The 46,717-nt window shown below is 55.2% G+C and carries 44 protein-coding genes and 1 pseudogene; 32 read left to right on the forward strand and 13 right to left on the reverse strand.

Translation table 11 applies throughout. The annotated features are described in order from the left end of the window. The first annotated feature begins 46 nt into the window (after positions 1–46). Genes AC2FLX_RS06170 through AC2FLX_RS06240 form a run of 15 tightly spaced genes read left to right on the forward strand, consistent with a single transcriptional unit; the run spans position 47 to position 14,624 of the window. On the forward strand, positions 47–451 hold the full coding sequence (locus AC2FLX_RS06170) for a DUF5333 domain-containing protein (protein WP_480749293.1): 405 nt from the start codon (positions 47–49) through the stop codon (positions 449–451). Positions 452–454: 3 nt separating this feature from the next. Then, entirely contained in the window at positions 455–2,476 is a 2,022-nt protein-coding gene (nuoG, locus tag AC2FLX_RS06175) for an NADH-quinone oxidoreductase subunit NuoG (protein ID WP_480749294.1), read from the forward strand. Beyond that, on the forward strand, positions 2,473–2,691 hold the full coding sequence (locus tag AC2FLX_RS06180; RefSeq protein WP_480749295.1) for a hypothetical protein: 219 nt from the start codon (positions 2,473–2,475) through the stop codon (positions 2,689–2,691). The genes nuoG and AC2FLX_RS06180 overlap by 4 nt, the downstream gene beginning before the upstream one ends. After that, positions 2,684–3,718, forward strand: a complete 1,035-nt coding sequence (gene nuoH, locus AC2FLX_RS06185; protein ID WP_496810955.1) for an NADH-quinone oxidoreductase subunit NuoH — start codon at positions 2,684–2,686, stop codon at positions 3,716–3,718. Before AC2FLX_RS06180 ends, nuoH begins: the two co-directional genes overlap by 8 nt. Continuing rightward, positions 3,718–4,344: a hypothetical protein gene (locus AC2FLX_RS06190; RefSeq protein ID WP_496810956.1), complete on the forward strand. Its 627-nt coding sequence runs from the start codon at positions 3,718–3,720 to the stop codon at positions 4,342–4,344. The genes nuoH and AC2FLX_RS06190 overlap by 1 nt, the downstream gene beginning before the upstream one ends. A 3-nt stretch (positions 4,345–4,347) precedes the next feature. Further along, positions 4,348–4,842: an NADH-quinone oxidoreductase subunit NuoI gene (gene nuoI, locus AC2FLX_RS06195; RefSeq protein ID WP_496747870.1), complete on the forward strand. Its 495-nt coding sequence runs from the start codon at positions 4,348–4,350 to the stop codon at positions 4,840–4,842. After that, positions 4,839–5,249 carry a carboxymuconolactone decarboxylase family protein gene (locus AC2FLX_RS06200; protein ID WP_170325667.1) on the forward strand — a complete coding sequence of 137 codons (411 nt, stop codon included), beginning with the start codon at positions 4,839–4,841 and terminating at the stop codon, positions 5,247–5,249. The genes nuoI and AC2FLX_RS06200 overlap by 4 nt, the downstream gene beginning before the upstream one ends. Then, a complete protein-coding gene (locus AC2FLX_RS06205) occupies positions 5,246–5,848 on the forward strand; it encodes an NADH-quinone oxidoreductase subunit J (RefSeq protein ID WP_480749297.1) in 603 nt (200 codons plus the stop codon). Before AC2FLX_RS06200 ends, AC2FLX_RS06205 begins: the two co-directional genes overlap by 4 nt. A gap of 4 nt (positions 5,849–5,852) precedes the next feature. Beyond that, positions 5,853–6,158 carry an NADH-quinone oxidoreductase subunit NuoK gene (nuoK, locus tag AC2FLX_RS06210; RefSeq protein WP_005984024.1) on the forward strand — a complete coding sequence of 102 codons (306 nt, stop codon included), beginning with the start codon at positions 5,853–5,855 and terminating at the stop codon, positions 6,156–6,158. A gap of 6 nt (positions 6,159–6,164) precedes the next feature. Then, entirely contained in the window at positions 6,165–8,363 is a 2,199-nt protein-coding gene (gene nuoL / locus AC2FLX_RS06215; protein ID WP_496810957.1) for an NADH-quinone oxidoreductase subunit L, read from the forward strand. Beyond that, a complete protein-coding gene (locus AC2FLX_RS06220; RefSeq protein WP_480749300.1) occupies positions 8,363–9,907 on the forward strand; it encodes an NADH-quinone oxidoreductase subunit M in 1,545 nt (514 codons plus the stop codon). Before nuoL ends, AC2FLX_RS06220 begins: the two co-directional genes overlap by 1 nt. Before the next feature lie 15 nt (positions 9,908–9,922). Next, positions 9,923–11,365: an NADH-quinone oxidoreductase subunit NuoN gene (gene nuoN / locus AC2FLX_RS06225; RefSeq protein ID WP_480749301.1), complete on the forward strand. Its 1,443-nt coding sequence runs from the start codon at positions 9,923–9,925 to the stop codon at positions 11,363–11,365. 54 nt (positions 11,366–11,419) lie between these two features. Continuing rightward, positions 11,420–12,169: a biotin--[acetyl-CoA-carboxylase] ligase gene (locus AC2FLX_RS06230; RefSeq protein ID WP_480749302.1), complete on the forward strand. Its 750-nt coding sequence runs from the start codon at positions 11,420–11,422 to the stop codon at positions 12,167–12,169. 11 nt (positions 12,170–12,180) lie between these two features. Further along, entirely contained in the window at positions 12,181–12,960 is a 780-nt protein-coding gene (locus AC2FLX_RS06235) for a type III pantothenate kinase (protein ID WP_480749303.1), read from the forward strand. Beyond that, the gene (locus AC2FLX_RS06240; RefSeq protein WP_496810958.1) at positions 12,957–14,624 is read left to right on the forward strand and encodes a ribonuclease J; all 1,668 of its coding nucleotides are present in this window, start codon (positions 12,957–12,959) and stop codon (positions 14,622–14,624) included. The genes AC2FLX_RS06235 and AC2FLX_RS06240 overlap by 4 nt, the downstream gene beginning before the upstream one ends. Before the next feature lie 9 nt (positions 14,625–14,633). On the opposite strand, the gene AC2FLX_RS06245 is transcribed toward AC2FLX_RS06240, so the two are convergent. Next, positions 14,634–15,335 (reverse strand): NUDIX hydrolase, encoded by a 702-nt coding sequence (locus tag AC2FLX_RS06245; protein WP_480749305.1) that lies wholly within the window; start codon positions 15,333–15,335, stop codon positions 14,634–14,636. 26 nt (positions 15,336–15,361) lie between these two features. Then, positions 15,362–15,760 carry a DUF983 domain-containing protein gene (locus AC2FLX_RS06250; protein ID WP_480749306.1) on the reverse strand — a complete coding sequence of 133 codons (399 nt, stop codon included), beginning with the start codon at positions 15,758–15,760 and terminating at the stop codon, positions 15,362–15,364. Positions 15,761–15,986: 226 nt separating this feature from the next. Here AC2FLX_RS06250 and AC2FLX_RS06255 point away from each other — a divergent pair, with 226 nt between their 5' ends. Genes AC2FLX_RS06255 through AC2FLX_RS06270 form a run of 4 tightly spaced genes read left to right on the forward strand, consistent with a single transcriptional unit; the run spans position 15,987 to position 17,892 of the window. Beyond that, positions 15,987–16,454 carry an EF-hand domain-containing protein gene (locus AC2FLX_RS06255; protein WP_480749307.1) on the forward strand — a complete coding sequence of 156 codons (468 nt, stop codon included), beginning with the start codon at positions 15,987–15,989 and terminating at the stop codon, positions 16,452–16,454. 24 nt (positions 16,455–16,478) lie between these two features. Continuing rightward, complete coding sequence (locus AC2FLX_RS06260; protein ID WP_496810959.1) at positions 16,479–17,075, forward strand: RNA polymerase sigma factor; 597 nt, start codon at positions 16,479–16,481, stop codon at positions 17,073–17,075. Next, entirely contained in the window at positions 17,068–17,418 is a 351-nt protein-coding gene (locus tag AC2FLX_RS06265) for a hypothetical protein (protein WP_496747857.1), read from the forward strand. The genes AC2FLX_RS06260 and AC2FLX_RS06265 overlap by 8 nt, the downstream gene beginning before the upstream one ends. Further along, positions 17,419–17,892, forward strand: a complete 474-nt coding sequence (locus AC2FLX_RS06270) for a periplasmic heavy metal sensor (RefSeq protein ID WP_480749310.1) — start codon at positions 17,419–17,421, stop codon at positions 17,890–17,892. Between the two features lie 19 nt (positions 17,893–17,911). Here the strand turns inward: AC2FLX_RS06270 and AC2FLX_RS06275 are convergent, their stop codons facing one another. Beyond that, entirely contained in the window at positions 17,912–18,499 is a 588-nt protein-coding gene (locus AC2FLX_RS06275; RefSeq protein ID WP_496810968.1) for a diguanylate cyclase, read from the reverse strand. On the opposite strand from AC2FLX_RS06275, the gene AC2FLX_RS06280 reads away from it, so the two are divergent. Beyond that, entirely contained in the window at positions 18,413–18,925 is a 513-nt protein-coding gene (locus AC2FLX_RS06280; protein WP_496747877.1) for a hypothetical protein, read from the forward strand. The two genes, AC2FLX_RS06275 and AC2FLX_RS06280, sit on opposite strands and share 87 nt — an antisense overlap. Before the next feature lie 30 nt (positions 18,926–18,955). Here the strand turns inward: AC2FLX_RS06280 and AC2FLX_RS06285 are convergent. After that, positions 18,956–19,300: pseudogene (locus AC2FLX_RS06285) on the reverse strand (response regulator); the annotation flags it as partial. A gap of 86 nt (positions 19,301–19,386) precedes the next feature. On the opposite strand from AC2FLX_RS06285, the gene AC2FLX_RS06290 reads away from it, so the two are divergent. The 6 genes from AC2FLX_RS06290 to AC2FLX_RS06315 all read left to right on the forward strand — a co-directional run bounded on the left by AC2FLX_RS06290 (position 19,387) and on the right by AC2FLX_RS06315 (position 25,270). Beyond that, on the forward strand, positions 19,387–19,674 hold the full coding sequence (locus AC2FLX_RS06290; protein ID WP_480749312.1) for a DUF3572 domain-containing protein: 288 nt from the start codon (positions 19,387–19,389) through the stop codon (positions 19,672–19,674). 30 nt (positions 19,675–19,704) lie between these two features. After that, a complete protein-coding gene (locus AC2FLX_RS06295; protein WP_480749313.1) occupies positions 19,705–20,394 on the forward strand; it encodes an HAD family hydrolase in 690 nt (229 codons plus the stop codon). Between the two features lie 121 nt (positions 20,395–20,515). Continuing rightward, positions 20,516–22,075 carry a trimethylamine methyltransferase family protein gene (locus AC2FLX_RS06300; protein ID WP_480749314.1) on the forward strand — a complete coding sequence of 520 codons (1,560 nt, stop codon included), beginning with the start codon at positions 20,516–20,518 and terminating at the stop codon, positions 22,073–22,075. 117 nt (positions 22,076–22,192) lie between these two features. Continuing rightward, positions 22,193–22,780: a heme NO-binding domain-containing protein gene (locus AC2FLX_RS06305; protein ID WP_496810960.1), complete on the forward strand. Its 588-nt coding sequence runs from the start codon at positions 22,193–22,195 to the stop codon at positions 22,778–22,780. Beyond that, complete coding sequence (locus AC2FLX_RS06310; RefSeq protein WP_480749316.1) at positions 22,777–23,787, forward strand: GGDEF domain-containing protein; 1,011 nt, start codon at positions 22,777–22,779, stop codon at positions 23,785–23,787. The genes AC2FLX_RS06305 and AC2FLX_RS06310 overlap by 4 nt, the downstream gene beginning before the upstream one ends. Positions 23,788–23,974: 187 nt before the next feature. After that, complete coding sequence (locus tag AC2FLX_RS06315; RefSeq protein ID WP_496810961.1) at positions 23,975–25,270, forward strand: peptidoglycan-binding domain-containing protein; 1,296 nt, start codon at positions 23,975–23,977, stop codon at positions 25,268–25,270. 64 nt (positions 25,271–25,334) lie between these two features. Here AC2FLX_RS06315 and AC2FLX_RS06320 read toward each other — a convergent pair whose 3' ends face one another. The 8 genes from AC2FLX_RS06320 to AC2FLX_RS06355 all read right to left on the reverse strand — a co-directional run bounded on the left by AC2FLX_RS06320 (position 25,335) and on the right by AC2FLX_RS06355 (position 32,522). Then, positions 25,335–26,048, reverse strand: coding sequence for a CbiX/SirB N-terminal domain-containing protein (locus tag AC2FLX_RS06320; protein ID WP_496807750.1), 714 nt, complete (start codon positions 26,046–26,048; stop codon positions 25,335–25,337). 52 nt (positions 26,049–26,100) lie between these two features. Next, positions 26,101–27,033, reverse strand: coding sequence for an AEC family transporter (locus AC2FLX_RS06325; RefSeq protein ID WP_480749319.1), 933 nt, complete (start codon positions 27,031–27,033; stop codon positions 26,101–26,103). A gap of 74 nt (positions 27,034–27,107) precedes the next feature. Then, positions 27,108–27,908 carry an MBL fold metallo-hydrolase gene (locus tag AC2FLX_RS06330; protein WP_496810962.1) on the reverse strand — a complete coding sequence of 267 codons (801 nt, stop codon included), beginning with the start codon at positions 27,906–27,908 and terminating at the stop codon, positions 27,108–27,110. Next, on the reverse strand, positions 27,905–28,720 hold the full coding sequence (locus tag AC2FLX_RS06335) for a TatD family hydrolase (RefSeq protein ID WP_480749321.1): 816 nt from the start codon (positions 28,718–28,720) through the stop codon (positions 27,905–27,907). The genes AC2FLX_RS06330 and AC2FLX_RS06335 overlap by 4 nt, the downstream gene beginning before the upstream one ends. Further along, entirely contained in the window at positions 28,717–29,835 is a 1,119-nt protein-coding gene (locus AC2FLX_RS06340) for a DNA polymerase III subunit delta' (RefSeq protein WP_496810963.1), read from the reverse strand. The genes AC2FLX_RS06335 and AC2FLX_RS06340 overlap by 4 nt, the downstream gene beginning before the upstream one ends. A 6-nt stretch (positions 29,836–29,841) precedes the next feature. Further along, complete coding sequence (gene tmk / locus AC2FLX_RS06345; protein ID WP_480749323.1) at positions 29,842–30,468, reverse strand: dTMP kinase; 627 nt, start codon at positions 30,466–30,468, stop codon at positions 29,842–29,844. After that, a complete protein-coding gene (locus tag AC2FLX_RS06350) occupies positions 30,465–31,631 on the reverse strand; it encodes a D-alanyl-D-alanine carboxypeptidase family protein (RefSeq protein WP_480749324.1) in 1,167 nt (388 codons plus the stop codon). The genes tmk and AC2FLX_RS06350 overlap by 4 nt, the downstream gene beginning before the upstream one ends. 12 nt (positions 31,632–31,643) lie before the next feature. Then, positions 31,644–32,522: an SPOR domain-containing protein gene (locus tag AC2FLX_RS06355; RefSeq protein WP_496810964.1), complete on the reverse strand. Its 879-nt coding sequence runs from the start codon at positions 32,520–32,522 to the stop codon at positions 31,644–31,646. A gap of 386 nt (positions 32,523–32,908) precedes the next feature. Here AC2FLX_RS06355 and AC2FLX_RS06360 point away from each other — a divergent pair, with 386 nt between their 5' ends. The 6 genes from AC2FLX_RS06360 (at position 32,909) to AC2FLX_RS06385 (ending at position 45,732) form a co-directional block, all read left to right on the forward strand. Beyond that, the gene (locus AC2FLX_RS06360; protein ID WP_496810965.1) at positions 32,909–34,378 is read left to right on the forward strand and encodes a hypothetical protein; all 1,470 of its coding nucleotides are present in this window, start codon (positions 32,909–32,911) and stop codon (positions 34,376–34,378) included. A gap of 12 nt (positions 34,379–34,390) precedes the next feature. Then, positions 34,391–37,297, forward strand: coding sequence for a hypothetical protein (locus tag AC2FLX_RS06365; protein ID WP_496810966.1), 2,907 nt, complete (start codon positions 34,391–34,393; stop codon positions 37,295–37,297). Positions 37,298–37,307: 10 nt separating this feature from the next. Beyond that, on the forward strand, positions 37,308–41,123 hold the full coding sequence (locus AC2FLX_RS06370; RefSeq protein WP_496875394.1) for a hypothetical protein: 3,816 nt from the start codon (positions 37,308–37,310) through the stop codon (positions 41,121–41,123). Positions 41,124–41,440: 317 nt separating this feature from the next. After that, entirely contained in the window at positions 41,441–42,460 is a 1,020-nt protein-coding gene (locus tag AC2FLX_RS06375) for a putative 2-aminoethylphosphonate ABC transporter substrate-binding protein (RefSeq protein ID WP_480749329.1), read from the forward strand. A 129-nt stretch (positions 42,461–42,589) separates the two neighbouring features. Beyond that, a complete protein-coding gene (locus AC2FLX_RS06380; RefSeq protein ID WP_480749330.1) occupies positions 42,590–43,711 on the forward strand; it encodes a putative 2-aminoethylphosphonate ABC transporter ATP-binding protein in 1,122 nt (373 codons plus the stop codon). After that, positions 43,711–45,732 carry a putative 2-aminoethylphosphonate ABC transporter permease subunit gene (locus tag AC2FLX_RS06385; protein ID WP_480749331.1) on the forward strand — a complete coding sequence of 674 codons (2,022 nt, stop codon included), beginning with the start codon at positions 43,711–43,713 and terminating at the stop codon, positions 45,730–45,732. Before AC2FLX_RS06380 ends, AC2FLX_RS06385 begins: the two co-directional genes overlap by 1 nt. Positions 45,733–45,753: 21 nt before the next feature. On the opposite strand, the gene AC2FLX_RS06390 is transcribed toward AC2FLX_RS06385, so the two are convergent. Then, positions 45,754–46,644, reverse strand: a complete 891-nt coding sequence (locus AC2FLX_RS06390; RefSeq protein WP_480749332.1) for a LysR substrate-binding domain-containing protein — start codon at positions 46,642–46,644, stop codon at positions 45,754–45,756. Positions 46,645–46,717: the final 73 nt, after the last annotated feature.

A 46,717-nucleotide genomic window follows, 5' to 3' on the forward strand; every position in this document is an offset into this window, starting at 1 on the left:
CAGGACATGGTTTCGCTTGGGGAAATCCCAATCGAAAGGATCTGTTGTGTCGAAGCTAACAGTCGCGTTCGCTGCCTTGTCTTTCTCAGTGCCGGCATTGGCCGGAGCCAAGCCCCCTTTGCGCGAAGTTCCACAGATCGCCGACGGCATCTTCACCATCGTGGTTGCCAATGAAATTCGCAAGACGTGTGACGATATCAACGGGCGCATTTTCAAGGGGATCGGCGAAATCCGGCGTTTGCGGGCCGAAGCGAACGCCTTGGGGTATTCCGATTCCGAAATCCGCGCGGTTCTGGATTCCGACGCGGAAAAGGAACGTATGAAGGCGCGTGGTCGGAAATACATGGCTGGGTTGGGCTTGAACTATGACAAACCGGGCGACCTGTGTCGGCTCGGCCAGCTGGAAATCAAGAACAAAAGCGCAATTGGCGCGCTACTGAGGGCGAATTAGATCATGTCTGACCTCCGCAAGATCAATATTGACGGGCAGGAAATCGAAGTCGATGGCTCGATGACCCTGATCCAGGCCTGTGAAGAGGCCGGAGTTGAAGTGCCGCGTTTCTGCTATCACGAGCGTCTGTCGATCGCCGGAAATTGCCGTATGTGCCTGGTTGAGGTCGTCGGCGGCCCGCCGAAGCCCGCAGCCTCGTGCGCCATGCAGGTGCGCGATTTGCGCCCTGGTCCGGAAGGTCAGCCGCCGGTCGTCAAAACCAATTCGCCTATGGTCAAGAAAGCCCGAGAAGGTGTGATGGAGTTCATGCTCATCAATCACCCGCTGGATTGCCCGATTTGCGATCAAGGCGGCGAATGTGATCTCCAAGATCAGGCGATGGCCTATGGCCTGTCGGGTACCCGCTTCAAGGAAGCAAAGCGAGCGGTTGACGATTTGGACCTTGGGCCGCTGGTTTCGACTGCAATGACCCGCTGCATCAGTTGCACACGCTGCGTGCGCTTCACCACCGAAGTCGCCGGGATCACTCAGATGGGTCAGACAGGGCGCGGTGAGGATGCCGAGATCACCTCGTATTTGAACCAGACGCTGGACTCGAACCTGCAGGGCAACATTATCGACCTGTGCCCGGTTGGGGCGCTGACCTCGAAACCTTATGCGTTTACAGCACGCCCGTGGGAATTGACGAAAACCGAAAGCATTGACGTGATGGATGCGCTTGGCTCAAACATCCGCGTCGACACCAAGGGGCGCGAAGTAATGCGCATTCTGCCGCGCAATCATGACGGCGTGAACGAGGAATGGATCTCCGACAAGACCCGGTTTGTATGGGACGGTCTGCGCCGTCAGCGTCTGGATAAGCCTTATGTTCGAGAGAACGGAAAGCTGCGCCCGGCAAGTTGGGCGGAGGCATTGGGCAGAGCCGCTGACGCCCTGAAAGGAGCGGAAAGAGCAGCGGGAATCGTGGGCGATCTTGCCCCGGTCGAAGCCGCCTTTGCGCTGAAACAAATGATAGAAGGGCTGGGCGGTGTTGTCGAATGCCGCACCGACGGCGCGCGATTGCCTGCCGGAAACCGTGGGGCGTATGCCGGTACTGCCGCCATCGAAAACATTGACTCCGCCGAACGAATTCTTCTGATCGGCACCAACCCGCGCGACGAGGCGCCCGTTCTGAACGCCCGCATCCGAAAGGCCTGGGCGCACGGGGCCGAGGTGGCTCTGGTGGGTCCGGCGGTCGATCTGACCTACCACTATCATCATATGGGCGACGACCGCGCGGCACTGCAAAAAGTCTTGGACATGGGGGGTGACGATGAAATCAAGAGCAAGCCCTCGCTGGTCATAGTTGGGCAGGGCGCGCTGCAAGAGGCGGATGGCGCTGCCGTTCTTGCCGCGGCGCAGACCATTGCCGCCAACACGGAAAGTGGTCTGATAATTCTGCACACGGCAGCCTCGCGCGTGGGCGCGTTGGATGTGGATGCCACCAACGAGGGCGGCATGGAAGCGGTCAGCGCTGCGGATGTAATCTATAATCTCGGGGCAGACGAGGTCGAAATCGGTGAGGGCGCATTTGTCATTTACCAGGGCAGTCATGGCGACCGCGGTGCACATCGCGCAGATGTAATTCTGCCGGGGGCAGCGTATACCGAGGAAAACGGCCTGTTCGTGAACACCGAGGGTCGCCCGCAGCTAGCAATGCGGGCCGGTTTTGCGCCGGGCGAGGCAAAGGAAAACTGGGCGATCCTGCGCGCACTCAGCGCCGAATTGGGGACGGCCCTGCCTTACGACACTCTGGCGCAACTGCGAATGGCTATTGTTGAGGCCATTCCGCATCTGGCCCGTATCGACGAAGTGATCAAGAACGAGGTGCAGCTGCTTGATGCCGGGGCTTTGGGTAAGGCTAGCTTCCGGAATGCGGTAAAGGACTTCTATCTGACCAACCCGATTGCGCGTGGTTCACAACTGATGGCTGAACTGTCGGCTCAGGCAAAAGCACGCATGGCAGAGAAGATCGCGGCAGAATGAACCAGATCTGTTTCATATCTCCGATAATGGCGCATACCGTCTTGGGCGGTGTCGTCGTGCGTCAAATGCGCATGGAACCGAACAATAAGGGTGGCGTTGCGGCGGCGGATGCTGTTTACACCAACGCGCCGACCCAACCGCAGGACTTGCTGGTCTTTGGCCAAAGCATGAAGCGCGGGAAACGGAATACCTACGGTGTGAGGACAAATGGCTGATTTCTTTAACACCCCAGGCGGAATAGCCATCATCATTCTGGCGCAGGTGCTTGCTGTTGTTGCCTTTGTGATGATCTCGCTTCTTTTTCTGGTCTATGGCGACCGCAAGATTTGGGCTGCTGTTCAGATGCGGCGCGGGCCCAACGTGGTGGGGATCTATGGCCTGCTGCAATCGGTGGCCGACGCGTTGAAATACGTGGTCAAGGAAGTGGTCATTCCTGCCGGAGCAGACCGCGCCGTCTTTATCCTCGCACCGTTGACCTCGTTCGTGTTGGCGATGATCGCCTGGGCGGTGATCCCGTTCAACGATGGTTGGGTACTGTCGGATATCAACGTCGCGATCCTCTATGTCTTTGCTGTGTCCTCGCTGGAGGTTTATGGCGTGATCATGGGCGGGTGGGCGTCAAACTCAAAATACCCGTTCCTGGGCTCGCTGCGCTCTGCTGCACAGATGATCTCTTATGAAGTTTCGATCGGCCTGATCATCATCGGCGTGATCATCTCGACCGGATCGATGAATTTTGGCGAGATCGTGCGAGCGCAGGACGGCAATCTGGGCCTGTTCAACTGGTACTGGCTGCCACATTTCCCGATGGTCTTCCTGTTCTTCATCTCGGCACTGGCTGAAACGAACCGACCACCGTTTGACCTGCCAGAAGCGGAATCGGAACTGGTGGCGGGTTATCAGGTCGAATACTCCGCCACGCCCTTCCTGCTGTTCATGGCAGGCGAATACATCGCCATCTTCCTGATGTGCGCGCTGACGTCGCTGCTGTTCTTCGGCGGCTGGCTGTCACCGATCCCGGGCCTGCCGGACGGCGTGCTGTGGATGGTCGCCAAGATGGCATTCTTCTTCTTCCTCTTCGCGATGGTCAAGGCGATCACCCCGCGCTACCGCTACGACCAGCTGATGCGCTTGGGCTGGAAAGTGTTCCTGCCGTTCTCGCTGGTCTGGGTGGTCTTCGTGTCTTTTGCGGCGAAATTCGACTGGTTCTGGGGCGCGTTCGCCCGTTGGAGCGTGGGTTGATGGAGCAGAAAATGCGACACATATTTGCCTCGCTCATTATGTTCACTTATTTGAACGCACCTGCCTATGCTGCCGAAACTGAACCGGGCGAAGTTCAGAGTTTGCTTGATGTTGCTCACAAAGTTTGTGCGCCTGAGTTCAAAATAGTATTCCAATTCGAAGAAGGTCTTCGTGAATCCTTCTCAAACGAGTTGGGCCAAAAATACCCGCTCGTGTCTGCAGAGCAGCATCTGGCTTTTGACAAATACGTAATCGGATCCGTAGTAAACGCGATCCAATTCGGAGACATGGCTGCGTACATGGAGGCTTTGAAGAGCCGAAAACCTATCCCGGACCCGGTGCGCCATAAATCAATGGCACTATTGGATCTGGTAGAGTGCCTGCGAATAACGCCGGATGACAAAGAACGGCTTTCTGAATTCGTTGAGGTGAGCGTCGAGGCTGGAAATCTACCTAACCATGTCAACGTAAAGACCTTGCTTTCAGCGCAAACTGATGCTGAGTGCAAGCACGCGATTGAGGCCGGCCGCCGGGTTTTGGCAGTTGATGCAAATGCTTCAGATGTGAGCGAGCAAGTTCAGTTTATTCTCGAAGATACTTTTGGCCATTGCGAGGAGGATTCATAAGATATGTCTCAAATCGACTACACCCGCGCTGCCAAATACTTCCTGCTGCAGGATTTCTGGGTCGGCTTCAAACTGGGAATGAAGTACTTCTTCGCCCCCAAGGCCACGGTGAATTACCCGCACGAAAAAGGCCCCCTGTCTCCGCGTTTCCGGGGTGAGCACGCCCTTCGCCGTTATCCGAACGGTGAAGAACGCTGCATCGCCTGCAAACTATGCGAGGCGATCTGCCCGGCGCAGGCCATCACCATCGACGCCGAACCGCGTGAGGACGGCTCGCGCCGCACCACGCGCTATGACATCGACATGACCAAGTGCATCTACTGCGGTTTCTGCCAGGAAGCCTGCCCGGTGGATGCAATCGTCGAAGGCCCGAACTTTGAATTCGCAACTGAGACCCGCGAGGAGCTGTTCTACGACAAGGAGAAGCTGCTCGACAACGGCGAACGCTGGGAAGCCGAGATTGCCCGCAATCTGGAAATGGACGCGCCTTACAGATGAGTGATACGCCGACAAATCCGTTCGAGCTGATGATGAAGCAGGCTCAGGACATGGCCAAGGCTATGAACCCGGCGATGGAAAGCTTCTCGCCCAAAGGGTTCGAAGCGCTGTGGCCGACCATGCCAAAAGAGGTCATGGAGATGATGTTCGGCAACACCGTCAACAAGGACGGGCTGGATGCCAAGACCCGACTGCTGTTGACGTTGGCCGGGCTGACCTGTCAGGGCGCTCAGGCGGATTCAGCCGTGCGCCAGACCGTGCGTCATGCGCTGGAAGCGGGTGCCAAGAAACAAGAGATCGTGGAAACGATCGGTCAGATGTCGGTTTTTGCCGGCATCCCGGCCATGACCCGCGCGCTGGATCTGGCGCAAGAGGTCATGGGCGACAACGAGGATGAGGATCAATGACCGTCTTTGCCTTCTATCTGTTTGCCATCAGCGCCATTACCGGCGGGCTGTTCACGGTGATCAGCCGCCAGCCGGTGCACTCGGTCCTGTGGTTGATCCTGGCGTTTCTCTCCTCGGCGGGGCTGTTCGTTCTGCTAGGGGCGGAATTTGTCGCCATGCTGCTGATCATCGTCTATGTCGGCGCGGTGGCGGTTCTATTCCTTTTCGTGGTGATGATGCTGGATGTGGATTTTGCCGAACTAAAGGCTGAGATGGCGCGATACATGCCGCTGGCGCTGCTGATCGGGCTGGTGATCCTGATGCAGTTCGTCATGGCATTCGGTGCCTGGGAAAGTGCGCATGGTGCAGCTGAGCAACTCGCGCAGCCTGTGCCTAACGACCGTCACAATACCGAGGCTCTGGGCCTCATCATCTATGATCAATATTTCCTTCTGTTCCAGCTGGCGGGCCTGATCCTGCTGGTGGCGATGATCGGCGCCATCGTGCTGACGCTGCGCCACCGTCAGGACATCAAGCGTCAGGACATCATCGGCCAGATGATGCGCGACCCGGCCAAGGCGATGGAACTGAAGGACGTGAAACCGGGGCAGGGACTTTGAGACGATGATCGGACTTGAACACTATCTTACGGTCGCGGCGACGCTGTTCGTCATCGGCATCTTTGGTCTCTTTCTGAACCGCAAGAACGTCATCATCCTGCTGATGAGTATCGAGCTGATGCTGCTGGCGGTGAATATCAACCTTGTGGCTTTCTCGTCCTTTCTTGGCGATCTGGTGGGGCAGGTATTCACGCTGTTCGTGCTGACCGTCGCCGCCGCCGAGGCCGCGATTGGTCTTGCAATTCTGGTCTGCTTCTTCCGCAACCGCGGCACGATTGCAGTCGAAGACGTCAACATGATGAAGGGGTAAGAGATCATGGAAACAACCATCCTCTTTGCCCCGCTGGTGGGCGCCATCCTTTGCGGGTTCGGCTGGAAATTCATTGGTGAAAAAGCGGCGCTCTGGACCGCTACGGGCCTGCTGTTTCTTGCCTGTATTCTCAGCTGGATCGTTTTCTTTACTTTCGACCCGTCCGCCCATTCAGGCGGGTCCTATTCGGTACCTGTTCTTCGATTCATTGAAAGCGGAACGTTGTCTACCGAATGGGCGATCCGTCTGGACCGGCTGACCGCGATCATGCTGATCGTGGTGACGACCGTTTCGGCGCTGGTGCATCTCTATAGCTTTGGCTATATGGATCACGACCCGCAATGGCGCGAAGGCGAAAGCTACAAGCCGCGTTTCTTTGCCTATCTCAGCTTCTTCACCTTTGCGATGTTGGCTCTGGTGACCTCGGACAATCTGGTACAGATGTTCTTTGGCTGGGAAGGCGTAGGCGTCGCATCTTACCTGCTGATCGGGTTCTACTATCGCAAGCCCACAGCCAACGCGGCCGCCATCAAGGCTTTCGTGGTCAACCGTGTGGGCGACTTTGGGTTTGCGCTGGGGATATTCGGACTGTTCTTCCTGACCGACAGCATCAACTTTTCCGACGTGTTTGCATCGGCGCCGTCGCTGGCGGAAAGCAAGCTAACCTTCCTATGGGGTGAGTGGACCTCGATCGAGGTCATCTGCGTACTGCTGTTCATCGGAGCGATGGGCAAGTCGGCGCAACTGATCCTGCACACCTGGCTGCCGGACGCGATGGAAGGCCCGACGCCTGTGTCGGCGCTGATCCACGCCGCGACCATGGTGACCGCAGGCGTGTTTCTGGTCTGCCGCATGTCTCCGCTATTTGAATTCGCCCCGGGGGCTGCCGGTTTCGTGACCGTGCTGGGCGCCTCAACTGCATTCTTTGCCGCGACCGTGGGTTTGGTGCAAACCGACATCAAACGTGTCATTGCCTATTCGACCTGTTCTCAGCTGGGCTACATGTTTGTGGCGGCGGGCGTGGGCATGTATTCGGCTGCGATGTTCCACCTGTTCACACATGCCTTCTTCAAGGCGCTGTTGTTCCTTGGGGCCGGTTCCGTGATCCACGCCATGCATCACGAACAAGAGATGACCGAATATGGCGGTCTGCGCAAAAAGATCCCCTATACCTTCTGGGCGATGATGATCGGTACCCTGGCGATTACCGGTGTCGGTATACCGTTGACTACCTTTGGTTTTGCCGGTTTCCTGTCAAAAGACGCGATTATCGAAAGCGCCTACGCGGGCGGGTCAAGCTATGGCTTCTGGTTGTTGGTAGTTGCTGCCGCGTTCACCTCGTTCTACAGCTGGCGTCTGATCTTCCTGACCTTCTATGGCGAGCCGCGCGGCGACAAGCACACGCATGAACATGCGCATGAAAGCCCGATGGTCATGCTGGTTCCGTTGGGTGTTCTATCGCTGGGAGCAATCTTTGCGGGCATGATCTGGTACGGAAACTTCTTCGGTCATGCCGATAAAGTTGGCAAGTTCTATGGCATTTCCGTTGTCGAAGCTTCAGCTCATGTCGAAGCCGACAGCCAAGCCGCCACCACGGATCATGGGGAGGAAACTGCTGACGCGGCCAGCGACAGCCACGGCCAAGAAGCAGTTCATGCGGCAACCACCGACGAGGGGCATGGCGAGACGGATACCGGTCATGACGAAGCAGCGATCTCGGGTGAACATCACTATGTGTTTGCCGGCAAACCGGGCGAAGGCGGTATCTATATCGGTGAGAACAACCATGTTCTTGATGACGCTCATGCCGCACCGAAATGGGTAAAGGTTTCCCCCTTTGTCGCAATGGTGCTTGGCTTTGGCTTGGCCTATCTCTTCTATATCGTGAATCCGACACTGCCGGTGCGACTGGCTCAGAACCAACGTCCACTGTACCTGTTTCTGAAGAACAAGTGGTACTTTGACGAAATTTATGACGCGATTTTTGTCAAACCTGCAATGGCTCTTGGGCGGTTCCTGTGGAAACGCGGTGATGGAAACACAATCGACGGCTTCCTGAACGGAGTAGCAATGGGCATTGTTCCCTATTTCACCCGCCTCGCAGGCAAGGCGCAGTCGGGGTACATTTTCACTTATGCCTTCTGGATGGTTCTGGGGCTTGCTGCCCTGGTCACCTGGATGTCGATCGGCGGAGGGGCGCACTGATGGACAATATCCTCTCCATTGTAACCTTTATTCCGGCCGTTGCTGCACTGATTCTTGGCCTGTTCCTACGGGGCGATGACGCGGCGGCGCAGCGCAATGCCAAGATGACGGCATTGTTTGCAACCACAGTAACCTTTCTGGTCTCAATCGGCATCTACACAGGCTTTGATCCTTCGAACACCGGCTTCCAGATGGTGGAAGAGGGTGAATGGCTGATGGGCCTGAAATACAAGATGGGCGTGGATGGCATCAGCGTTCTGTTCGTGCTGCTGACCACTTTCATCATGCCGCTGACCATTCTGGCCAGCTGGAATGTGACAGACCGCGTCAAGGAATACATGATTGCTTTCCTGCTGCTGGAAACGCTGATGCTGGGCGTGTTCATGGCGCTGGATCTTGTGCTGTTCTACCTGTTCTTCGAGGCAGGTCTGATCCCGATGTTCCTGATCATCGGCATTTGGGGCGGCAAGGACCGCATCTATGCCAGCTTCAAGTTCTTCCTTTACACCTTCCTCGGCTCGGTTCTGATGCTGGTTGCGATGGTTTATATGTATGCAGATGCCGGTACCACCGACATCGAAGCGTTGATGAGCCATCAGTTCTCGTCCGAAGGCTTCAACGTGATGGGGATTTATGTCGTGGGCGGCGTGCAGACGCTGATGTTCCTGGCTTTCTTTGCCTCATTTGCAGTGAAGATGCCCATGTGGCCGGTTCATACCTGGCTTCCTGACGCACATGTTCAGGCGCCCACTGCAGGTTCGGTCGTTCTTGCGGCGATCCTCTTGAAAATGGGCGGCTACGGTTTCCTGCGCTTCAGCCTGCCGATGTTCCCGGTGGGAGCGGCGGTAATGACCGACGTCGTGCTGTGGATGTCTGCAATTGCGGTTGTTTACACGTCGCTGGTCGCGCTGGTGCAGGAGGACATGAAGAAGCTGATCGCCTATTCGTCGGTTGCGCACATGGGTTTTGTCACCATGGGCATCTTTGCTGCCACCCAACAAGGGATTGATGGGGCGATTTTTCAGATGCTCAGCCACGGTTTCATCTCTGCCGCACTCTTTCTTTGCGTTGGCGTGATCTATGACCGGATGCACACACGCGATATCGAGGCCTATGGCGGTCTGGTTATCCGCATGCCGGCTTATGCGCTGGTATTCATGCTGTTCACCATGGCCAATGTCGGATTGCCGGGTACCTCAGGCTTCATCGGAGAGTTCCTGACCCTGATGGGAACATTCCCCGTCAACACTTGGGTAACAGCCGTTGCGGCATCGGGTGTGATATTCTCGGCTGGCTACGCACTGTGGCTTTATCGCCGTGTGGTCTTTGGTGATTTGATCAAGGAAAGCCTGAAATCGATCACCGACATGAGTGCCCGCGAGCGACTGGTCTTTGCGCCGCTGATCGTCATGACCATTCTGCTGGGCGTCTACCCGTCGCTGGTCACAGATGTGATCGGCAACTCGACGGCTTCACTGATTTCGAACTATGACACGGCTCTGGCCGCGGCTGAGGCCGCGACCCAGGTCGCTGCATCGCATTAAGGGAGCTGTGGAGACATGATCCAGGCTGATCTGACTGTAATTTTGCCGGAAATCGTTCTGGCTGTCTACGCGATGGCGGCTCTCATCGGGGCTGTCTATACCAGCAAAGACGCTCTGGCTCCAATTTTGGTCTGGGTGACCGCGGGCCTGATGGCAGCGCTTTCGTTCTGGATTGCCACCAATGGCGGCACGACGCGTGTTGCGTTCAATGGCATGTTCGTGGATGACAGTTTCGCCCGGTTTGCCAAGGTTGCGATCCTATTGGCTGCAGCCTCAGTTCTGGTGATGAGCCAGGAGTACATGTCGCGCCGTGGTCTGCTGCGCTTTGAATACCCGCTTTTGGTGGCGCTTTCGGCTGTCGGCATGATGATGATGGTCAGCGCGGGCGATTTGATGTCTCTCTATATGGGGCTCGAATTGCAGTCCCTGTCGCTCTACGTTGTCGCGGCCCTGCGCCGGGACAGCGCCAAATCGACCGAAGCAGGATTGAAATATTTCGTGCTTGGCGCGCTGAGCTCGGGTCTTCTGCTCTATGGCGCATCATTGGTCTATGGCTATTCTGGAACGACGCTGTTTTCCGGTATCATCAAGACGGCGCAACACGGTGATGTGTCGATTGGATTGCTGATAGGTCTGATCCTGCTGATCTCGGGTCTGGCCTTCAAGGTGTCAGCGGTTCCGTTTCACATGTGGACACCGGATGTCTACGAAGGTTCTCCGACCCCGATCACCGCTTTTTTTGCGACAGCTCCGAAAGTTGCGGCGATGGCACTGTTCGCCCGTGTCATGCATGACGCGTTTGGCGGCGCTGTGGCAGACTGGCAGCAAGTGATTGTTCTGCTTTCCGTCCTTTCGATGTTCCTAGGTGCCTTTGCTGCCATTGGGCAGCGCGACATCAAGCGGCTGATGGCTTATTCGTCGATTGCCCATATGGGCTATGCCCTGATCGGTCTGGCTGCGGGCACTCAGTTGGGCATCAAGGCGATGCTGATGTACTTGGCGATTTATGTCACCATGAACGTTGGCACTTTCGCCTTTATCCTGATGATGGAGCGGGACGGCAAACCCGTGACCGATATCGACGCGTTGCGCCAGTTTGCGCGCCGCGATCCGGGTAAGGCGTTGGCAGTCCTGATCCTGATGTTCAGCTTGGCCGGCGTGCCGCCAATGCTTGGATTCTTTGCAAAATTTGGCGTTTGGCAGGCGGGTATCGATGCAAGTCTGACCGGCTTGGTCATCGCTTCGGCCATAGCATCAGTGATCGGGGCGTTCTACTATCTGCGGATCGTTTTCTACATGTACTTCGGTGCAGAAAACGAAGATCCGATCGATACACATTCGTCGCCGGTTCTTTGGGTTGCCCTGATGGGATCGGCCGCGCTGATGCTGGTTGGTGTGTTCTATCAATTCGGTGTCGAGGGAGCCGCTGCGGCAGCGGCAGCAACACTTGTCAACTGATAGGGTGGCAAATCCGAAAAAGGAGGCTCGGTTTTTGGACCGGGCCTTTTTGTCGTGAGTGACTGGCCACACGGTTACGGGCTCCACATTCTGGACGAAGTGGATAGCACGCTGAACGAAGCCGCCAGAATTGCGTCATCTCTACGTGGGCCGGTCTGGATCATGGCGCACCGCCAGACCGCGGCGCGCGGGCGTCGGGGCCGTGTCTGGACTCACCCACGCGGCAATCTCGCAGCAACTTTGGTCATGCGCCCCGAAGGACCACCAGAACGGGTTGCGCTGCGCAGTTTTGTTGCGGCATTGGCGCTTTTCGATGCCTGCCATGCCGTCACCGGTCGAACGGATGGTCTGGCTTTGAAGTGGCCAAATGACGTGCTGCTGAATGGCGGCAAGCTTGCGGGTATATTGCTAGAGAGTACCGGACAAGGCCGCGGGGTTTCGCATCTGGCGATCGGCATTGGTGTCAACCTCGTCGAAGCGCCTCCGCGCAACCTGATCGAACCCGGCGCGGTGCGCCCGGTTTCGCTTTTGTCAGAAACCGGCTCGCAAGTGGGGGCAGAGGATTTTCTGACCGAGTTGGCGGCTGCCTTTGCGCACTACGAGACTCAATTCCTGACCTACGGCTTTGAGCCGATCCGAACGGCGTGGCTTGCTCGGGCCGCTCGGCTGGGAGAGGCTATCACCGCCCGCACCGCGACGTCCGAGACCGTAGGAACGTTCGAAACGGTGGACGGCGAAGGTAACCTTGTCCTAAACACGGCCAAGGGCCGCGCAAGGATCGCGGCGGCGGACGTGTATTTCTGAAGGGTTTTCCAATGCTTTTGGCGATTGACTGCGGCAATACCAATACCGTCTTTTCGATCTGGGACGGTGAGAAGTTCCTGTGCACCCTTCGTACCTCGACGCACCACGCACGCACGGCGGATGCATATTTCACCTGGTACTCGACGCTGGTGAAGCACTACGGGATCGAAGCGGAAATCTCGGACGTCATCATTGCATCCACGGTCCCGCGTGTTGTGTTCAATCTAAGGGTTTTTGCCGACCGGTTTTTTGGTTGCCGACCGCTTGTCGTCGGGAAGCCTGACTGCCTTTTGCCGGTGAACCCGCGTGTCGATGAAGGGACTTACCCGGGCCCTGACAGGCTTGCCAATGCTGCAGGCGCGTTTGACCGGCATGGCGGCAATGTCGTTGTTGTAGATTTCGGAACGGCCACGAATTTCGATGTGGTGGCGGCTGACGGGGCCTATGTCGGCGGGATTATCGCGCCGGGCGTTAACCTGAGCCTTGAAGCCTTGCACATGGGGGCCGCAGCGCTGCCTCATATCGATATCAGCCGCCCCGAGAAAGTGATCGGAACGAATACCGTTGGTTGCATTCAGTCGGGGGTGTATTGGGGGTATTCCGGTCTGATCGAAGGTCTTATAAGCCGGATCAAGGCGGAATACGGAATGCCGATGCAAGTTGTCGCCACTGGTGGGCTGGCACCATTGTTCGATCAGGCGGATGTGGGGTTTGACGTGATCGAAGACGACCTGACGATGCACGGCTTGACGGTCATCCATCAATACAACAAGGAAAATATTTCGGCATGAGCAGTGACAGATTGATTTACCTGCCTCTCGGTGGGGCGGGTGAGATTGGAATGAATGCCTATGTCTACGGGTATGGCAAACCGGGGCAGGAGCGTTTGATCCTGGTCGATCTGGGGGTGGCTTTCCCTGACATGGACAGCTCGCCCGGTGTCGATTTGATCTTTGCGGATATCTCGTGGTTGAAAGAGCGGGCGGATCGGCTTGAGGCAATATTTGTCACCCACGCGCACGAAGATCACGTTGGCGCTGTCGCGCATTGCTATGAGACGTTGGGCGTACCGATTTATGCGCGGGCTTTTACGGCCAATATCGCCCGCCACAAGATGGAGGATCTGGGGCATTCTCCGGACGTCGTCCGAACGGTGTCCGCCTGGCCAGAGCAGGTTAACGCCGGGCCGTTTTCAGTCGGGTTTCTGCCGGTATCTCATTCGATTCCGGAAAGCGCCGGATTGGTAATTGATACACCCGCAGGGCGCGTCGTGCATTCGGGAGATTTCAAACTCGACCCAGAACCGGTTGTCGGAGAGCCATTTGATCCAGATCTCTGGGCCAGCGTGGCCGGCGGCGGCGTCAAGGCGCTGATCTGCGACAGTACCAACGTGTTTTCTACGCATCCGGGGCGATCAGAATCCGAATTGGGACCCGAAATCACAAAGCTTGTGGCGAACGCAACTGGTATGGTGGTCGCGACGACTTTTGCCTCGAACGTAGCTCGGGTCAAAACTCTTGCCGAAGCCGGTGAGCGCGCAGGACGCTCGGTGGTTCTGTTGGGGCGCGCGATGCGCCGCATGATTGAGGCGGCGACGGAAACTGGTATTCTTGGAGATTTCCCGCGGGTGGTCAGCCCAGAGGAAGCAGCGGACATGCCGCGCCAGAACCTGATGCTGATTGTCACCGGCAGCCAGGGTGAGCGCCGCGCCGCCAGTGCGCAACTGGCGCGTGGCAAGTACCGTGGTCTGGAGATGGCCGAAGGTGACCTGTTTCTGTTTTCTTCCAAAACCATTCCGGGGAATGAGCGCGGAGTAATCCGTGTCATCAACCAATTCAGTGAAAAAGGCGTGGATGTTGTTGATGACAGCACGGGTTTGTATCACGTTTCGGGTCATGCGAACCGACCAGATCTGGAGCGGATTCACGCCCTGATTGATCCGCAGATGGTTATCCCGATGCATGGCGAACACCGGCACTTGCGCGAGCACGCCAAACTGGCAGAGGAAGGCGGGCGAACCAGCATTGTTGCGGTCAACGGGATGAAGATTGACTTGACCGGTGATACCCCAGTGGTTGCCGAATATATCGAGACCGGTCGTACTTATCTTGACGGCACGGTTAAGATCGGCGCGCTTGATGGTGTAGTACGCGACCGTATCCGCATGGCGCTGAATGGCCATGTCACGGTGACAACAATTCTGGATGAAGAGGACGAGCCTTTAGGGGAGCCGTGGTGTGACGTGATCGGTCTGCCTGAGATAGGAAGCTCAAAAGCAGGGCTGATCGAGATTCTTGAGGAAGACCTCAACCAATTCCTGATGCGAGCCGAAGCCAAGACACTGGGAGACGATGACAAGCTCGAAGAAGCGCTCCGACGTATCGTTCGTCAGACCGCGCAGAGTGAGATCGGCAAAAAGCCGGAAGTTACCGTGGTCGTGAGCCGCATGCGCTAGTTTGGTGCTTCAATGCGTATCGGGCATCGGATAGCCGCGCAGGCGCAGGAAAAGGCTCGCTTCGTCATTGTTGTGGAAATAGGGCACTGAAACTGGCGGGGTGGGGTCGGCGGCGCGGGCCGCAACCTCGGCCAGAACGACTTCGGTAATGAATGGCAGGTCGAACTTGCGGACTTCGCTCAGCGGAATCCATTGCAAATGAGACAGTTCATCCGATGCATGGGTGAAGTCGTCCAGGTTTCCCTGAATTTCGCAGGCATCGACAAGAAAGAACCGTGCATCGAACCGACGAGGGCGTCCTGGAGGAGTCAAGGCGCGGAACACGAACTGCAGTGCCTCGGCAGCGGGGATGTAACCGGTGGCCGCGAAACTCTGCCAGTCATCAGGAATTGATCCGGCCCAGTTTCCGGGTTTGCCCAGGATCAGGCCGGTTTCTTCCCAAAGCTCACGGATCGCCGCGACGGCAAGCGCGTGCTGCAGGTCTGCGGGGGCCTTTTCTGTCAACCGCTCTGCGCAAACCGCTGGCAGGGGTGAGGCCAGTGCAACATCAGAATCTGCAGGATCAACAGCGCCGCCTGGAAAAACGAACTTGTTGGGCATGAACGCCGCTTTGGCGCCGCGTTGACCCATCAGGATGGATGGGGATTCCACCCGATCGCGCAGGACGATCACAGTCGCAGCGTTTCTGATCGCAGTCTTATCGTTGCTCATTGCCTCTCCGACTCGTTTCGAAGGCGTCAGTCGGCCTTGTCAAAACCATGCATCCGGCGCGCCCACTGATAGGCGATGACTAATCCCTTTAATCTGGGCAGAAGGTAGAGTGACAAAGCCAGACAACCAAGCGCAAAGATCAGAAACAAGGTCAATGGTTCTGGACGCCATTGCACATAGGAAACATGCAAAGCAGGAGCCATCAGGTGCCCGACGATGAGAATGGTCAGATAAGCTGGTCCGTCATCAGCACGATGGTGAAACAGCTCCTGACTGCAATGTGAGCATGTATCGTTGACCTTAAGGTAACTATGCAGAAGTTTCCCCTTGCCGCAATTTGGGCATTTTCCAAGAAACCCTTTTCGCACAGCGGGCCATGTTGGACGTTCCTGCTGAACGGTGGTCTCAATGGTCTGGTCTGTCATCTGGTCGCTCATACTATGGTTCGCAGTTTTTGGACCAGTTATGTCCAAATTGGAATTGCGGATAACTTCATTGCGTCGGGATGCCGCGAAAATAGGGCTTTGGGAGTCAGATTAAAAGTGCACCCGCAGTAAGTTTCTTTTCTACGCTGCGACGGAAAACGCTTTGCATCACGTTTCAGAAGTATGGGCAGCAACATGGGGTTGCTGCAAAACAAGGAAAACCGATATGAAACACACAGGCATTCTCTCGGGGATCGTACTTGCTACATTTGCCGTGGTGGGGTCCGCTGGTCTGGCAATGGGGCCTCAGGGCGTATCGCCGGTGACATTTCAAGAGCTGGATGCAGACGGCAACGGAGAATTAAGCAAAACCGAAATGGGGGCTTATCGAACCACGCGGTTTAATAAAGCCGATTCCGACGGTGACGAAAAGCTGAGCTTGGAAGAAATGCAGGTCGTTGCGGTAGAGCGGGCAAAGGAACGGTCTAAGTTGATGTTCGAACGTCAGGACACCAATAAAGATGGTTTCCTGACAAGCGACGAAATGCCGAAGCCGCGCAAAGAAAGCAGGTTTTTTGACCGGGTTGACTCGGATGACAGCGGCTCGATTTCAGAGCAGGAGTTTGCCGACATGGGAAGCCGCATGGGTAGTCATGGAAAGAAACACCGCCAAGGTTGCAAAATTCAAGACTGAGCCAGGATTGAGGACATGAGACCCATGTCCAAGTCGTCCCGCGGCGAAAATACGGCCGCGGGCGATATCAGCGATGACGCGTTGTTGATGTTGTTCGCTAATGGCGATAGGCAAGCTGCCCGGGAACTGACGGCACGGCTAGGTCCGCGTACTTTTTCTTTGGCATTGCGGGTTCTGGGGGACAGGGCGGAAGCCGAAGATGTCGCGCAAGAGGCAATGCTCCGGCTGTGGCAGATGGCACCGGACTGGAAGCGAGGGCAGGCAAAAGTGTCAACCTGGCTCTATCGCGTTACTCTAAACCTGTGTCTCGACTTGAGACGGAAGAAATCGGCCGAACCGCTAAGTGCAGTACCCGAACCCGAAGATGGTCGGCCTACTGCGCCTGACCAATTGCAGGACACGGCCCGGGCCGATGCTTTGCAGGCGGCTTTGATGATACTGCCGGATCGCCAAAGAGAAGCCGTCATACTGCGCCATATAGAGGAACTGACCAATCCCGAAATCGCGCAAGTCATGGAAATCTCTGTCGAGGCAGTGGAGAGCCTGACCGCAAGGGGAAAGCGGGCTTTGGTCAAGGCGTTGTCCGGGAGACGAGAAGAATTGGGGTATCTGGATGGATGAGAACGAAAAAAGGCTCGAAAATCTGTTTCAGGCTGCTCGACAAAGACGAGGCGTAGTGCCCAAAGACCTGATGGCGCGGATGATTTCGGATGCTTCGAAGGTTCAGGGTAATCGGTTCGCGTCCGAATTCTATCCAAAGCGACCGATTCTATCTGTGATCGTGGGCATACTGGGTGGTTGGCGCGGTGTCGGAGGCCTGGCGACCGCCTGTGCGGCAGGTGTCTGGATTGGTCTGGCACCGCCGGCATTCTTGCCGGACCCGGTGGATTTGTTTGTGCAAAATTCTGAGGGCGATCTGATGGCCGAGTTGGGCCTTTTGGACCTGCCTATCGAGGAGGAATAGATGCAAGAAGAACATCAAAAAACCAAGCGCAGATGGCTAGCGATTCTTCTAGGGGCATCCCTGACCCTCAATCTTTTGGTTGTCGGTCTGATTGCCGGAATGGCCTTGCGATTTCACGGTAAGAGCGATCGGTCGCCGCCGAGTTTCGGACCGGCCTTGTACCGGGCTTTGCCCGACGCGGACCGCAAAGCATTGCGGGAACGGATGCATCAGGCAGACCGAGGCGACCGTCAAACACGCCAAGAAGGTTTCAAGGATCTGACTTTGGCATTGCGGGCAGTTCCCTTTGACCCCGATGCCTTGGCCGGCATAGTAGAGCAGCAGACAGCTTTACGCGTGCATACTCAACAATCCCTTGGCGAGGCTTGGTTGGTCGTGGTCGAAAAAATGACGGACGCACAGCGCTCAAGCTATGCTGATCGTCTGGATACCTATGTCAAACGCGGTAAGTGGAAGAAACGAAGGCACGACTGAGATCCGATCGCAAAGATGTTCACAGCATGATCACTTGGTTTCGTCCCGAGTTTTTGGCCGCATAAAGCGCGCGATCCGCCGTGTCGATAAATGCGGACATACCTTCGAATTCATCGTCTGTGTTGCCGGCCAAAGGAATGGATGTGTGCAATCCAAAGCTGGCGGTAACGGTCACCCTTTCGCCGCACATGGGCAGATCATAGGGTGCATCACTGATGCCTCGTCGCAATCGTTTTGCGACCTGCATGGCCTTGTCTGGTCCGGCATCGGGCAGCGCAACAAGGAATTCTTCGCCACCCAAGCGGGCCACCAAATCCCTGGCGCTCAACTCTCGCCGGATGCGACGCGCCGTTTCGGTAAGAACGCAATCTCCAGCCAAATGTCCAAATCGATCATTGACGGCCTTGAAGTGATCCAGATCGACTATGATGACCGACAAATCTTTTTGTGACCTGCACGCATTGCGGACCATGTTTTTTAGTGCGGAATGTGCGTACCGAGAATTGCGCAATCCGGTCAAGTGGTCAAAGTAAGCGGCTTTCAATCCTTCCTGAACGGACGTGTGGCGCCTATCGTGCCGGGCTTTGCGCTTGGCTTGTATTTCCAAGTGAAGGGCAAGTTCCTCAGCGCAAAATGGGCCGATCATTGCAACGTCCGCGCCCCGATCCAAAGCTTCCACCGTGCGATTGGTGTTGTCACCCTGTATCACCGCGATCAAAGCCGATCGGCGTGTTGCGAGCCGGGCACGCAGGTCTGTAAGCAAGCTCAAGCCCTCGCCATCCTCCTGTATCTCAACAATAAAGATGTCAGGCGCAGGATTTCTGAAAAGCGTGAATGCCTGACAGAGTGTGAAGCTTCCCAACGAATGGGATGTCAGCGGCTGCAAACGGCGAAGCCAGTTGCGGCGACACTCCTTGTTTTTTGTGACGATGGCAACGGAAGCGAGCGGTGCTTTGGGCTGAAACGGCTGCCCCTCATCCCCAAAGCCAAGTTCACTGGCTTCCTTGTTCCAGTTGAGGTCGTCGATTTCTGATCGCACCCGCATGAAGCTACGGACCCGAGCAAGCAGAAGGCTGTCACTATAAGGTTGTTCCAAAACGTCATCAGCGCCGGATCTGAGGGCACGTTTTCTGGCGTCTGTATCGTTTTGCGGAGTGATTGCGACGATCGGCGTATCGGAATGTCTTGCGCGTCCATTTAACAATCTCCTGACGGAAGACACGTTTCCGTCGGGCAGAGTCTCGGCCATGAGGATGATGTCCGGGTGATTGTGCTGAAGAATAGTCTCCAGGCCTTCCACTCGGGCTCGCTGGATCACTTGATAACAGGCTGACGAAAGCTGAACGTTCAACATGATCCGGTTGGTCGATACGCCGTCCAGTACCAGAATTGTTCTCTGTACAGACATGGCCTTTCCTCTGTTTCCGTCTAGCGATAAAAAAGTCTCGGTAATTCTGGTTAACAAAACCTTTCAATAGCTTTTGGTGAGAGCGAATGAAGCCAATTCCTGCCGAAGCGGCCGAAACTCTGGCCTTGAATGCCTTGACCTGGTTGGTCGGGAACGAGGAGTTGTTGTCAGTTTTTCTGGGCTCAACCGGGGCTTCGGCTGCGGATCTGCGCGCTTTGGCAACAGATGTCGACTTTCTGACGTCTGTCCTCGGTTTTCTGATGCTTGACGACGCCTGGATTGTGGCGTTTTGTGACGCGCATTCGGTGTCATATGATCGCCCGGCCATGGCCCACATGGTGCTGACTGGAGAGACAAATACGCACTGGACGTGAAACCTGATTGCCCGTTTTCGGAGTAGGCGAATGACTATTGAAGCTCTTTTGTTCGACAAAGATGGGACGCTGTTCGATTTTGCCGCAACCTGGGGGACATTTGCGCACACATTCTTGTCACGTATCGGCGCGAACAATGACGTTAGGGCGTCCTACCTTGGGCAGGTGATCGGGTTCGATTATGAAAGCAAGACATTCAGCATGGACAGCGTCGTAATTGCAGGAACCCCTGGCGAGATTGCAGAGGCTCTGCTGCCGGAAATGCCCGGCATGTCCCACTTGGAACTGGTAACCATCATCAATGAAGAGGCATCCAAGGCACCGCAACACGAAGCCGTTCCGCTGGCTCCTTTCCTGGAAGGGCTGAGGGCAAAGGGACTGAAGCTGGGGGTTGCGACGAACGACGCTCACGCACCGGCGATGGCGCATTTGGGTTCGGTCGGGGTGCAGCGACTATTTGATTTCATCGCCGGCTTCGACAGTGGTCATGGCTGCAAACCCGGCCCAGGGCAGTTGCTGGCATTTTCCGGGCATATCGGTATGGAACCGTCTAAGATCGCTATGGTCGGAGACAGTCGGCACGATCTCGAAGCCGGACGCGCCGCGGGGATGACAACCGTTGGTGTATTGACCGGGATGGCTCGTTCTGAAGATCTGGCCGACCTCGCGGATGTCATTTTTCCGAATGTCGGATACATTCCGGCTTGGTTGGGACATTGACGCTGGCGTACTCACTTATCGAAATTGGACTGTCGAAAGCGACATCTGTTGTCGCGGACGGAGCGGCTTTTCACCTTTGCTTGATGCCTTGCTAGAGGTGAAACAAGCGAAAGAGAAACCCATGTCCGATACATCAACCCGTAAACGCCGAGGTGGCGGTCGTTCTGGTGCCGCGGCGCGTCGTGGTGGTACTGTTATCGAGCAAATGCCGTGGAACCCGCCGGTCAACATCGATCGGCCGACCGAGCCTCTTGATCAGGACGGAATTGAGGCGATTCACGAAGGCGCGATGCGCATACTCGAAGAAATTGGAATCGCGTTCTACAATGAAGAAGCTAAGGGGATCCTGCGCGAGGCCGGTTGTGCCGTCGACGGTGATATCGTGCGCATGGGACGCGACTTCGTCATGGAAATGGTCGCAAAGGCGCCGGAACGTTTCACCATTACACCTCGAAATCCAGATCGAACTATTGAGGTTGGTGGCAAGACGATGCTGTTTGGCAATGTCTCATCCCCCCCGAATTACTGGGACATGGAAATTGGCCGGAAGGTTCCCGGCAATCGCGAGATGTGCCGAAACCTCTTGAAACTGACACAGTATTTCAACTGCATCCATTTCGCCGGAGGATATCCGGTCGAACCAGTTGACATTCATGCAAGTGTTCGGCACCTCGATGTGGTCTATGACAAACTGACGATCAGCGACAAGGTAATGCACGCCTATTCACTGGGTAAGGAGCGGGTCGAAGATGTGATGGAAATGGTCCGTATCGCTGGCGGCCTGTCCCATGAGGAATTCGAAGCGTCTCCCCGTTTGTATACCAACATCAATTCCACGTCGCCGCTCAAGCACGACCATCCGATGATCGACGGGTGCTTGCGGCTTGCGCGTCGCGGTCAGGCTATCGTAGTCACACCGTTCACCTTGGCGGGAGCTATGGCCCCAGTCACAATGGCGGGCGCGGTTGCACAATCCCTGGCCGAAGCCTTGTGCGCAATTGCATTGTTCCAATATGTGCGCCCGGGAATACCCTGTGTCATTGGCACATTCACGTCGAATGTCGACATGAAGTCGGGCGCACCTGCCTTTGGCACGCCGGAATACATGCGATCAACCCAGATGACCGGCCAAATGGCCCGCTTCTACAAGCTACCAATGCGGTCTTCGGGCGTTTGTGCGGCCAACGTGCCGGACGGACAGGCGATGTGGGAAACCTCAAACTCGCTATGGGCGGCGGTGCAATCCGGTACGAACATGGTCTACCATGCGGCAGGCTGGCTAGAAGGCGGCCTTATCGCATCGCCAGAAAAATTCATTATGGATTGCGAGATACTGCAGCAAATCCAACGTTACATGCAGCCCGAAATCATGGCGACGGGGCCAGATGAAATTGCCTTGGATGCAATCAAAGCTGTTGGAAATGACGGGCATTTCTTTGGCATCCAGCACACTCAGGATCGGTATGCGACCGCTTTCTACCAGCCGTTCCTGAGCGACTGGAAGAATTTCGAAGGCTGGGAAGCTGCGGGTGGTTTGTGGACGCCCGAGCGTGCCCATCACCTGTTCAAGGAAATCATTGGCAGTTTCGAAGCACCGCCTATGGATGCCTCGATTCGCGAGGAACTGGCAGAGTTCGTCGCCCGCAGGAAGGCTGAAGGGGGCGCCCCGACCGATTTCTGATCTGCCGCAGGGTTGCCTACAATAGATCAAGTGCCAATGCTTTGGGTTAGTAGGGTTCTTGGCGATTCCTTAACCTTTTCCAACGCAAGTTGTCTCGACAGTGAGTTGAGGTAACAAATGCACGGGTTAATCAACAAGGCGATTCAATCGTTCGTCACCCATAGCTACGGGACAACGCGTTGGATCAACGTGACCGAAGCGGCAAATCTGGGTTTTGTCGAATTCGAAGCCATGCTGGTGTACCCCGATGAATTAACAAATCGAGTGTTGACGGCGATGTGCCGGGAACTTGGGCGGCCTCAGAACGAAATCCTCGAGGATTTAGGTACATTTCTGGTGTCGGACCCAAATACCGAAGCGCTAAGGCGTCTGTTGCGATTTGGCGGAGTCAACTATGTCGAGTTTCTACATTCTCTGGACGATTTGGAGGATCGGGTCCGGTTGGCCGTTTCTGATCTGGAGCTCCCGGCTTTGGAATTGTGGGAAAACGATCCGGCGGATTATCGTCTGACTTGCCACCGCGGCCTTCCGGGATATGCCTATGTAATGATCGGTGTGCTACGCGCTATGGCAGATGACTATGGTGTCCTGGCGGTGTTTCAACACATGGGCGAGCACGAAAAAGGTGAAATCATCTCCATAAGGTTGATCGAAACCGCTTTTTCCAAAGGTCGGCAGTTTGTCTTGGGAGCGCGGGCGTCGTGATGTGTCAAAAAGATCTGATTGCTCTGCTGGACAAGCTGTGCCCGATGTACGTTCTTTTGGATCAAGACAGCCGAATCTTACGCACCGGTTTGACACTGCAAAAGCTGCGGCCAAGCGAGAAATTTGAAGGAAAGTCGTTTCTTGAACGGTTCGTTTTGGTCAGGCCACGATCCGTGAAATCAATGTCTGGATTGCTGGGTGTCGCCGGGGGAAAACTGCATCTCCGGTTCGACGATGCTCCGAGGACCGTATTCAAGGGTTTGATCGTGCCCTTGCCGGAGTCAGGGTTGGCAGTTGTCAACCTGTCCTTTGGAATCTCGATTCCGGATGCCGTTCGCGACTATGATCTTACCAGTTCAGATTTTTCCAGCACGGACATGGCTATTGAGTTGCTGTATCTCGTCGAAGCGAAATCGGCAGCGATGGAGGCATCCAGAACGCTCAACCTTCGCCTTCAGGGCGCCCGAATCGCGGCAGAGGAACAGGCGTATACCGACACTTTGACCGGTCTGAAGAACCGAAGAGCGATGGATCATATCCTGAAACGATACCAAAGTTCGGCGACACCGTTTTCACTAATGCATCTTGATCTGGATTTCTTCAAGGCAATCAACGACACATTGGGACACGCTGCCGGCGACCACGTTCTTCAAAATGTTGCGAGGATTATGGTCGAAGAAACACGGGCGGAAGACACGGTTGCTCGAATTGGAGGTGACGAGTTTGTTCTGATCTTTAGGGAGCTGGTGGATCGGGTCCGGCTTGAAGCCATAGCCAAGAGACTGATTGCACAACTGGAAAAACCGCTACCTTTCGGCGAGCGTATTTGCAGGATATCAGCAAGCATCGGTACGGTGATTTCCCTGCAATTCGAAAGGCCTGACCCCGATCTGTTGCTACACGCCGCCGATTTGGCGCTATACGCCGCCAAACGCGGAGGGCGGGCACATCATCGGTTTTTTTCTGCTGATTTGGCGGAGCCGCTGGCGAGGCTGTCGGAGCGTTGATGAGCTAGTTCTCCGGTGATAAACCGGCCAGACCACTGTGCGCCTTTTCGCCCAACTTTATCTGATGGGTTGAGGCTTTCTTGACAAATAATATGGGGAATGCTCGGCTTGTGCTATAATGAAGCGTATTCAGCGAAACCGGGCGCGAAACCCCTTTGGTGGCCCGGCGAAAAGCGAGGTTATAGTCATGTTTTCAAAGTATCTATGCGCCACAGCGATGGTTGCCAGTGTCGCTTTGGTTCCGGCACGCCAGGCCCAATCTGATGAAGCGGCCGCATTCTTGGGCGGAGCGCTGCTCGGTGGCTTGGTGGTCAACGAAGTGCACAAGAGCAAGCAACGAAAACAACAGCAGGCAAGTCGCTCGACCTATTCGTCTTCGGGCGTTTCCTCTGCACAGCGCCAGCAAAATCGAGAAGTTCAGACCGCGCTGAACTATTTCGGTTACAATGTCGGCGTTGTTGACGGCCAACTTGGCCGACGCAGCCGTGCCGGGATTTCCCAATATCAGGCCGACATGGGCTACAATATCGACGGCTATCTGGACGACTACGAGCAGAATTTTCTGCTGTCGTCATACAATAGGGCGCTTTCCAGCGCGCATGTCGCACCCTACAACCAGATTGTGGCCAGCCAAGGAACTGCAGGTCTGTTGCGCAGCTATCGCAACGAACAGCTTGGCATAGCAACGCCACAGACAGCCACCCAACCGCAATTGGCCGCAGTACCGCAAGCACAGGCTCCGCAGCCGATCGCAGCACCTGTTCTGGGCGGTGAAACAGTGGCCGCACGCGCCGATACGGGCGGCCAACTGCCAACTTTCGGCTTTGCACCAGGCGGAAAATCAGCGAACGAGCTGTGCAATGACATAAGTATTCAGACCGCGTCAAATGGCGGTGCAACGCAGCCCGGAGCGGTCAGCAATACGGAACTTGCTTTGAACGAGCAGTTTTGCCAAGCGCGGATTCAGGCCATTGCCGATGCGTCAAAGCTGGAAGAGGCCATCCCCAATATGACGGCACCCCAGATTGAGGCGCAATGCCAGCAGCTAACCGATGCGATAGCGCCGAAAATTGTCGGAATAGATTCGCAATCCCCTGATCAAGTCATTGCGGACGCTTCGGCAGTTTTGACTCAATCGGGAAACTCGGTCGATCAACTCGCATCCGGCGGAAAGGTATGTTTGGGTGTCGGATATCGTACGGACGATGCTGAAATGGCGTTGGCGTCGGCGGTGTTGCTCGTGGCGGCGGGGCAAAAGGGCTATTCCGAAATTGTCAGCCATCAACTGCGTGAGGGCATCGGAGTTGCCAAGGCTGCGGGATCGCAACCGCAGGAGTGGATGCAAATGGCGATAAGCGCAGCAGACTCCGGTTCTCCGGTACTTGGACAAACCCCGCAACGTGTGGCGGTTCTTTCCGAAGCAACGGGCGGCGGCGCAGCGTCTTCGACCTTGCCGATCTTCTCGACGACGTCGAGCGATTGATATTGGCGCAATGAATATCGGTCGGGGTCGGAGGGTCCCGCCCGGTGCACTTTTGGAAACCGTTTCAGACGGAGAAATACGCCTTCAGCCGACGCCCGATATGCGCGGGAATTGGAGAAAGTTCTCCTATCACCGGCATGGTATTTCCTTTGAACTCAGCCTCGCTCAGGGCTTGGGGGACATCTTCTAGGGCATGTCCTCCGGCACAGGCGAAAAAAGGCAGGCATAGCGATTGCGCAGACATCCCCGCTGCGGCCTGAGCGATACTTGGCTCTTCTTCCACAAATCCTATGCGGGTGGACTTGAATCTGATGGTCTTTGTCAACTTGTCCGCAAATTCTGTCGCAACGCGCGCAGGATTGCGGCTCCGCCCCGAGCCGTGCGCTGCCAGAACCAGATCAGTCGCTTCCGGCTCCCATTTCAAACGTTCCAGTTCTTGTAACAGGGCCGTTGCCACCAATCCGGGTAAGTCAGCATCTGTACCCAACGGTTCAAGAATGTGCAGTGGTCTGCTCCCCAGTCTTTCGGGCAGGGCTTTGTTTACAAACCAGCCCCGCGCCATGAAGAGAGGATAGATCGCAGTGCTATCCGGAAGCTGAGCAAGCATTTTCTCCAATCGGTCAGGCGTGGCCAGAGTGGCCGAGTGGACAGTTATATCCGGAATCGTAGCGTCAACACGCGCGGCAAGGCTGCGCAAGGCCTCCTCCGCTGGGAATGGGTCAGATGGCTGGCCGTGGGCGACAATCAGGGCATGCTGCAATGTTGGCTCCTTTTTCACTCCGGCAAATGTGTTGTCCGTTCTAAAAATGTCAATCGTGCCGGATTGCTGTCTATCCCAGAACGGTCAGCCAGACCCACACAGTCATAATTGAAGCCCCGGTCGCTATCAGCACCGAGGATGCTGCAACCCGCTTGGCGCGCCCGTACATGTTTGCAAAGATATATGCGTTGAAGCCCGGGGCCATCGAAGCGTTCAGCACCGCGGACCGGAACAAATCTTGTGGCAAAGACAGCGTTTTTCCAAACAGCCACACGAGGGAGGGATGCAGCATCAGCGAGACGCAACACACGAAGAAAATAGTGCGCAGGTCGCCTTCAGGGCGGTATTGAACCAGTACACCGCCAAGCGCAAAGAGGCCGCCCGGCAAGGCGGCAAGAGTGATAAGGTCCAATGCGTTGTTGGCGACTGCGGGAATTGGAACGCCGGTCAAGTTTACAACAAAGCCAAGGGCGATGCCCAGGATCAGAACGTTGCGGAACATGGCGTTCAGGGCGGCACCGATCATCCGGCGGCCACCGCCACCTCGGTTTCGAACGATCTCCATAACGGTGATACCGACGCCATAGCAAAACGGTGAATGGAACGCGATGATCGCGTAGTTGCCGGTCAGGTTTTCCGGACCATAGGCGCGTTCAGTGATCGGCAGACCTAACAATACCGAGTTCGAAAAAAGGCAGCAGAACCCAATGGCGACGCTATCTTCCCAATCGCGTTTGAAGATGTAATGCGCGCCAACCATTCCAACGGCAAAGCACAAACCGGCCCCACTGAAGAAACTGGCCAGCAGTCTCGGATCGAAACTGGTCTGCAAGTCCAGGGTAGCAACAGCCTTGAACAGCAGGCACGGAATTGCAAAACCCTGTGTGAAACGCATCAGACCATCGACATGCTCGGGTCGGAAATATCCTGATCTAGTGGCGACATAGCCCGCGCCGATTACCAGAAAAACAGGCAGGATAACGTCAATCAGGCTTTGAAACATGGCCAATCTCTTGTCTGGTTGGCCGTGGCTGCCCTTGTCATGGCTATTGGGTGCCAGAGAGTCAGCGATACCGCCTAAAATGGATACCGGATCACCATGCCGTCATAGGCGGGTGACACATAGCCTGGAGTTTCTGCATCCACCGTCTCATAATCAAGATCGATATGCATGTTGGTGAGAACAGCGCGTTTGGGCTTTGCCAATTCAATCCACTCCAATGAACGCTCCAGATGCGCATGCGTAGGGTGCGGCTTGCGGCGCAGGGCATCCAGAATCCAACAGTCGAGGTTTTTAAGCTCGTTCCATGCCTCGTCATAGATTTTTGCGACATCCGGCAGATAGGCGACACCTTCGATGCGGAAACCCAGAGAATCGATAGAGCCATGTCCAACGGTGAACGGTCGGAACGGGATCGGTCCGCCAGGGCCGTCGACTTCGAATGGGCCGCTGATTGTCTTGAGATCCAAAATCGGCGGATAGGGAGAGCCTTCGGGCTGAATGAAGGCGTAACCAAAGCGGCTGAGCAGGGCGTTTTGCGTGTCACCGTCGGCCCAGACCGGTACACGCGACTGCATGTTGAATACGATCATGCGCAGGTCGTCGATGCCGTGCACGTGATCGGCGTGAGAATGGGTATAGATAACGCCATCCAGCCGACCGGTGCCGGTATCCAGCAACTGGTTGCGCATGTCCGGCGACGTGTCGATCAAAACCGTCGTGGTACCCTCAAAACCGACACGTTCTATCAGCAAGGAACAGCGCCGCCGCACGTTTTTGGGATTGGATGGATCGCAATCACCCCAGTGCCCACCAAGACGTGGCACGCCTCCGGATGAGCCGCATCCGAGAATGGTAAAGCGCAACTCGCCCCTCATGCAATTGCCTTGTAGGTGGCGGCTTTTGTGAAAAGCCGGTCGAAATTAGCCTGCGTTTTCGCCGCGAATTCGGAATACTGGATGCCGAATATCTCGGCTCCTTTTCGAGCGGTATGGGCGGTATAAGCCGGTTCGTTTCGCTTGCCGCGGTGGGGAGGCGGCGCGAGATAGGGGGCGTCTGTTTCAACAAGGATGCGGTCTAAGGGTGCTGCGGCGAAGATATCCCGCAATTCCTGGTTTTTGGGGAAGGCTGCAATGCCGGACATGGACAGATAAAAACCCAGGTCCAGTGCAGCACGGGCCAACTTGGCCGACGACGAAAAACAGTGCATGACACAGCTGTAAGGTGCGTTGCGGTATTCTGCGGCGAGAATACGGGCCATGTCTTCATCCGCCGCCCGGGCATGTATGATCAGGGGCAGTCCTGTCTGTTGCGCAGCTTCGATATGGATACGCAGCGAGACTTTTTGAACCTGGGCACTTTCAGCGGTGTAGTGATAATCCAGCCCGGTCTCACCGATCCCGACGAATTTCGGATGTTGTGACAGCGCTACCAGTTCTTCCACCGTCGCCATCGGCTCTTGAACCGCGCTCATAGGATGAGTTCCAGCTGCATAGAAAACCGGCGTATGTGCCTCGGCAATGGCACGTACCGTCGGTTCATTGCACAATCGGGTGCAAATCGACACCATGCGCGTCACGCCTGCCTCGACGGCGCGGTTTATGATTTCGGCCAATTGCCCTTCGAAATCGGGAAAATCCAAATGACAATGGCTGTCGGTTATGACAGGGGGGGGCGTGCTGTCGCTCATCTGCTCTTACCGGCGGTTTCCTGTATTTTGAACACCGTATCTAGGACCAGAGCAGCAGGGTCAAGGTTCACCGCCCGCCCTTGCCGGGTTCGGGCGGTTATCATGGCGGCGGCCTCGGCCCATGATCGTCCCGATTGCGGTGTTGATGCCAATCGTTTCAGTATTTCGGCCTCGCCAGGGATGGCTTCGGGGAAAGGCGGTGTGCCGGTCGCACCTGTTCGGGAAAGCCGGGCCAGTAAAATGTCGATCAGGGATAGAAGCAGATCAAACCGCTCCGACGCACCTCGTTGCGCGCTGGCTTCGGCCAAAGCCAGGGCGCGCTGGCGGTCCAACCGGGGAAGGCTACCCAAGATTGCGATCAGATCTGAGTATATGTCCAGCCCGCCCAGGTTCAAAAGCCGAACCGCTTCACCAACCGAACCGCCAGAAAGTGCTATCAGGTTGTCGGGCAGTGATGAAATATTTGCGCCGCACTGCGCGAGGGCAGCCTGCATGTCGTCTGAACTCAGCGGTCTCAACCTTAGTGTACGGCAGCGCGACCGGATAGTTGGCAACAAGCGCGACGGCTGGTGTGAGACAAGCAAGAGCGTCGTGCGTGCCGGAGGTTCCTCCAGCATTTTCAGCAAGGCATTTGCCGCGCTGACATTCATTTCATCGGCGCTATCGACGATCACAACCCGTCGCCTGCCATCTGCCGAAGTCAAACCAAAGAACCGGCCAAGCTTACGGATATCGTCGACAACGATTTCGTTGCGCAGCTTGCCTTGATCGTTGAGCGAACGGGTGACCGATACCAATCCCGGCTCAGCCCCGGCTCGCATTCGGCGAGAAACCGGATGTTCCGGATCGATCCCCAATGACGTCGGCTTTGGCGGACCGCCAAACAAGCCGTCATCTGCTGGAGGAGTTGCCAGCAGAAAAAGCGCGATCCGCCAGGCCAAAGTGGCTTTGCCAATGCCCCGGGGGCCAGTGAGAAGCCATCCATGATGCAGCCTTTCCGAGTTGAACGCGGACAGAAATGTCAGCTCCGCTTCGGATTGCCCGAACACACACATCGTGTCACGCGGATGAGGGGCGCCGGGCGCCTTGTCTGGAGTGGGAGTTTCGTCGGTCATTCGTGCCTATCGCAATGCCTGCATCGCGATGTTTGACACATCCCTTGCAACCGTGTCTATGTCCCGATTGCCGTCGACGACACGAAAGCGTTCGGCAAACTCCTCGGCCAAAGAAAGAAACCCAGCTCGCATCCGCTGTTGTAGTTCAAGTCCGAAATCCTCGAACCGTTCTTCGGTGCCTTGCCTGCCCTTGGCGCGGGACAGACCGGTGTTCGGGTCCATGTCAATTAAGACAGTCAAGTCAGGCTCTTGCCGGATCATCAGGCTGTGCAAGGTGTCGACCACACAGCGCAATTTGCCTCGAGACAGCCCCTGGTACATACGGGTACTGTCGGCAAAGCGGTCGCATATCACGATCTTTCCCGCAGTCAGAGCCGGGGCAATAGTACGTTCCAAATGATCCCGGCGGGCCGCTGTGAACAACAAAATCTCTGTTTCCGCCGACCAGCGATCAGGATCGCCTTCAAGCACGAGGCGCCGGATTTCCTCGGCCCCGGGCGAACCTCCCGGTTCGCGTGTCAGGACGACTTCGTGTCCCTGAGACCGCAAGAACTCGGCCAGCATTCGTGCCTGTGTTGACTTGCCTGATCCGTCGATTCCTTCGAAGGTCAGAAACAGACCCCGGCCCGTCACATTACCTCCAACGGGCCACTGATGAACTCTTTCATCAAGATACCTGCCACAGTCTTGATCCGGACAACGAAACCACCCAGCGGTACCGCTTCGGCTGCTAAAAGAGGGCGGCGGATTTCCGGTAAACCGTCGGGGTTGATCACGAGTTCAGCCAGTTGCTGTCCCTGAGCTACCGGGGCATTGATCGGACCTTGGTAAACCACCTCTGCTTCGACCTTTTTGTCCCCGAGAATGGGCAAAAGCAAGTTTAGGTCGCCCTGCGGAACCAAACCTACCGATTGTTTAGCTCCCATCCAGATTTTTGCGTCTGCGATCGGAGTGTCGGCTCTGGCGATGGTTTTTTCGACAAAATGACGAAAGGACCAGTTCACGATGGCCTCAGATTCTTCGGCGCGTTTGGCTTGGCTGTCGAGACCAGTCAGAACGAAAATCACACGACGATCACCCTGTTTGGCTGATCCGACCAGGCCATATCCGGCTTCGGAGGTGTGGCCGGTCTTGAGGCCATCGGCGCCGATATCGAGTTTGAGCAACGGGTTGCGGTTACGCGTATTGGACGGTGCGCGCCCATCGAACTCGTACACTTCCTCGGCAAATAGCGGGTAATACTCCGGGAAATCCGAAATCAGATGATCCGCCAGTATAGCAAGATCCTTTACCGACATCATGTGCCCGGCAGCTGGCCAGCCATTCGAATTTGCGAAAGTAGAATTATCCATCCCCATCTGTTTGGCGCGCTGGGTCATGTATCGTGCAAATCCTGCTTCGGTCCCATCCGGGCTAAGCGCTTCGGCGATTACGACGCAGGCGTCGTTACCGGACAAAACAATGATCCCGCGCAACAGGTCTTCGACGCGAACGCGATCCTGCGTGTTAAGGAACATGGTTGAGCCGCCGTAACTCATGGCGTGCTCTGATACCGGCAATTCTTCATCCAGTGTCAGACGACCGTCACGCAAGGCCTCGAACGCGACATAGAGTGTCATCAGTTTAGACATCGAAGCAGGAGGCAGGGGTTGATCCGCCTCTTTTGACAGAAGGACCGTACCGGTGGTCTGGTCCAGCACATAGGCCGCTTTTGCCGATGTATCGAATGCCATCGCGGGAAGTGCCAGCATAGCAAATCCCAGCGAAAGAACGGTCGAGCGCAGCACTGTCAGCATCCGGGTTCCTCCTTAGTTCTTCACGATATAAGCGTCGGAATATCCCAAATCGCGAACCTGTTTCATCAGATCCTTGCGCTCGGCCTTTGTCGCCGCCGGTCCGGCAAGAACACGCCAGAAAGGTTTGTCGTCTTTGGAACCTTCCTTGATTTCCGCGTTCAGCCCCGCTTTGCGCAGCTTTTCCGCGGACTGATTGGCATTTGTCTCGACAGTGAATATTCCGACTTGAATGTATCCGCGCGACAATGGGGGTGAGGCGGGTTCGGTTTTGGGAGCCTCTGCCGAGGCTGTATCCGTCGCTACGTCAGCTGCCTCGATAGCCGCCGCTGCTCCGGCGACCGGATCAAGCTTGGTCGCGGTAATTTCCGAGCCTGCATCGTCGGGCTCTTCAGCTTTGGCAACTTCCTCAATTTCCGGCTCGGGCTCAGGTTCAATCACCTCGCGTTTGAGAGCTACCACATTCAATTCTACCGGCGAGCCCGCCAACATACCAAGCTCTGCCGCCGCGTCCGATGATACTTGCAGACGCGGCCCCGGCAAGTCGCGTTCCCGCCGGAATAACGCGCCTTCGATCGTCTTGTTGTTCTTGGTATTTGTAATCCTTACCCTTTGGGCCTTGTCTACGTTTGGATGCGCAACCCACGCCCCTCCCAAGGACGGACGTCCATCCCAAAGCCCTTTTTCGACTGTTTGAAATACTTCCGGTGCTTCGACATCCCGTTCTACGGTTTCGCCTGTGCGTCTGGTCGTTTTTGTCTCAGAAGCAGACCCATCACTCGGTTTGAAAAGTGAAAACTCAGCTCCTTCTTCGCAGCCGGCCAGCGCTCCGAATACCAAGGCCAGCACCACCAGTCGAACTGAGGTGTTTCGTCTCGCGTTTGCTCGATTCATTCTCTCGCCCCTTGCCTGATCTCAGGTCGCATTTTTGCTCCCTGTTTGCCGGTTTTCCGGTCGTTACCCAACGGCCCCTTTTTCGATGTTCGGGATATTAACCTGCGCTCTGCGCCTTTGAAAGCCTGCCTCTCAAGTCTCGGCAAGATTTCCCACTTTCGGGGTCACTTTGCGAAGGTTGTCTGAGGCAATCCGGGACTGCATCGGTTTCTCGATTCTTCTCTGAGTAAGCCTCGCAATCAGGCTTTGAGGACTGTGGCTACAAGAATCCGGAAATCTAGTGTGGGCAAATCCTTTTGCACCTTCAAACTTTACAGCCTAACCATCCGGTCGTTAAGCTTTCGTGACGTCAGGTAAACAGTCTGGTTGTACACAAAGGGGGCGACATGGGGACATATCAGGTAGGTGGATCGGATCTGAGAATGATGATCAAGGTCGCCCGCAATCAGCCTGTCGCCTTCGCATTCAACCCTGGCAAAACAGACACCGACCATTATCTTGCCATGGACCGCAAGCGCCCGGTCGAAGTTTTGCGCAAATCTGCCAAGAAGGAAGGCCCCGGACCAAAGGTTGCTTTTGGTACTGCGAAGGTTGATGGTCGGCTCATGTCCCTGACGTGCGACAAGTTGTTGCCGGGCCTTGCCAAAAAAGTCCGACGATACCTGAAATTGGAAAGCGTCAGCCTGAGTGTCCAGATTTTGGATCCCGATGGAAACATTCTGGAAAGTGAACTGGAAGACGAGACAGAGCCGGACGAAGGTCAACGACCCACCGAGCCGCCGCAGAGTGCGGACGATCCTAATCTGGCAAAATGGCAGGCGCTCAGTGCGCGTCTTGATCCGGTTGTGTTACAATTCGCGGATGGCAGAGGAGAGGCAGGCCACAAAGTCCGATCCGTATGGGAACTGGCAAAAAACAAGGCAGAAGCGGAGGACTATCCGTCGGCTTTTCAGGCGGCCAAGTCGCTTCTGGGATTGATGAAAGCCAATGAGGCGGCAGCGGTCGTCCCCCTGTCGTCGCCAGTGAAAGAAGCTTCACCGGATAAAACGAAATGGGAAAAGGTTGCAGCCAAGATTGCCCCTATGGTGGCGGAGTTGCGGGCTGACACACGGCCTGATGCAGTGAAGATTTGTGCTGTTTGGGAAAAACTCGAAACCATGGCTCAGGCAGGACGGTATGCTGAGGCTTTGGGGCCGATTCCGAAAATAGCGAAGCTGATTGAGTCGCTGCGCACCCCGCCCGCAAGCGCGGAAATAGATGAGTTAGAACAGGCCAGACAGCGCTACAGCGACATGGTAGCGGACGCCAGAGAGAGATTGCCGAAGAAACCGGAACTGCAATCCAGCCTGCTTCCCTTGTTGAAGCAGGCTCAAGCGGCACTTAGCGCCAAGCAGGCGGTCGATGCGCTTGAAGCTTTGGACAAGGCCGCGTCGGTCTTGGCCGGTATGGATCAGGAAGGCGAAAGCCCCAAACAAATAGCCGTTTCGTTGCGAGACATCTGGGATGAGGCGGCGCAGCGAACCGACAGGCAATTGGACGCCCTGTTGCGGCGTATCGGGGCAGACGGTTCGGAACAGGCCCAACGCGTGACCGGCTTGGGGCTTTCGGCCTGGTCGAAAGGGGCCAAAACAAAGCTCATGGTAGCGATCCTAAACTTGGAAAGGACGCCTCCCGACGGATTGACTGATGGTATTCGGAAAGAAACGGCAAAAGCAATTCGTGCCTATGCCGATTTCTTGGAGTTCCATCCGGCCGTCGAAGCAATCGAAAACAATCCGTGGAACGAAACTGTTGAACTAAGTTCGGTTCTGGCTGGGGCTCTGAAGAAGATGGAGAAAACGGTTCTTCAGGCGTGAAAAGAGTGAAAGGTGAAGTGGATGGTCAATGGCGTCGATGACGTTGCGGACGACGGGCAGGGCGATGGCCCGGTCAAGGTAGCAAAGAAGCCCTCGAAGTCTCGCGACAATCGCAAAGAGGCACCCGGCAAACGCCACAAATCCCGAAAGAACCACCCGCCCGGTGATCACAACGATCAGGCTCCGCAAAATGCACCTCCCGGTGCTGCCAAGAAAGATGCAAGTCACCCTGACTATTGCGAGAAACTGTTCTTTGCGCTTCAGGGTAAGGCGGTTTCACCGAAATTCTCTGCCGCTGTCAATCAACGGGGACAAGCCGTCGAGACCTTGCTTGGAGACGAGGATGCGTTTGACAACGCGTCTAATGACGATTTGCGAGGTCTGCTGTTCGAGACCGCCACAATTTTGCTGTCAGATATCGATGAAAGCCAGGCAAAGCCGTCCTCCCGTCTAAAGCGGCTGGGGCGCGCGTTACATATCCTGCGCCCGGGGGAAACGCTCAAGGATCAGGTCGTAAATGACATCAGTGAACAGATTGATACGGAACTGACTGCTTGCAAGAAAGCTCAGGGCGACAATGAGAAGTTTGCCGACGAAAGGCTGGCATATGCCAAATTGGCTCGCAAGCTTATGGGCGAAGGAAACCACCAGTTGGGTTTTGAGTTTCTGGAATCTGCCCAAGCGTTGGGAGGGATCGCCAAGGCGGCCCAGAAACTTGATGATGTCAAACTCGCGCGCGAGGATACGAGGCAGCGAACGGTTGAAGACAATAAAACTTCCCAAAAGTCGGCAGAACAGGATTTATCACAGGAGTGGAAGGATACGCGCGACCGTTTGCTTGCGGCCAAAGCGCGGGTTACTTCTCTTGATCAGTTTGCGAATTCCTTGAAGCAGAACAAGGGCATGACTGATGCCCAAAAGAAAAGCTTCGATGATCTTTACCAATCGGCCTCGCTGGCTGCGTTTTCGCTGACCATGCCGGAAAAAGACGCCAAGGATCACAGTGAACTGCTTCCGACGAAGGAAAACAGAGCCGCATTGCGGGGCGTTCAAGACCGCACCGGTAAGTTGTTGGCGTTGGTGGATGAGGCGGAAAAACCACTGAAGGATTTTCTGGAAAAGGTTCACGCACAACGTATCGAGGATTTCGGCCATCTGGCCAAGCACAGCAAACATGATCTGAAACACAAAGGCGGCGACTTTGATGGTGGCGGGGACGTGGCGAGCAAACGCAGGGCGCGCGGAGTTCCAAAGGAGATCCTGAACCAGATTGGCGGGCGAGTGGATGCCCTAAAATCTTTCTATGAAATTGGCGGCTTGCTTGGTGATACTTACGACGCCATGGCGGAAATCGACAACGAAGCACGGCAAGAAACCAAAAAGGTCACTGCGAACCTGAAGACGTACCAGAAGATTTCGGAAAAAGTTGGTGATTTGCGTGACACGCTGACAAAGTCGAAATTTCAATACCTTGATGACGAGCTTGACGACTTCCTTCAGAGGATCGACGATGCTGAAGGTCTGCTGTCCACCAAGCTTTCCGATTTACCTGCTCCTGGCAAGCCGGGCGCCAACAAGCTTAATGATGCACTGAATGATCTGGGTGAAATAGAAAAGGACCTCAAGGCCAAAACCAAGACTTTCGAGGCAGCCGAGGATGAGTTCAAGGCGCTTGAAAAACGGATGGACGGTCTGCGCACGGGAAAGATCAACGGGTATTCCAAGCTGTTGCATGACCTGATCAAACACTACACCGATCTGGATACAGAGAGCCCCGTCGATCCCAATGCCGAAGTCTCACGACGGTTCCGCGACCGCATCCGCGGCCTCAGAGCATATGAAGGGCGTTATGTGGATGATCTGGACATGATCCGGTCCTCACTGGTGTCAGGCGATCCGGCGTCGCGAAAAGACACTGGCAAGCGACTTGACCGCCTTGAAAAGGACCTGGACAAGAAAAGTACCACGATCCGTGGTTTGTTAACCGACATCAAAGCGCACCTGAAGGCAAAAAAGAAGGACGATCCGTCAAAAGCCGAGGACGCGCTTTCTGAAAGAAGGATCAAAAGGAAAGTCAACACATTCATCGATGACTACAACGCGTCGGGTAAGGAAATCCATGATCGGAAATCCTTGAATGACGAATTCGACGACTTGATCGAGAAAATCACTACGTCCATCGATGATGGAAAAAAGACCATTGATCCGGACTACAAACCGACCTTGGGCAACTACAAAGTGATGCGGGACGTGCTGAAAAAACGCACCAAAACCATCGCAAAATCCACTGAATGGCGACACCTGATAGATGAAGCCAAGGATTTGAAAAAAACTGTCGAAGCCTTTGTGAAAACCTACAAAAAGCTCGAAGTTCCGGCTGATGCGCCGGACGGGAAAAACAAAGACGTGCTGCGTGCGGCCACTTCGTTGAAGCAATGCATCAAGAGCATCGAGGGCTTCACACAGGACATGGCCAACTTCTTTGACAAAAGGGTCAAGAAACACCTCGACGAGTTCAAGCAGCAAAGAGACTCCATCTCAAAGCGAAGGAAGGACAAGGAAAAGAAGTTTCCCGGAGATGATGAGTTGATCAAGAAGGCCCGTGAGGTTGTCAGCCTGATCGAAAAGAAGGGAAAGAACATCTCGGGTTTTGCCGAGCAGATTGGCGGCGCTTTGGACAAATCGGAAATCGAAAAGCTGCGCGCCGACCTCATTGCGGCTCAAGGTGCCGCGGCCGAAGTCGCTATTCGCGAAGAGACGGTCAGAGCTTTGAAACGATACCGCACGTTTCTGGAGTCGTCTCCGCTTACGGCGACATATGTCGCCAACCCGTTTGACCAGGGCACGCCTGTCAAGGTGATGGTCGCGGCGCTGGCCAAGGCCGAAAGTGATCTGATGGAACTGGTTAAGTGGCGTTGAGGAAAATGTGATGAAAATCGAGGAATGCCATGACTGGCTGGTCAAGGTCGCAGGGAAATCAGCGCAGGATTTTTCCGGCGAAGTTCAGACATTGCAGGACAAGAAGGATTTTTTCGACACCAATTTTGACAAGAAATTCGAAAAGGCGACAACTGCCGTTCAAAAAGCTTTGCAAGGGCTGAAACTGTCGGGAAAAGAAGGGATCAACAACACGATTCTTACGACCATCGCCGAAGGTAAGCCGGTGGACTTCGGAACGATGGACGATGAATACGACACCCAGGCTGATCGCGCCGGGGCGCTAAAACGGATTGTGATCAAGGGCGAAGACGGGAAAAAGAAAAAGATCAAGTTCAACACGGAAGAAGGCCGCAATCTGGTACTGGGACTTGGAGAAGCGCTGAAGCCGATCATCGAAATGTCCCAAAAAATGGCGGATGAGCAACGTTCGGACGGAACCGGGCGCGTGTTTACGGACCGGGACATTGAAAAAGAGCTTTGGACCCCTCTGGTTCGGCAGGGGATCATCCCGTCCAACTTAGTTCCAGATAAGTTCTCTGAAACTGCAATCATTTTTCACAATGGCGTTGCCGCCTATCGCCAGCTTGCCGAGCGCGAAGAAGGGACGTCGATGGCATCCGACAAACTCGGTGCGGCGGCGGCTATTGCAAAAACCGCAGTGAATATTGGCAAGACCGCCACCAAGGAGGTTTTTCGGCACATGCATATCGAGGTGTCGACGCCCAGTAGAATGGATTTTGCGAAATTCATCTCAGCTCGCAATGGGGTGGATATCAGCACTGAAAACCAGGAAAAAATGACGGAGGTGGGCGCACTCATCGAAAGCGCGAAGGAGGCGGAAAAGGCCGACGGCGACGGAAAGTTGACCAGCGAAGAGTTCTACGAACTCAAGAAAGATGAGCTTAACGAACTTGGCATCAAATCCCCGGATGAGGCCAAGGCGCTCATGGCCGACCATGAGAACTACCTTAAGGATGTTGCCAAACTTGAAGGCATGGCGAATGCGCTGGATCAAGACGGCGATGGCGCCGACATTCTGGAAGCCGAATCCGATGAAGTCGGCAAAACGAGCGTTGCCGAACTTGTTCACGAAGAATGGGAGCAGAACGGTGGGAATCTTTCAAAGTCCGAATGGATAGATGTCGAGATCGAGACACTGACCGAAGACAGGGATGAAATAGATGGCCAGATCGAGGATCAGATAAAACTGCTTGAAGAACAGGGGCTGTCCGAGGAAGAGATTGCCAAGGATCCCACGCTTCTTGAGTTGCAGGCCGACCGGGATGAAATCACCCAGCAGATCAATGGCTATGAAGGCGCGGCTCTGGTCAGCGAATACGGCGAATACCTCAAGAAAAACGCGATTGTGGACGCGACTTCCGCTCTCGTCACAAGTGGGCTTGAAGCGGTTGAGAAACGTCGCCAACGCGCTGCCAAAAGGGACGTACTGGTCAATTTGTCCGAGGGTCTGACGGATGCGATCAGCAAGATGGTGGTGGTAACCGATTTCAGCGAGCTCAACCCTTTTGATGGGGATGGTCCCAGCTTAGGTCTTAAAACCGGCGATGATTTGACGCTGGAATCGAAAAACCTCCAACAACAGCACGAGGGACATTTCGGTGCGCTGGGGGCCAAGTTGTTCGCCCGTGGTGCCGTGCAACTGTCAAAGGCGATCAAACCCCCGCAAGGAGAGAACAAGAGCCGCAAGGAATACCTGCTGGATGCCATTGCTGACATGATCGATGCATCGGGCGAGGCTATCGCAGCCTCGGGTCATATTGAAGGTGGTCAGACGGATCTAGACGGAGATGGCCGCAAGGAAGGCGGCAAGAAAATCTTTGATGACGATGGCGACCTACGAGATGACTATGCCGCTTTAGGGGCGATCTTCAAATCTTCGGCAGTTGCGACCCGCAATATCGACAAGATGGTGGACGCGGCCAAGCGAGGTGACATGAAGGCATTGGTCGCCGAGATATCCCTGACCGTCTCGGCTGCTCCGTTCGGGTATTACATTGGCGACATCGGCGACAAGACCAGGCCTGAAATGGAGCTTTCGGAATTCGAGAAGCGCTGGGAAAACGGTGCCGAGAACGGACAATGGGTGGCTCCGGATGAAGAAGTTCGCGGCGCGGGTGGCCAGACCGATATGGGGATGAACAGCGACCGGGCCACAATCAACGATCAGCGTGGCGTGATAGAGGATATTCAGGATCTGGTGGAAGGCATTGATGATCTGTCCGCCAAGCATGCGCATAGAAAGGAGTTGGAAGAGAAACTCGCCCAAGCGCGCCAAACCGCGCGGAGTCTGAACAAAGACAAAGATCCGGATTTCTTGAAGTGGCTTAGCGTCGATGACAGGGGAAAGATCGACAAGGACCAATTGGAAAAAGCTCTGAAGAAGCTGGACCAGATGCTCAAGGATGCGCTTGAGACTGCGCGGCAGAACGCCAAGAAGACCGACAACGAGATCATTGATCGCCTCAGCCCGGTGGTCGACAAGGACAGCTTGAAGGCGTCAGTCACGAAACTCGACGCCCTGCTGGACAACGCCGACGACAACAACCCGCCCGATCCGAAGAAAGTGCAGCGGGAATTCAAGAAAATCCGCGACGAGATGCTGAAGGATTCCAGGATGCTTGCCAGCATTCAGGCGGAACAGCGTGAATCAGACATCGAGATCGAGTTGCTGAAGGAAAAAGCAGACCTGTCGCGTTTGGATTCAGTGCCGGAACAAGATCGCCCGAAGGAGAGAGAGAAGGCGATTCAGGCCATTGGCGAGTTGACACAAAAACTCAGGCAGGCCGAGATGTATCTCAAGATTGCTGACCAATCGACCAAAGGCGTATTTGGAATTGCTTTGGCTGCTGCGCCTGGTGGCGGATTGATGGTCAAAGTTCGCAATCTGATTGCGGATATCTGCAAGGCGTCCAAACGGACGCAGGATCTGAGGTTGTGGCTTAGCCAGGTCGAGAAGATGAGCGGAAACTATTCGGTCTACGAATATGCGTCGCAGGGTGAGGTCGACAAATTGGGCGCAGCGACGGGGTATGACTGGACCAAAGTCGCAGGCGATGTTGCCGGTGTTGTGTCAGAGACTGCCAAGTTGGTTGACCAGTCTCAGATCACGACTGCTTCAGCGGCAACTGTGGAAAAATCCATTCATGCCCTGAACAATGCCTGGTTCATGATCCATAAAAGAAAGGTGGTTCACGACGGGTGGCATGCGTTCAAGAAAGCTGAAAAAGACCCGAAAAATCGAAGGGCGGCGCGACAGGCAATCCGATCCAATACGACCCTGGGCAAGTGCGTGCTGGCTTACGGCGCCTGCATCGACGGCGACCCTCAGGCCCGAAGCGCGATGCAAGCCTGCGGGCTGACGCCTGAGGTTCTGCAAAACGACGATGACGTGTGTCAGTCCGCGATTGACTATCTGCGTGCTCGAATCATGGATTCTGAATTCGAGATTATTGGAGATCACTCCACCTCCGCCAACTGGATGACGTGCGAGGCGGAGCCTAAGTTAAAAAACTGGTACATTATCAAAGCCGCCGCTCGTGGACTTGACCCGGCGCTCAGCGACAAATCCTGCAAGACGGATTACATCGAAAGCAAGCTGGTGAAGTATGAACAGGCCATCAATGACGGTGAGGATCAAACCAAGATCGAACCATTGGCGCAGGCACTGCATCAGTCGATGTTGGCTTATTCTCCGATGGACAAGGAAAACAATCTTCACGTCAAGATGCAGATAGCGGTCAAGGAAATCGCGGCAAAGCTGGAACCGAACCTGCCGAAAGCTTGAGCCGTCAGCACTCAACCGAGCCTTGCCCGCCCGATTTTCGCGCCCGAAAAAAACACATGCCCGGAAGGTTTGCTTTTGTTCAATGTCGTTACCCACCTGGCTTCATCCAAGCGTCACAAATTTTTGCGAGGTATCATTTCCATGCTGAGGCCGTAAAAGGAATTCCTATTTCATAGGTTGAGCTTATGACATGGTAGGTATTATCGATTTTTCCTAGAGAGAAAACTCGGGAAACTGTGGATAGCTCTAAAGATTAGCCGGCCTCGAAGAAGGCACAAAAAAACGGTTCAAAAACAGCCCAACGGAGGAGAGAATTAATGAAGCTGAAATCACATGCTTTTGCCGCATTGGCGGCTGGTCTGGTGACCGCAACTGCTGCGGTGGCAGAGACGGAATTGACTGTTTATACGGCAGTCGAGGCAGAAGATCTTGCCAGATATGCTGAGGAGTTCAACAAGGTTCACCCAGACATAAAAGTCAATTGGGTGCGGGACTCGACCGGAATAATTACCGCGAAGCTTCTCGCCGAACGGGACAATCCCCAAGCCGATGTGATCTGGGGACTGGCTGCTACCTCTTTGTTGTTGCTGAAATCCGAGGGGATGCTGGAGTCCTATTCCCCGGTTGGCGTCGAAAACCTGGATCCAAAATTCGTTGATGGTGACAATCCTCCGGCGTGGGTAGGTATGGACGCGTGGGTCGCTTCTGTTTGCTACAACACGGTTGAAGCCGAGAAGGCAGGCCTTACACCACCGACTTCGTGGAAGGATCTGACGGACCCGCAATACAAAGGCCACGTGATCATGCCGAACCCGAATTCATCGGGTACAGGATTCCTTGACGTCTCGAGTTGGTTGCAGATGTTTGGGGAAGAAGGCGGATGGGAATATATGGACGCGCTGCACGAAAACATCGCGCGCTACACGCATTCGGGTTCGAAACCGTGCAAGCTTGCTGCCGCTGGTGAGGTGCCGATCGGGATTTCCTTTGCCTTCCGTGGCGCCAAGTCCAAGGCTGACGGCGCACCGTTGGAAATCATAGTGCCTTCTGAAGGTGTCGGTTGGGACATGGAAGCAACTGCAATCGTAGCAGGAACCGACGATTTGGAAGCCGCACAAAAACTTGTCGATTTCACTGTCACAAAAGAAGCCAACGTCATGTACAACACCGGCTATGCCGTGGTTGCCTATCCAGGCATTGCAAAGCCGGTCGAGTTCTTCCCGGAAGGTCTGCTGGATGCGATGATCGACAACGATTTCGAGTTTGCCGCGAACAACAGAGCCGAAATTCTGAAAGAATGGCAAGCCCGCTATGACGGTAAGTCCGAGCCGAAATAAGGCGCTTACAAGGAGGGGCGATGCCGCCCCTCCACTCAGCTACATCCGCCAAAACGTGATAATGATGACCGGTGCCACCCGCTGTTCGGGGACTGCGGCACTCGGTTCAATGCTGTAAGGACCAAATTCGTGCCCAAAGACCAATCTTCCGCCCCGTCAGGACAGGTGTATCTAAGCATCCGGAATTTGTGGAAAGCCTTCGGTGAGTTTTTGGCGCTCAAGGATATTTCGCTGGAAATCTTCGAAGGTGAATTCATCTGTTTTCTTGGACCATCGGGTTGCGGAAAAACCACGCTGTTGCGGGCAATCGCCGGGTTGGACTTGCAGACAAAAGGGACTGTTGAGCAGGCAGGGAAAGACATATCCCAACTGCCGCCGTCCGAACGGGACTTCGGCATTGTTTTCCAGTCCTATGCGCTGTTTCCGAACCTAACGATCGAAAAGAACATCGCATTTGGTTTGGAGAACACGGGGCGCAGCAAGCCCGAGATCGTTAGCAGGGTCGAAGAGTTGTTGTCGCTTGTCGGACTGCCGGATCAGGGCAAGAAATACCCTGCGCAGCTTTCAGGCGGCCAGCAGCAGCGCATTGCTCTGGCGCGGGCCATCGCGACCAACCCTGGTCTTTTGCTGCTGGACGAGCCCTTGTCTGCGTTGGATGCGAAAGTGAGAGTTCATTTGCGGCATGAAATCAAGGAGCTGCAAAGAAAGCTTGGCGTAACCACAGTGATGGTGACGCACGATCAGGAAGAGGCTCTGGCCATGGCGGATCGCATCGTCGTCATGAATCATGGCGTGATCGAGCAGGTTGGTTCGCCCACCGAAGTATATCGCGAGCCAGCTAACTTGTTCGTGGCCGATTTCATCGGTGAAATGAATCAGATCAACTCGTCGGTCAGCGACGGTGGTCGTCTGAGTATCGGCGAAAAGACGTTTGCTTGTGTCGAACACAGCTTTCCGGATGGAGCACCGGTAATTGCCGCGATCCGCCCCGAAGACATCATTCCACACGAGGCCGGATATATGGAGACCGGGGCCAATAGGAATTGCATCGACGTGGTGCTGGCCGAGATGGAATTTTTGGGGTCTTTCTGGCGCTGCCGGGTCCACAATCAACGGTTCGGGGGCGCCGAGTTGATTGCCGATTTTTCGATCAACGCCGTGCGCCGCCTCGAACTGGGCGAGGGGAAAGCGATGGTGATCGAACTCCCGGAAAGCCGGTTGATGGCCTTTGATACTTCGGAGGTTGATTGATGGCCCTATCCTCCCCTGATACGCAATCCCTGCCGCCAGGTCCGAATGTCAAAGGAAAGCTGAGCAGGGACGACATCATCATGCGCGCCAGCATGATGGTCATCGCACTTTACCTTGTCGTGACTCTGGCCTTTCCGCTCTATGCGATGCTGTCCAAGTCCTTTTCAACTTATCGGGTCGAGTTGTCCCAATACGAGTTCCAGGTCAGTGACGAAAGCGGTGTTTTTGATGGAACGATATTGAATGCGGCTGACCTGAATACGCAGCTTGACGTTTACAGCGACACCGATCTGGTCACCGGGTCAGATGGGCGTGTGGGCGTGACAGAGTTTTTTCCCGATTTCAGTTTCCGCAGTCCTGTCATGTACCAAGTGCGCAATACTACGGATACGGGACGGTTCCTTGTCGGTTCGACACTCAAGGAAGGCACGGACTGGATCACGCTGGATTCCAATACATTCCGGAGGGTCCAACTTCGTCCGGTGAAATCGACGGGGGTCGGCAACTTCGTCAACTATTTCTCGACACCCGCCCTGTTCAATTCGATCAAGAATTCCTTGTGGATCTCTGTCGTCAGTACCGTCGTAACCGTGTCGCTTGCCTTTTGGTTTGCCTATGCTCTGAACCGAAGCTGCATGCGCTTCAAAGGTGTATTCCGGCTGATTGCGATGGCGCCGATCCTTGTCCCGTCACTTCTGCCTGGGATTGCCTTGGTATATCTCTTCGGCAACCAGGGAATGATCAAGGAGGTATTGTTTGGGGCTAGTATCTATGGGCCCATTGGCATCGTTATCGGATCGGTGTTTTTCACTTTTCCACATGCCTTTCTTATCATCTCCACCGCACTCGCCATCTCTGATGCGCGCCTCTACGAAGCCGCGGTCAGCTTGCGGGCGACCCCGTGGCGCACTTTTTGGACCGTGACCATTCCCGGTGCGCGATATGGTCTGATCTCGGCGACGTTCGTGGTCTTCAACCTGGTGATCACCGATTTCGGCCTGCCCAAGGTGATTGGGGGACAGTTCAACGTTCTGGCGGTCGACATCTATAAACAGGTGATCGGCCAACAAAACTTTGAAATGGGGGCCGTGGTGTCGGTTGTACTTGTCATTCCGGCAATTCTGGCCTTTGCAATCGATCGAATGGTGCAATCAAAACAGGTGGCGCTACTCTCGGCCAGATCCGTGCCGTATCAGCCGTCTCCGAGTCCCGGAATGGATCGTCTGATGTTGGGCTATTGTTGCCTGATCGGGCTGTTCATCATCGGGCTATTGGCGGTTTGTCAATTCGCGGCCCTGATCAAGTTCTGGCCTTACGACCTCAGCCTCAGCGTTAAAAACTATCAGTTCAACAGGATGGATGGCGGCGGCTGGGCCTCGTATTTCAATTCGATCAGAATGGCGCTGCTGACAGCTTTCTTTGGCACCGTGATCGTGTTTTTTGGCGCCTATCTGGTTGAAAAATCCAACGGGTTCAGAACGGGTCGATCCCTGTTTCAGATGTTCGCTATGCTGCCGATGGCGATCCCCGGTATGGTTCTGGGTCTGTCCTATATCTTCTTCTTCAACAATCCTTCAAACCCCTTGAACACAATTTACGGGACAATGGCGATTTTGGTCATCTGCTCGGTGACACACTTTTATACTGTTTCGCATCTTACGGCTGTTACCGCGTTGAAACAGATGGATCGGGAGTTCGAATCCGTTTCCGCATCTTTGAAACAGCCGACAATGAAGCTTTTTGCACGGGTGACTGTTCCCGTTTGCTTGCCGGCTGTGTTGGATATTTCGATCTACCTCTTCGTCAACGCGATGACGACGGTGTCTGCAGTCGTGTTCCTGTATTCTCCGAAAACGTCACTTGCTTCGATTGCGGTGCTCAATATGGATGACGCAGGAGACATCGCCCCGGCAGCGGCGATGGGTATGATGATATTCTACACCAACGCGGCGGCGCGCATCATTCACCAGATGGCGTCCAGGGGCATATTGCGGCGAACGCAGGCCTGGCGCAGCCGATAGATGTGACCGCCTTCGACAGTTTCAATATTGGGCAGAGGCGTTCGTTTCTCTGATGACTTCGTGCGCAACAGCCATAAATGCCCGGATTATTTTCACATCCTGCCGTTGTTTGAGGCACACGAGTGTCTCGCTCATCTCGATATCCGCTCCAACCAGGCGCAACGGCCGGACACGTTCGTCATTGCCAAACTCCGCAAGGGATACAAATCCGATACCTGCGCCTGAGGCGACGACTTCGCGAACTGCCTCCCGCCCCTCGGCCACGATTGATGGGTGTAGCGACACACCTTGTGCTGCGGCGGTCTCTTCCAACTTCTGCCGCGTTTTGGAACCCTGCTCGCGATAGATCAGGGGAAACTCGGCAAGTTCCTTGATCGTCAGCGTGGTTTTCTCATCTGGCAAAAGATCGCAGGCGGCAAACGCGACGATCTCGGTTGTCGAAAGATTGAGGATTTCGACATCACGCCCAGGGGAAGGATTGCCGATGACTCCGATTTCCGCGTCGTAACTGCGCAGTTCATCCAGTATCTCTTCCGAGTTTCCGACCCGAAGCGAGATCGTGATATCCGGGTACCGCTTCTGGAACCGGCGCAGGATGGCAGTGACGTGGTGCGCTGAATCCGCGATGATGCGCAATTCACCGGTCACTGCCTGACTGGATTCCGACAGGAAATCCTCGATTTCCTGTTCGATCTCGAAGAACTGCTTGGTCAGGCGATACAGTTTCTCTCCGGCCTCGGTCAGCCAGACCTTCTTTTTCTCCCGGTGAAACAGCAGAACGTCGTGGTGCTGCTCCAGTTTTCTCACTTGTTCCGACACTGCCGGTTGGGTCAGTAGCATCGCTTCCGCAGCCCTGGAGAAACTCTTCAGGACTGCGACGTTGTGGAATGCTTTGAGTTGGCTGTATCCCATGGGTTTGGTTTTGTTTGGATGTATAGGTTTGTTTTATTGTTTGATCGTTTTTATCAATTTTTCACAATGGTTT

The sequence above is a fragment of the Ruegeria sp. YKSF57 genome, from assembly GCF_059612585.1.

Bases quoted from the DNA above. Each gene is read 5' to 3' on its own strand.
- nuoG (WP_480749294.1), top strand. From the start codon at position 455: ATGTCTGACCTCCGCAAGATCAATATTGACGGGCAGGAAATCGAAGTC.
- AC2FLX_RS06180 (WP_480749295.1), top strand. From the start codon at position 2,473: ATGAACCAGATCTGTTTCATATCTCCGATAATGGCGCATACCGTCTTG.
- nuoI (WP_496747870.1), top strand. From the start codon at position 4,348: ATGTCTCAAATCGACTACACCCGCGCTGCCAAATACTTCCTGCTGCAG.
- AC2FLX_RS06245 (WP_480749305.1), bottom strand. From the start codon at position 15,335: ATGAGCAACGATAAGACTGCGATCAGAAACGCTGCGACTGTGATCGTC.
- AC2FLX_RS06200 (WP_170325667.1), top strand. From the start codon at position 4,839: ATGAGTGATACGCCGACAAATCCGTTCGAGCTGATGATGAAGCAGGCT.
- AC2FLX_RS06270 (WP_480749310.1), top strand. From the start codon at position 17,419: ATGCAAGAAGAACATCAAAAAACCAAGCGCAGATGGCTAGCGATTCTT.
- AC2FLX_RS06350 (WP_480749324.1), bottom strand. From the start codon at position 31,631: ATGCTGACAGTGCTGCGCTCGACCGTTCTTTCGCTGGGATTTGCTATG.
- AC2FLX_RS06375 (WP_480749329.1), top strand. From the start codon at position 41,441: ATGAAGCTGAAATCACATGCTTTTGCCGCATTGGCGGCTGGTCTGGTG.
- AC2FLX_RS06360 (WP_496810965.1), top strand. From the start codon at position 32,909: ATGGGGACATATCAGGTAGGTGGATCGGATCTGAGAATGATGATCAAG.
- AC2FLX_RS06260 (WP_496810959.1), top strand. From the start codon at position 16,479: ATGTCCAAGTCGTCCCGCGGCGAAAATACGGCCGCGGGCGATATCAGC.
- nuoL (WP_496810957.1), top strand. From the start codon at position 6,165: ATGGAAACAACCATCCTCTTTGCCCCGCTGGTGGGCGCCATCCTTTGC.
- AC2FLX_RS06305 (WP_496810960.1), top strand. From the start codon at position 22,193: ATGCACGGGTTAATCAACAAGGCGATTCAATCGTTCGTCACCCATAGC.
- AC2FLX_RS06370 (WP_496875394.1), top strand. From the start codon at position 37,308: ATGAAAATCGAGGAATGCCATGACTGGCTGGTCAAGGTCGCAGGGAAA.
- AC2FLX_RS06315 (WP_496810961.1), top strand. From the start codon at position 23,975: ATGTTTTCAAAGTATCTATGCGCCACAGCGATGGTTGCCAGTGTCGCT.
- AC2FLX_RS06265 (WP_496747857.1), top strand. From the start codon at position 17,068: ATGGATGAGAACGAAAAAAGGCTCGAAAATCTGTTTCAGGCTGCTCGA.
- AC2FLX_RS06290 (WP_480749312.1), top strand. From the start codon at position 19,387: ATGAAGCCAATTCCTGCCGAAGCGGCCGAAACTCTGGCCTTGAATGCC.
- nuoN (WP_480749301.1), top strand. From the start codon at position 9,923: ATGATCCAGGCTGATCTGACTGTAATTTTGCCGGAAATCGTTCTGGCT.
- AC2FLX_RS06235 (WP_480749303.1), top strand. From the start codon at position 12,181: ATGCTTTTGGCGATTGACTGCGGCAATACCAATACCGTCTTTTCGATC.
- nuoK (WP_005984024.1), top strand. From the start codon at position 5,853: ATGATCGGACTTGAACACTATCTTACGGTCGCGGCGACGCTGTTCGTC.
- AC2FLX_RS06390 (WP_480749332.1), bottom strand. From the start codon at position 46,644: ATGGGATACAGCCAACTCAAAGCATTCCACAACGTCGCAGTCCTGAAG.
- AC2FLX_RS06335 (WP_480749321.1), bottom strand. From the start codon at position 28,720: ATGAGCGACAGCACGCCCCCCCCTGTCATAACCGACAGCCATTGTCAT.
- nuoH (WP_496810955.1), top strand. From the start codon at position 2,684: ATGGCTGATTTCTTTAACACCCCAGGCGGAATAGCCATCATCATTCTG.
- AC2FLX_RS06300 (WP_480749314.1), top strand. From the start codon at position 20,516: ATGTCCGATACATCAACCCGTAAACGCCGAGGTGGCGGTCGTTCTGGT.
- AC2FLX_RS06295 (WP_480749313.1), top strand. From the start codon at position 19,705: ATGACTATTGAAGCTCTTTTGTTCGACAAAGATGGGACGCTGTTCGAT.
- AC2FLX_RS06325 (WP_480749319.1), bottom strand. From the start codon at position 27,033: ATGTTTCAAAGCCTGATTGACGTTATCCTGCCTGTTTTTCTGGTAATC.
- AC2FLX_RS06220 (WP_480749300.1), top strand. From the start codon at position 8,363: ATGGACAATATCCTCTCCATTGTAACCTTTATTCCGGCCGTTGCTGCA.
- AC2FLX_RS06340 (WP_496810963.1), bottom strand. From the start codon at position 29,835: ATGACCGACGAAACTCCCACTCCAGACAAGGCGCCCGGCGCCCCTCAT.
- AC2FLX_RS06330 (WP_496810962.1), bottom strand. From the start codon at position 27,908: ATGAGGGGCGAGTTGCGCTTTACCATTCTCGGATGCGGCTCATCCGGA.
- AC2FLX_RS06255 (WP_480749307.1), top strand. From the start codon at position 15,987: ATGAAACACACAGGCATTCTCTCGGGGATCGTACTTGCTACATTTGCC.
- AC2FLX_RS06385 (WP_480749331.1), top strand. From the start codon at position 43,711: ATGGCCCTATCCTCCCCTGATACGCAATCCCTGCCGCCAGGTCCGAAT.
- AC2FLX_RS06250 (WP_480749306.1), bottom strand. From the start codon at position 15,760: ATGACAGACCAGACCATTGAGACCACCGTTCAGCAGGAACGTCCAACA.
- AC2FLX_RS06240 (WP_496810958.1), top strand. From the start codon at position 12,957: ATGAGCAGTGACAGATTGATTTACCTGCCTCTCGGTGGGGCGGGTGAG.
- AC2FLX_RS06190 (WP_496810956.1), top strand. From the start codon at position 3,718: ATGGAGCAGAAAATGCGACACATATTTGCCTCGCTCATTATGTTCACT.
- AC2FLX_RS06355 (WP_496810964.1), bottom strand. From the start codon at position 32,522: ATGAATCGAGCAAACGCGAGACGAAACACCTCAGTTCGACTGGTGGTG.
- AC2FLX_RS06205 (WP_480749297.1), top strand. From the start codon at position 5,246: ATGACCGTCTTTGCCTTCTATCTGTTTGCCATCAGCGCCATTACCGGC.